At 72.8% G+C, this 55511-nt stretch carries 58 protein-coding genes (2 of these 58 cut by a window edge); 13 read left to right on the top strand and 45 right to left on the bottom strand.

The features are described 5' to 3' along the window. Positions 1-889 carry the 5' portion of a GTP 3',8-cyclase MoaA gene (gene moaA, locus ML5_RS30840; protein ID WP_013477506.1) on the bottom strand. 125 nt of this gene lie to the left of the window's left edge, so the window shows 889 of its 1014 coding nt (coding positions 1-889); its start codon is at positions 887-889; its stop codon lies off the left edge, out of view. After that, positions 886-1800 (bottom strand): fructosamine kinase family protein, encoded by a 915-nt coding sequence (locus ML5_RS30835; RefSeq protein ID WP_013477505.1) that lies wholly within the window; start codon positions 1798-1800, stop codon positions 886-888. The genes moaA and ML5_RS30835 overlap by 4 nt, the downstream gene beginning before the upstream one ends. Before the next feature lie 152 nt (positions 1801-1952). On the opposite strand from ML5_RS30835, the gene ML5_RS30830 reads away from it, so the two are divergent. After that, complete coding sequence (locus ML5_RS30830; RefSeq protein ID WP_013477504.1) at positions 1953-3155, top strand: DUF4192 domain-containing protein; 1203 nt, start codon at positions 1953-1955, stop codon at positions 3153-3155. Positions 3156-3220: 65 nt separating this feature from the next. Here ML5_RS30830 and fdhD read toward each other — a convergent pair whose 3' ends face one another. Further along, positions 3221-4075: a formate dehydrogenase accessory sulfurtransferase FdhD gene (gene fdhD / locus ML5_RS30825; RefSeq protein WP_013477503.1), complete on the bottom strand. Its 855-nt coding sequence runs from the start codon at positions 4073-4075 to the stop codon at positions 3221-3223. A gap of 255 nt (positions 4076-4330) precedes the next feature. Between fdhD and ML5_RS30820 the strand changes: the two genes are divergently transcribed. The 3 genes from ML5_RS30820 to ML5_RS30810 all read left to right on the top strand — a co-directional run bounded on the left by ML5_RS30820 (position 4331) and on the right by ML5_RS30810 (position 6527). Then, entirely contained in the window at positions 4331-5050 is a 720-nt protein-coding gene (locus ML5_RS30820) for a molybdenum cofactor guanylyltransferase (RefSeq protein WP_013477502.1), read from the top strand. Further along, positions 5047-5304, top strand: a complete 258-nt coding sequence (locus ML5_RS30815; RefSeq protein ID WP_013289326.1) for a DUF6457 domain-containing protein — start codon at positions 5047-5049, stop codon at positions 5302-5304. The genes ML5_RS30820 and ML5_RS30815 overlap by 4 nt, the downstream gene beginning before the upstream one ends. A 65-nt stretch (positions 5305-5369) precedes the next feature. Then, entirely contained in the window at positions 5370-6527 is a 1158-nt protein-coding gene (locus tag ML5_RS30810; RefSeq protein ID WP_013477501.1) for a hypothetical protein, read from the top strand. Between the two features lie 7 nt (positions 6528-6534). On the opposite strand, the gene ML5_RS30805 is transcribed toward ML5_RS30810, so the two are convergent. Next, on the bottom strand, positions 6535-7491 hold the full coding sequence (locus ML5_RS30805; protein WP_013477500.1) for a zinc-binding dehydrogenase: 957 nt from the start codon (positions 7489-7491) through the stop codon (positions 6535-6537). 61 nt (positions 7492-7552) lie between these two features. Next, positions 7553-8011, bottom strand: a complete 459-nt coding sequence (locus ML5_RS30800; protein WP_013289323.1) for an Lrp/AsnC family transcriptional regulator — start codon at positions 8009-8011, stop codon at positions 7553-7555. Positions 8012-8070: 59 nt separating this feature from the next. Here ML5_RS30800 and ddaH point away from each other — a divergent pair, with 59 nt between their 5' ends. After that, a complete protein-coding gene (gene ddaH, locus ML5_RS30795) occupies positions 8071-8904 on the top strand; it encodes a dimethylargininase (RefSeq protein WP_013477499.1) in 834 nt (277 codons plus the stop codon). Positions 8905-8996: 92 nt separating this feature from the next. On the opposite strand, the gene ML5_RS30790 is transcribed toward ddaH, so the two are convergent. Both ML5_RS30790 and ML5_RS30785 read right to left on the bottom strand, forming a co-directional pair. Further along, positions 8997-10217 (bottom strand): ABC transporter substrate-binding protein, encoded by a 1221-nt coding sequence (locus tag ML5_RS30790; RefSeq protein ID WP_013477498.1) that lies wholly within the window; start codon positions 10215-10217, stop codon positions 8997-8999. Between the two features lie 49 nt (positions 10218-10266). Then, positions 10267-11094: a S9 family peptidase gene (locus ML5_RS30785; RefSeq protein ID WP_013477497.1), complete on the bottom strand. Its 828-nt coding sequence runs from the start codon at positions 11092-11094 to the stop codon at positions 10267-10269. 57 nt (positions 11095-11151) lie between these two features. Here ML5_RS30785 and ML5_RS30780 point away from each other — a divergent pair, with 57 nt between their 5' ends. After that, positions 11152-11742, top strand: coding sequence for a bacterial proteasome activator family protein (locus tag ML5_RS30780; RefSeq protein WP_013289319.1), 591 nt, complete (start codon positions 11152-11154; stop codon positions 11740-11742). Positions 11743-11777: 35 nt separating this feature from the next. On the opposite strand, the gene ML5_RS30775 is transcribed toward ML5_RS30780, so the two are convergent. From ML5_RS30775 to ML5_RS30765, 3 genes are all read right to left on the bottom strand, one after another. Next, entirely contained in the window at positions 11778-12590 is an 813-nt protein-coding gene (locus ML5_RS30775; protein WP_013477496.1) for an HAD family hydrolase, read from the bottom strand. Next, the gene (locus tag ML5_RS30770; RefSeq protein ID WP_013289317.1) at positions 12590-13411 is read right to left on the bottom strand and encodes an HAD family hydrolase; all 822 of its coding nucleotides are present in this window, start codon (positions 13409-13411) and stop codon (positions 12590-12592) included. The genes ML5_RS30775 and ML5_RS30770 overlap by 1 nt, the downstream gene beginning before the upstream one ends. A 167-nt stretch (positions 13412-13578) precedes the next feature. Then, a complete protein-coding gene (locus ML5_RS30765; protein WP_013477495.1) occupies positions 13579-14313 on the bottom strand; it encodes a hypothetical protein in 735 nt (244 codons plus the stop codon). 118 nt (positions 14314-14431) lie between these two features. Between ML5_RS30765 and ML5_RS30760 the strand changes: the two genes are divergently transcribed. The 3 genes from ML5_RS30760 (at position 14432) to ML5_RS30750 (ending at position 16109) form a co-directional block, all read left to right on the top strand. After that, a complete protein-coding gene (locus ML5_RS30760) occupies positions 14432-14860 on the top strand; it encodes an OsmC family protein (protein ID WP_013289315.1) in 429 nt (142 codons plus the stop codon). 89 nt (positions 14861-14949) lie between these two features. Then, complete coding sequence (locus ML5_RS30755; RefSeq protein WP_026268384.1) at positions 14950-15294, top strand: metallopeptidase family protein; 345 nt, start codon at positions 14950-14952, stop codon at positions 15292-15294. Between the two features lie 95 nt (positions 15295-15389). Next, complete coding sequence (locus ML5_RS30750; RefSeq protein WP_013289313.1) at positions 15390-16109, top strand: AIM24 family protein; 720 nt, start codon at positions 15390-15392, stop codon at positions 16107-16109. 42 nt (positions 16110-16151) lie between these two features. Here the strand turns inward: ML5_RS30750 and pheA are convergent, their stop codons facing one another. The 4 genes from pheA to ML5_RS30730 all read right to left on the bottom strand — a co-directional run bounded on the left by pheA (position 16152) and on the right by ML5_RS30730 (position 19074). After that, positions 16152-17108 (bottom strand): prephenate dehydratase, encoded by a 957-nt coding sequence (gene pheA / locus ML5_RS30745; RefSeq protein ID WP_013289312.1) that lies wholly within the window; start codon positions 17106-17108, stop codon positions 16152-16154. A gap of 10 nt (positions 17109-17118) precedes the next feature. Further along, a complete protein-coding gene (locus tag ML5_RS30740) occupies positions 17119-17658 on the bottom strand; it encodes a hypothetical protein (RefSeq protein WP_013477494.1) in 540 nt (179 codons plus the stop codon). Between the two features lie 85 nt (positions 17659-17743). After that, complete coding sequence (locus ML5_RS30735; protein WP_013289310.1) at positions 17744-18193, bottom strand: hypothetical protein; 450 nt, start codon at positions 18191-18193, stop codon at positions 17744-17746. Between the two features lie 143 nt (positions 18194-18336). Beyond that, positions 18337-19074, bottom strand: a complete 738-nt coding sequence (locus tag ML5_RS30730; protein WP_013289309.1) for a hypothetical protein — start codon at positions 19072-19074, stop codon at positions 18337-18339. Between the two features lie 162 nt (positions 19075-19236). On the opposite strand from ML5_RS30730, the gene ML5_RS30725 reads away from it, so the two are divergent. Next, positions 19237-20451: an arginine deiminase gene (locus tag ML5_RS30725; RefSeq protein ID WP_013477493.1), complete on the top strand. Its 1215-nt coding sequence runs from the start codon at positions 19237-19239 to the stop codon at positions 20449-20451. Between the two features lie 10 nt (positions 20452-20461). Here the strand turns inward: ML5_RS30725 and ML5_RS30720 are convergent, their stop codons facing one another. The 12 genes from ML5_RS30720 to ML5_RS30665 all read right to left on the bottom strand — a co-directional run bounded on the left by ML5_RS30720 (position 20462) and on the right by ML5_RS30665 (position 32364). Next, positions 20462-21346 (bottom strand): DUF5926 family protein, encoded by an 885-nt coding sequence (locus tag ML5_RS30720; protein WP_013477492.1) that lies wholly within the window; start codon positions 21344-21346, stop codon positions 20462-20464. An 86-nt stretch (positions 21347-21432) separates the two neighbouring features. After that, positions 21433-21849, bottom strand: coding sequence for an ATP-binding protein (locus ML5_RS30715; RefSeq protein ID WP_369752334.1), 417 nt, complete (start codon positions 21847-21849; stop codon positions 21433-21435). 64 nt (positions 21850-21913) lie between these two features. Continuing rightward, positions 21914-23368 carry an ATP-binding protein gene (locus ML5_RS30710; RefSeq protein ID WP_013477491.1) on the bottom strand — a complete coding sequence of 485 codons (1455 nt, stop codon included), beginning with the start codon at positions 23366-23368 and terminating at the stop codon, positions 21914-21916. Between the two features lie 76 nt (positions 23369-23444). Then, positions 23445-24236, bottom strand: a complete 792-nt coding sequence (locus tag ML5_RS30705; protein WP_013477490.1) for a glycerophosphodiester phosphodiesterase family protein — start codon at positions 24234-24236, stop codon at positions 23445-23447. 15 nt (positions 24237-24251) lie between these two features. After that, on the bottom strand, positions 24252-24587 hold the full coding sequence (locus ML5_RS30700; RefSeq protein WP_013289303.1) for a rhodanese-like domain-containing protein: 336 nt from the start codon (positions 24585-24587) through the stop codon (positions 24252-24254). Between the two features lie 28 nt (positions 24588-24615). Next, on the bottom strand, positions 24616-25551 hold the full coding sequence (locus tag ML5_RS30695; RefSeq protein ID WP_049800130.1) for an LCP family protein: 936 nt from the start codon (positions 25549-25551) through the stop codon (positions 24616-24618). Positions 25552-25731: 180 nt separating this feature from the next. Then, the gene (locus tag ML5_RS30690) at positions 25732-26946 is read right to left on the bottom strand and encodes an LCP family protein (protein WP_013477488.1); all 1215 of its coding nucleotides are present in this window, start codon (positions 26944-26946) and stop codon (positions 25732-25734) included. A 203-nt stretch (positions 26947-27149) separates the two neighbouring features. After that, on the bottom strand, positions 27150-28397 hold the full coding sequence (locus ML5_RS30685; RefSeq protein WP_013477487.1) for an LCP family protein: 1248 nt from the start codon (positions 28395-28397) through the stop codon (positions 27150-27152). 74 nt (positions 28398-28471) lie between these two features. Beyond that, positions 28472-29449, bottom strand: coding sequence for an NAD-dependent epimerase/dehydratase family protein (locus ML5_RS30680; RefSeq protein ID WP_013289299.1), 978 nt, complete (start codon positions 29447-29449; stop codon positions 28472-28474). A 67-nt stretch (positions 29450-29516) separates the two neighbouring features. Next, a complete protein-coding gene (locus ML5_RS30675; RefSeq protein WP_013477486.1) occupies positions 29517-31190 on the bottom strand; it encodes a cation acetate symporter in 1674 nt (557 codons plus the stop codon). After that, a complete protein-coding gene (locus ML5_RS30670; protein ID WP_013289297.1) occupies positions 31168-31536 on the bottom strand; it encodes a DUF485 domain-containing protein in 369 nt (122 codons plus the stop codon). Before ML5_RS30670 ends, ML5_RS30675 begins: the two co-directional genes overlap by 23 nt. Before the next feature lie 240 nt (positions 31537-31776). Further along, positions 31777-32364: a flavin reductase family protein gene (locus ML5_RS30665; protein ID WP_318528075.1), complete on the bottom strand. Its 588-nt coding sequence runs from the start codon at positions 32362-32364 to the stop codon at positions 31777-31779. Between ML5_RS30665 and ML5_RS30660 the strand changes: the two genes are divergently transcribed. Next, complete coding sequence (locus tag ML5_RS30660; protein ID WP_013289295.1) at positions 32363-32620, top strand: hypothetical protein; 258 nt, start codon at positions 32363-32365, stop codon at positions 32618-32620. The two genes, ML5_RS30665 and ML5_RS30660, sit on opposite strands and share 2 nt — an antisense overlap. 21 nt (positions 32621-32641) lie before the next feature. Here the strand turns inward: ML5_RS30660 and ML5_RS30655 are convergent, their stop codons facing one another. From ML5_RS30655 to ML5_RS30610, 10 genes are all read right to left on the bottom strand, one after another. Further along, positions 32642-33133, bottom strand: coding sequence for an SRPBCC family protein (locus ML5_RS30655; protein ID WP_013289294.1), 492 nt, complete (start codon positions 33131-33133; stop codon positions 32642-32644). Next, positions 33133-34827 carry a hypothetical protein gene (locus ML5_RS30650; RefSeq protein WP_013477484.1) on the bottom strand — a complete coding sequence of 565 codons (1695 nt, stop codon included), beginning with the start codon at positions 34825-34827 and terminating at the stop codon, positions 33133-33135. The genes ML5_RS30655 and ML5_RS30650 overlap by 1 nt, the downstream gene beginning before the upstream one ends. Then, complete coding sequence (locus ML5_RS30645) at positions 34812-35576, bottom strand: ABC transporter ATP-binding protein (protein WP_013289292.1); 765 nt, start codon at positions 35574-35576, stop codon at positions 34812-34814. The genes ML5_RS30650 and ML5_RS30645 overlap by 16 nt, the downstream gene beginning before the upstream one ends. A 78-nt stretch (positions 35577-35654) precedes the next feature. Next, positions 35655-37295 (bottom strand): cation acetate symporter, encoded by a 1641-nt coding sequence (locus ML5_RS30640; RefSeq protein WP_013477483.1) that lies wholly within the window; start codon positions 37293-37295, stop codon positions 35655-35657. Then, complete coding sequence (locus ML5_RS30635; protein WP_174361831.1) at positions 37295-37645, bottom strand: hypothetical protein; 351 nt, start codon at positions 37643-37645, stop codon at positions 37295-37297. The genes ML5_RS30640 and ML5_RS30635 overlap by 1 nt, the downstream gene beginning before the upstream one ends. Positions 37646-37907: 262 nt before the next feature. Next, positions 37908-38570 (bottom strand): DUF5701 family protein, encoded by a 663-nt coding sequence (locus tag ML5_RS30630; RefSeq protein ID WP_236619338.1) that lies wholly within the window; start codon positions 38568-38570, stop codon positions 37908-37910. 67 nt (positions 38571-38637) lie between these two features. Continuing rightward, positions 38638-39405 (bottom strand): LytTR family DNA-binding domain-containing protein, encoded by a 768-nt coding sequence (locus ML5_RS30625; RefSeq protein ID WP_013289288.1) that lies wholly within the window; start codon positions 39403-39405, stop codon positions 38638-38640. Then, complete coding sequence (locus ML5_RS30620) at positions 39402-40625, bottom strand: histidine kinase (RefSeq protein WP_013289287.1); 1224 nt, start codon at positions 40623-40625, stop codon at positions 39402-39404. Before ML5_RS30620 ends, ML5_RS30625 begins: the two co-directional genes overlap by 4 nt. A gap of 33 nt (positions 40626-40658) precedes the next feature. Next, complete coding sequence (locus ML5_RS30615) at positions 40659-42164, bottom strand: sugar transferase (protein ID WP_013289286.1); 1506 nt, start codon at positions 42162-42164, stop codon at positions 40659-40661. Positions 42165-42489: 325 nt separating this feature from the next. Next, complete coding sequence (locus ML5_RS30610; protein ID WP_013477480.1) at positions 42490-43350, bottom strand: Fpg/Nei family DNA glycosylase; 861 nt, start codon at positions 43348-43350, stop codon at positions 42490-42492. 136 nt (positions 43351-43486) lie between these two features. Here ML5_RS30610 and ML5_RS30605 point away from each other — a divergent pair, with 136 nt between their 5' ends. Continuing rightward, positions 43487-44755 carry a glycosyltransferase family 4 protein gene (locus tag ML5_RS30605; RefSeq protein ID WP_013477479.1) on the top strand — a complete coding sequence of 423 codons (1269 nt, stop codon included), beginning with the start codon at positions 43487-43489 and terminating at the stop codon, positions 44753-44755. A 57-nt stretch (positions 44756-44812) separates the two neighbouring features. Here the strand turns inward: ML5_RS30605 and ML5_RS30600 are convergent, their stop codons facing one another. From ML5_RS30600 to ML5_RS30585, 4 genes are all read right to left on the bottom strand, one after another. Next, the gene (locus tag ML5_RS30600) at positions 44813-45535 is read right to left on the bottom strand and encodes a CDP-alcohol phosphatidyltransferase family protein (RefSeq protein ID WP_013477478.1); all 723 of its coding nucleotides are present in this window, start codon (positions 45533-45535) and stop codon (positions 44813-44815) included. Then, positions 45510-46577 carry an iron-containing alcohol dehydrogenase family protein gene (locus tag ML5_RS30595; RefSeq protein ID WP_013477477.1) on the bottom strand — a complete coding sequence of 356 codons (1068 nt, stop codon included), beginning with the start codon at positions 46575-46577 and terminating at the stop codon, positions 45510-45512. The genes ML5_RS30600 and ML5_RS30595 overlap by 26 nt, the downstream gene beginning before the upstream one ends. After that, on the bottom strand, positions 46565-47296 hold the full coding sequence (locus ML5_RS30590) for a sugar phosphate nucleotidyltransferase (RefSeq protein WP_013289281.1): 732 nt from the start codon (positions 47294-47296) through the stop codon (positions 46565-46567). Before ML5_RS30590 ends, ML5_RS30595 begins: the two co-directional genes overlap by 13 nt. 70 nt (positions 47297-47366) lie before the next feature. Continuing rightward, the gene (locus ML5_RS30585; protein ID WP_236619337.1) at positions 47367-47822 is read right to left on the bottom strand and encodes an NUDIX domain-containing protein; all 456 of its coding nucleotides are present in this window, start codon (positions 47820-47822) and stop codon (positions 47367-47369) included. Positions 47823-47934: 112 nt separating this feature from the next. Here ML5_RS30585 and ML5_RS30580 point away from each other — a divergent pair, with 112 nt between their 5' ends. Beyond that, entirely contained in the window at positions 47935-48327 is a 393-nt protein-coding gene (locus ML5_RS30580; RefSeq protein ID WP_013289279.1) for a cyclic nucleotide-binding/CBS domain-containing protein, read from the top strand. Between the two features lie 96 nt (positions 48328-48423). On the opposite strand, the gene ML5_RS30575 is transcribed toward ML5_RS30580, so the two are convergent. The 5 genes from ML5_RS30575 to ML5_RS30555 all read right to left on the bottom strand — a co-directional run. After that, positions 48424-51510 carry a malectin domain-containing carbohydrate-binding protein gene (locus ML5_RS30575; protein ID WP_013477475.1) on the bottom strand — a complete coding sequence of 1029 codons (3087 nt, stop codon included), beginning with the start codon at positions 51508-51510 and terminating at the stop codon, positions 48424-48426. 188 nt (positions 51511-51698) lie between these two features. Beyond that, positions 51699-52742 carry a glycoside hydrolase family 26 protein gene (locus ML5_RS30570; RefSeq protein WP_013477474.1) on the bottom strand — a complete coding sequence of 348 codons (1044 nt, stop codon included), beginning with the start codon at positions 52740-52742 and terminating at the stop codon, positions 51699-51701. Positions 52743-52886: 144 nt separating this feature from the next. Continuing rightward, positions 52887-53816, bottom strand: coding sequence for a sulfotransferase (locus ML5_RS30565; RefSeq protein WP_013477473.1), 930 nt, complete (start codon positions 53814-53816; stop codon positions 52887-52889). A 28-nt stretch (positions 53817-53844) separates the two neighbouring features. Continuing rightward, complete coding sequence (locus ML5_RS30560; protein ID WP_013289275.1) at positions 53845-55458, bottom strand: oligosaccharide flippase family protein; 1614 nt, start codon at positions 55456-55458, stop codon at positions 53845-53847. After that, positions 55425-55511 carry the 3' end of a sulfotransferase gene (locus ML5_RS30555; RefSeq protein WP_013477472.1) on the bottom strand. The gene runs 777 nt beyond the window's last position, so only the last 87 of its 864 coding nucleotides appear in the window; the start codon falls outside the window, past its right edge; its stop codon occupies positions 55425-55427. The genes ML5_RS30560 and ML5_RS30555 overlap by 34 nt, the downstream gene beginning before the upstream one ends.

The following is a 55511-nucleotide window of genomic DNA, read 5'->3' as shown; positions in this document are numbered from 1 at the left end:
CGTCGCGCAACGCGCCGCGCAGGTCCGACTCCTCGGTGGCGAACAGGCAGTTGCGCACCTGGCCGTCGGCGGTGAGCCGGGTGCGGTCGCAGTCGCCGCAGAACGGCCGGGTCACGCTGGCGATCACCCCGACCCGGGCCGGCCCGCCGTCCACCAGCCACGTCTCGGCCGGTGCCGCACCGCGCTCGGACGGGTCCGGCGTCAGCGCGAACGCGGCGTGCAGGGAGGCCAGGATCTCGTCGGCGGTGACCATGGTCGAGCGGTCCCAGCCGTGCTGGGCGTCGAGCGGCATCTGCTCGATGAACCGCAGCTCGTAGCCGTGCGCGAGCGCGAACCGGAGCAGCGCGGGCGCCTCGTCGTCGTTCGTGCCGCGCATGAGCACCGAGTTGATCTTCACTGGGGTCAGCCCGGCTTCCGCGGCCCCGGCCAGCCCGGCGAGCACGTCGGCGAGCCGGTCGCGGCGGGTCAGCGCGGTGAACCGGTCCCGGTCCAGCGTGTCGAGGGAGACGTTGACGCGATCCAGCCCGGCGGCACGCAGCGCCGGCGCCATGCGGGCCAGACCGATGCCGTTCGTGGTCAGCGAGATGCGCGGCCGGGGCGTGAGCGCGGCGACCGCGGCCACGATGCCCGGCAGGCCCGGCCTGATCAGCGGCTCGCCGCCGGTGAAGCGCACCTCGGTGATGCCGAGCCGGGAGACCGCGACACCCACCAGCCGGATGATCTCGTCGTCGGTGAGCAGCTGCGGATTGGCCAGCCAGGGCAGGCCCTCCGCCGGCATGCAGTAGGTGCAGCGCAGGTTGCACTTGTCGGTGAGCGAGACCCGTAGGTCCCGGGCGACACGGCCGTACCGGTCGGCGAGGACGCCGTCGGCCGTCCGGGGGGCGCTCATCCCTCGACCGTAGCGCGGTCGGGCCCCCGGAGGGCGGCACGGGCGGTGGAGCGGACCGCGTCCGCGTACGCCGCGCCGAAGATCGCGGTGTGCACGAGCAGCAGATGCAACTGGTGCAGCGGTACACGTTCCCGCCACCCGTCGGCGAGCGGCCACGCCTCCCGGTAGGCGGCCGTGATCCGGTCCAGGTGCGGCGGACCGCCGAACAGCGCGAGCTGGGCCAGGTCGGTCTCGCGGTGGCCGCCGTGCGCGGCCGGGTCGACCAGCCAGACCCGGCCGTCGGCGCCCCAGAGCAGGTTGCCGGGCCAGAGATCGCCGTGCAGCCGGGCCGGCTGCTCGTCACCGCCGAACTCGCCGATCCGCTCGACGACCTGCTCGACGAGCGCCGCCCCGGCGCCGTCGAGCGCGCCGCCGTCGACCGACATGCGCAGGTAGGGCAGCAGGCGGCGCCGGGCGAACCAGTCCGGCCAGGGACCGGGGTCGGGCGTGTTGTCCTGCGGCAGCGCGCCGATGAACCCCGGCCAGTCCGCGCCGAACGCGGGCGCCCCGGCGCGGTGCAGCCCGGCCAGATCGCGGCCGAACGCCTCCGCGGCCTCCGGCGTCGGCTCGCCGGGCTCCACCCAGTCGAGCGCCAGCAGGTCGGGCAACGCGACGAGCACATCCGGTACGGGCACCGGGCCGGCCTCGCGCAGCCAGCGCAGCCCGGCCGCCTCGGCGGCGAAGAAGCCCTCCGGCAGCGGACGCGCCGCCCGTTCCGGCCAGGTCTTGGCGAACACCGAGTGCCCGTCGTCGAGCGTGAGCCGGGAGGCGGCGCAGATGTCACCGCCGGAGACCGGGGTCTCCCGGATCCGCTGGTGGGTCAGGAAGGTCGGCAGGTGCTCCGGGTGTGCCCGCAGGTACGCCAGGTCCATGTGCGCAAGGTAGCGGTTACCCCGGACATCTGTGTGCCGGGCGGCACCGCCGATCGTCGCTGACCTGGACCGATACGCTCCGTATCTGTGGACGGACCGCGTGTCGTCCACAGGGGCGAACGCGGTGACGCGCGACCGCCCACGCTCCCGGCATGAACTCCACCGAGCCAGCGCGCCTCTCCGTCCGCTCGCCGGCCGACATGGTCGCGGCCGTGCCCTACCTGCTCGGCTTCCATCCCGCCGACAGCGTGGTGGTGGTCGCGGTACGCGGCCGCCGCGTCGTCTTCGCCGCCCGTGGCGACCTGCCCGCACCGGGTGCCGACCCCGGTCCGGCGGCCCGGCACCTGGCCCAGGTGGTGGCCCGGCAGGACGCCGACGCCGCCACAGTCGTCGGCTACGGTCCGGCCGCCCGGGTGACGGGCGTCGTCGACGCGATCGGCGACGCGCTGACCGCCGCCGGGTTGGTCGTGCTCGACGCGCTGCGGGTCACCGAGGGCCGCTGGTTCTCGTACCTCTGCGTCGAGCCGTCCTGCTGCCCGCCCGAGGGCACCCCGTACGACCCGGCCGCCAGCCAGGTCAGCGCGGCGGCTGTGTTCGCCGGTCAGGTGGCCCTGCCCGACCGGGCCGCGCTCGCGGCGCAGGTGTCCCCGCTCGACGGGCCGGTCCGGCTCGCCATGCGCCGGGCCACCGGTCGGGCACGCCTCCGCCTGGCCGCGCTCACCGGACGGCCGTCCACGCCGTCGGCAGGGAGCCCGGCCGGAGGCTTGCCAGCCGACAGTTCGAGGGCGGGTGCGGAGCCGCCGGTTCCGGCGGATGGTGCTGGGCCGGAGGGGGAGTCGTCGGTCCCGGTTGGCGGGCCCGGGTCGGGCGGCAAGTCCCAGGTGCCGGCAGGTGGTGCCGGATCAGGTGGGGAGCCGCGGGCCGTGCGGACGGCGGGCACGGCCGCGGTGCGAGCGGCCTTCCGCCGGCAGCGGCGCGGTGAGCGGCTGGACGACGACGAGGTGGCCTGGCTGACAGTGCTCCTCACCCACGTCGCGGTACGCGATCACGCCTGGTCCCGCACCGACGGCCGGGACGAGGACATCAGCCTCTGGACGGACGTGCTGCGACGCGCCGAGCCGGACCTGATCGCCGCGCCGGGCTGTCTGCTGGCGTTCGCCGCGTGGCGATCGGGGCACGGGGCACTTGCCGCTGTCGCCCTGGAACGGGTGTTGTCCGCCCACCCCGGCTACTCGCTCGCGGTGCTGCTCGACGAGGCGCTCCGGCGGGGAGTCGCCCCGTCGGCACTGGACGGGTGGCCCGGTTCCGACGACGGCGCGGTGCTGCGGCGCCGCCGACGCAGGCCACGCCGATGAGCGGTCACCCTGCCGGGCGGTCATCCGCCTACCGGGCCGCCGGCGGCCGCCACGCCGGTGAGCGGTCACTCGCCGATGCGCGCCGCCCCGGCGTAGACGTTCATGGTCGGCCCGCGCAGGAAGCCGACCAGCGTCATCCCGGCCTCCTCGGCCAGCTCGACCGCGAGCGTGCTCGGCGCGGACACCGCCGCGAGCAGCGGCACGCCCGCCATCCACGCCTTCTGGGTGAGTTCGAAGCTGGCCCGTCCGGAGACCAGCAGGACGTGCCCGGCCAGCGGCAACCGCCCTTCCCGGGTGGCCCAGCCGAGCACCTTGTCCACCGCGTTGTGGCGCCCGACGTCCTCGCGCAGCACGACCAGCTCCCCGTCGGGGGTGAAGAGGCCGGCGGCGTGCAGGCCGCCGGTGCGGTCGAAGGCGCGCTGCGCGGCGCGCAGCCGGTCCGGCAGCCCGGCCAGCAGTTCGGCGGTGACCACCAGCGGGTCGTCCCGCACCGCGAACTGCGAGCGGGTGCGTACCGAGTCGATGCTCGCCTTGCCGCACACGCCGCACGAGCTGGTGGTGTAGAAGTTGCGCGACGGGTCGGTGACGGGCTCCGGCACGCCGGGCGAGAGCACCACGTCGACCACGTTGTAGGTGTTCGGGGTCTCCGCCCCGGCGCAGAGCTGCGCGGTGTGCACGTCCTCCGCCGACCGGATCAGCCCTTCGGTGAGCAGGAAGCCGATCGCCAGGTCCAGATCGTCGCCGGGAGTACGCATCGTCACCGCCAGCGGCCGGCGTCGTCCCGGACCGGCCGCGCCGACGCGGATCTCCAGCGGCTCCTCCACGGCCAGGTTGTCCTGCCGGCCGATCCGCCCCCGGCCGTCCCCGGCCGCGTCGAGGTCGATCCGCAGCACACCACGCCGATCCGTCGCCCGTCCCATGCCGCCATCCTCCCCGGGCGTCCCGCCGCCCGCACGTCGCCCCAGGTCTTCCCGCCCCCACCCACCCACCACCCACCCACCGAGGCCGGCCCCAGGCCCGATGATCGACGCCAGTTCGGCGAAGTGGCGGTATCGGAGGGCCCTGGATGCCACCACTTCGGCGGAAAGCAGTCGATCAACGTCGGAAAACCGCCGACAACGCTGGGCAGAGGCCCGAGCCGGACCGGCGGTCGTGGCTGTGGCTACTGTGAGGCAGTGACGGGGTACGCGGCGATCCTGCTCGCCGGTGGCGCGGCCCGGCGGATGGGCGGGGTGGACAAGCCGGCCCGGGCAGTAGGCGGCCGGCCGATGCTGCACCGGGTGCTGGACGCGGTGGCCGACGCGGACCAGCGGATCGTGGTCGGCTCGTCCGGCCCGCTGCCCACGGGAGTCCGGACAGCCCGGGAAGAGCCGCCCGGGGGCGGTCCGGTGGCCGCTACGGCAGCCGGGTTGGCGTTGCTCGACCCCGGTACGACGACAGTCGCAGTGCTCGCCGCCGACCTGCCGCTGCTCACCACCGCAGCGGTGGCCGAGCTGCGACGCGCGCTCGCCGCCTGTCACTCCCGCGACGACCCGCCGCCCGCGCTCGACGCCGCAGCCGCCGGGCCGGAAGACGCACCTGCCACCGCCAGGTCGGAAGACGCGCCCGCCGCCTGGCGGGAGACGCTGGACGGTCGGTCCGCCGCGCTCGCCTGCTACGTGGACGGGAACGGCCGCCGCCAGCACCTGTGCGCCCTCTGGCAGGTACCGGCCCTGCGGTCCGCCCTCGACCGGCTCGCCACGACGCGGGGCGGCTCGCTCGACGGCGCGCCGGTACGCGGGCTGCTGGCCGACGTCGCCGTACGCGAGGTGTCCTGGTCCGGCTCGGGGCCGCCGCCGTGGTTCGACTGCGACACTGACGAGGACGTACGCCGGGCGGAGGAGTGGACGAGATGACGGTGCTGGACGACTGGGTCACGGCGGTCTGCGCCGAACTGGACCTGGACCCGGCGGGGGTGCCCGTGCCGACAGTGCTCGACGTGGCCCGGGACGTGGCCCACCAGGTGGTCCGGCCGGGAGCGCCGGTCACCGCGTACCTGCTGGGGCTGGCGGTGGGGCGCGGCGCGGACCCGGCCGCGGCGGCCGAGCGGCTCAGTGCGCTGGCCGGTTCCTGGCCGGTGGACCTGGGTGGTTCCACGCCTGAGGATTAGCGCCTCGCGCGGGATTCGGTCCCCTTCGCGCCTGGGTAGGGTGGCGGGAACGGACGGAGGCGATCATGACGGCAGACCACCCCTCGGAGCCGGTCGACGAGCCTGCCGGCGGCGCGCCGGAGCACCACGCCACCGGCGCCACGTCGGCGCATCAGGCCACCGGCGGCGCGCCGGAGCAGCACCACGAGTCGATCCTGCTCGACGAGCCGACCACCGCTGATCTGCGGGCCAAGGTCACCGAGGCCTGGCGGGAGTTCGCCCGGGCACTCGCCGACCGGCTGCGCGGGCTGCCCTCCGGCGGGCACCTGGAGGTCACGCTCGACCCGACCGCCTCGGGCACCGGCGACGCCGTCTACTCGGTGAGCGTGGACGCGGGCGAGGCGGGCCGTCTCTCGGCCCGCGCGGTCGGAAACGCCACGCTGCCGCAGGGCTACCGGCTGGACCGGGCCGCGGTGGCCGACATGGTGGCGCTCGGCTGGTCGCCGCCGGGTGTGGTGCCGGGTTCCGGGGAGCAGTTCGGGCTGGACTGCGGCACCGACGAGGCGACCCGGCTGGCCGCCGTGCTGTCCCGGACGCTGCGGGACGTCTACGGCGCGCCGCACCCGGCCTTCCTCGTCTACCTGGTGCACGACGCCGAGGGCGAGGCGCTTCCCGTGGAGCCGCTCGGTACCGCGCGCAGCGAGTTCGGCCCGGACCGCGACGTCGAGGCCGACCTGGACGAGGCGCTGGCCGCGGCGGCGGCCGCGCAGTCGGGCGAGAACGACGTGCTGGCCCTGGAGGAGCGGGTCCGCACCGTCGTGTCGACAATGCTGAAGTCCGCGTCCGACCAGCTTCAGGTCGACTCCGACGGTGACATCAACATCCGGGCCGGCTCGGCCATGGTCTTCGTGCGGGTGCGCGACAACCCGCCGCTCGTGGACGTCTTCTCGCCGGTGCTGACCGAGGTCGAGCCGACCGAGCGCCTCTACGTGAAGCTCTCCGAGCTGACCAACCGGATGCCGATCGGTCGGCTCTACTGCGCCGACGACACGGTGTGGGCCTCGATCCCGGTGTTCGGCCGCAACTTCCAGCCCACCCATCTGATGCTCGCGGTGCAGGTGATGACCGGTCTCGCCGACGAGCTGGACGACCGTCTGCACGGCGAGTTCGGCGGCAAGCGCTTCTTCGGCGAGGGCGACAAGCCGGCCCGGGCCGAGGAGCACCGCACCGGCATGTACCTCTGAGCGCTGCTCAGCGTACGTCGAGCAGCGTCTTGCCCACCGTCCGACGGGCCTCGATCGCGGCGTGCGCGGCGGCGGCCCGGTCCAGCGGGAAGCGCTGCCCGATCAGCGGCCGCAGCCGCCCGGCCGCGCCCTCGGCGAGCGCCGCCTCGGTGAGGGCGCGCAGCTCGTCCGGGCCGGGCCGGGGGCTCAGCAGCGTCACCCCGCGTGCGGCTGCCGACTCGGCCGGGATGTCCGCCCAGGTGCCGCCGGCCAGCCCGAAGCTGAGCATCCGTCCCCCGGGGGCCAGCAGGTCGAACGCCTCCCGGGCGAGCGGCCCGCCGACGCCGTCGAACACCACGTCGACGGCGCCCACCGAGTCCCGGACCCGGTCGGCCCAGCCCGCCTGCCGGTAGTCGACCACGACGTCGAGCCCGGCGGCACGGAGCACGGCCACCTTGCGGGAGCCGCCGACGGCGGCCACCACCGTGGCGCCGGCCCGTGCGGCGAGTTGGACCAGCAGCGATCCGACCCCGCCGGCCGCCGCCTCCACCAGGACGCGGTCACCGCGCCGCAGCCCGGCCGCCCGGGCCAGCATCAGGGCGGTCCGGCCGTCGGCCATCAGCGCCACCGCCGCGTCCAGCGGCAACCCCGGGGGTACGGGGACAGGCGCACCCTGGTCGACCACGACGCGCTCGGCGTACCCGCCGGTGCCGCCGGTGGCGGTGACCACGACGCGGCCGGCGAGCGCCGGGTCGGCGCCCGGTCCCAGCGCGGTGATCGTCCCGCCGACCCCGTTACCGGGGATCACCGGCAGTTCGGTGCCGAACGGTCCGAAGCCGCTGGCCCGGAACATCGTCTCGACGAACGTGATGTTCGCGTGTGCCACGTCGACGAGCACCTGGCCCGGTCCGGGTGCCGGGTCGGGCGCCGTCCCCGGCACGAGCACCTCCGGTCCGCCGAACTCCCGCAGCCACACCGCACGCATACCGCCCCCTCGCGTCCCGCCGGTCACCGGTGTCAGTGCACGACATGAAGCGAGGTTGAGGTCAAGGCGTGGACGGTCCGACGCCAGGGGACTCGACCAGCCGGGAGAGCACGATGGTGCTGCGGGACGAGGTGACGAACGATTCGGCGCGCAGCCGTTCCAGCGCCTCCTCCAGGTGGGAGATGTCCGCGGCGCGCAGGTGCACGAGCGCGTCCGCCTCGCCGGAGACCGTGTACGCGCCCACCACCTCGGGGTGCCGGCGGGCGGCGGCGCCGATCTGCGCGGGCGTGGTCCGGCCGGCGCAGAACAGCTCGACGAACGCCTCGGTGGTCCAGCCGACCGCGGCCGGGTCGACGACGGCGGTGAATCCCCGGATCACCCCGGCGGATCGGAGGCGGTCGACGCGTCGCTTGACGGCGGGGGCGGAGAGTGACACCCGGCTGCCGATGTCCGCGTACGAGGCGCGAGCATCCGCGACGAGTAACGCAATGATTCGCTGGTCAACCGCGTCTATCTGCAACGTTCTGCTCCCGGGAAGCAATGCTTGTGGCTGTTACCAAAGTTGTACCGTACCTACTCTTGGTGACCGTGAACCAGCAGCGAGTCTCGCGAAAGCGGACATTTCTCATGTGCTCGCCCGAGCACTTCACGGTCGAGTACGCGATCAACCCGTGGATGGACGTGACCACGCCGGTCGACGCCGACCTGGCGGTCAAGCAGTGGGACCGGCTGCGCGAGACGCTCGTCGGGCTGGGCCACGAGGTGCACCTGCTCACCCCCGAGGCGGGTCTGCCGGACATGGTCTACGCGGCCAACGGTGCCTTCGTGGTCGACGGCAGCGTCTACGGCGCCCGGTTCAAGCACGAGCAGCGGTCCGCCGAGGCCGCCGCGCACCGGGCGTTCTACGAGCAGCAGGGCTGGCGGTTCATCGCGCCGAGCGAGACGAACGAGGGTGAGGGCGACTTCGCGTACCTGCCGGAGGCGCACGGCGGCCTGATCCTGGCCGGGTACGGCTTCCGGACGGAGCCGGCCGCGCACGCCGAGGCGCAGGAGGCGCTCGGGCGGCCGGTGGTCTCGCTGCACCTGGTCGACCCGCGCTTCTACCACCTGGACGTCGCGCTGGCCTCGATCGACGACGAGAACGTCGTCTACTACCCGGGGGCCTTCTCCGCCGCGAGCCAGAAGGTGCTGGCCCAGCTCTTCCCGGACGCGATCGTCGCGGACGACGAGGACGCGCTGGCGTTCGGCCTGAACCTGGTCAGCGACGGGCTCAACGTGGTGCTGAACAACGAGGCGACCCGGCTCGCCGGCAAGCTGAAGGCGGCCGGCTACCACCCGGTCCCGGTGGAGCTGGCCGAGCTGAAGAAGGGCGGTGGCAGCGTGAAGTGTTGCATCGCCGAGCTGCGGCACTGAGCCAAGGCTCGACGCCACGCCACGCCACGCCTCGGCGCGAAGGGCGGCCTCCCGAGGGGGAGACCGCCCTTCGCGTGTGTACGAGGGCTTTGTCAGCCCAGCGTCGCCAGCTCGTTGATCACGACGTTGGAGAGCAGCCGGCCGTCGGTCTGCACCCGGCGCAGGTACCACTTCTGCTGCGGGGTACGCGTCTGGTTGAACTGCCAGGTGCCGCGCGGGCTGTCCACCTGGCCGACCTTGCCGAGCGCCAGGTTGACCTGCTGCGGCGAGGGGTTCGACCCGGCCAGCCGGATCGCCTTGTCCAGCACCAGCGCGGCGTCGTAGGAGGCCATCGCGTACGTGGTGGGCGCCGAGTTGAACGTCTTCCGGTACGCGGAGGCGAAGATCCGGTTCGCGGTGTTGTTGAGGTCGGCCGAGTAGTTGAGCGCGGTCTCGATGCCGTACGTCTGGATCAGCTTGCGCTCGCGGCCCTTCTCCCCGTCGTCGAGCTGGTCGAGCGCGGTGCCCTCGGTGAGGAAACCGGGGGCGTAGATCGGTCCCCGGTAGCCCTGGGCGTAGAGCTGCTTGACGAACTGCACGGCCTGCGCGCCGGAGTAGTGGCAGAAGACCGCGTCCGGGTTGCGCCCGAGCGCCTTGCGGATCGGCCCGGAGTAGAGCGACCGGGAGGGGTTGGGGTCGTCGTCGGTGAAGATCGGATCCTCGGTGAGCCGGCGGCCCCGCTCGTACGCGCGCCGCAGCCCTTCGATGACGTCCTGGCTGCCCGGGCCGCGGGTGCCGAAGATGGCGATCCGGCTGGACGCGTCCAGCTTCTGGCGCAGGTACTCGCCGAGCGCCTCACCGGGCTCGGTGAGCACGTACGACGTGCGCCAGATGTAGACGACGCCCTGGAGCGTCGACGGGGAGGCGTTGGAGCCCAGCAGGGGCACCCGGGCCTCCTCGACCGCGTCCTTGATGCCGGTCATCACGGTGGGGCTGACCACGCCGGTGAGCGCGAGCACGCCCTCCTTGAGCAGCCGGTCGACGGCGGCCTTTCCGGTGGCGGCGGTGTCGCCCTCCTCGGCGGTCACGACCGTGACCGGGTGACCGGCGATCTGCTGGCCGCGCATGCTGAGGAAGAGCTGGAAACCGTTGGTGATCTCGTCACCGATGGCCTTGTTCGCCCCGCTGCCGGGCACGATCAGCCCGACTTTGATCGGGCTGCCGGATCCGGCCTCGTCCCCGGTGTCGTCCCCGGATCCGCAACCCGCCGCCAGTCCGGTGGTACCCAGCGCGGCCAGCAGTTGCAGCGCCCGCCTGCGGTTCATCTGTGCCACCGAATTTCCTTCCCGACGGGGCGGCCATGGTGCACACCCCTTCGGCGTTCTACCTGGTCGACGACGCTGCGTCAATGCCCGGAAGATCATCGTGAAGCGACCGCAACGCCTCCACCACCTGGGGCCATGCGGTGGAGCCCGGTGCGATCAGCCCGAAATGCTCGCATTCGGGCAGCTCAACGAGCGTGGCGGAGCCTCCGGCGGCCCGATCTGCCGCCACCCAGGATCGGCTGATCGCGATCGGGACCTGGACATCTTGATCACCGTGAATGACTACTGTGCGTGTTCGGGTGGGCACCAATGCCGATGGATCAGCTGCGGTGTACCGGTCCGGCACGTCGTCCGGGCCGCCGCCGAGCAGCGCGGCCACCGCACCCTCGTCCAGGTCCAGCCGGTACGCCTGCGCGAGGTCGGCCACCGGCGCCAGCGCGAGCACCCCGCCGACCGTCTCCGGGGCGTGCGCGGCCACGTACAGGGCCAGGTGCCCGCCCGCGGAGTGACCGACCAGGATCGGCGGCACGGGCGCCACCCGGCCGGGCAGCGCGGCGGCGGCGAGTTCCGGCAGCGCGGCGATCCCGGCGCGGACGTCGGTCAGCGTGTGCGGCCAGCCTCCGTCCGGCCGGCCGGTCCGGCGGTACTCGATCTGCGCGACCGGGTGGCCGAGCGCGGCGAGCGCCGCCGCCATCGGGCCGGTGTGGGCCCTGTCGTACTCCGCCCGCCAGAAGCCGCCGTGCACCACGACCACCAGCGGCCGGGGCGGCCCGTCACCGGCCGGGAGGCGCAGGTCGGCGCACTGGTCCGGGTGGTCGCCGTAGGAGACCGTGGCATCCGGGGGCGGGGACGGGCGGGTCAGCACCTCGCGCGGGTCGGAGAGCATGCGGCGACCGTAGCGTCCCCCGGACCGGCCGCGTGCACATGGTCGGCGTGGGTAAAGATGGGTGCCATGACCGAAGCGCACTCCGCCGGACACGACGACGAACAGGGCAACGATGGCATCCCCGGCACCGTGGTGGTGGTCGGGCCGGACGGCCGCCCGGTCGGCACGGTGCAGACCGACGAGGGCAAAGGCGAGGACCCGACCCGTCTGGTCGAGCAGCCGGCCAAGGTGATGCGGATCGGCAGCATGATCAAGCAGCTGCTGGAGGAGGTGAAGGCGGCGCCGCTCGACGACGCGAGCCGGCACCGGATGCGGGAGATCCACGAGCGCTCGATCGTCGAGTTGAAGGAGGGCCTCGCCCCCGAGCTGCGCGAGGAGCTGGAGCGGATCTCGCTGCCGTTCACCGAGCAGCAGGCGCCGAGCGAGAGCGAGCTGCGGATCGCGCACGCCCAGCTGGTGGGCTGGCTGGAAGGGCTGTTCCACGGCATCCAGGCCGCGCTGGTGGCCCAGCAGATGGCCGCCCGCGTCCAGCTGGAGCAGATGCGTTCCGGCCGCCAGGCGCTGCCCAGCGGCCCGGGCGGCGTGATGCCGGGCATGCCCGGGATGCCCGGCGGCGGCGAGGGCCACGCGCCCGGCCAGTACCTGTGACCCGTCGGCCGGGGCGTGTCACGCGCCCCGGCCGGTCAGTCCAGCTCGAAGACCTTCTCCAGGTACGCGGCCACGCCGTCCTCGGTGTTCGGCCCGGTGACCTCGTGTGCGATCTCCCGTACGGCCGGATGGGCGTTGGCGACGGCCACCGCCCGTCCGGCCCAGGCCAGCATCGGCACGTCGTTGGGCATGTCGCCGAAGGCCACCACGTCCCGCTCGTCGACGCCCAGCCGCTCCGCGTACCAGGCCAGGCCCGCCGCCTTCGTCACACCGGCGGCCGAGATCTCGATCAGCCCGCTGTACGACGAGTGGGTCGCCTCGGCCAGCCCCTCCAGGGCGCCCGCCACCACCCGCACGAAGACGTCCGGATCCTGCTCACCGGCCCGTACCAGCAACTTCACCGCGGGCGCGGCCAGCAGTTCCTCCGGCGACTCGACGGCCCGGATGGCGTCGAGGTCGGCGTCCCAGCGCAGCGGGTAGTGCACCTCGTGCCGCATCTGGCGGCTGTCCACGATCTCCACGGCGAGGCTCACGCCGGGCACCTCGGCGCGCAGCCTCCGGGCCACCTCGGCCAGCAGTTCCGGGGCGAGCGGATCGGCCCGCAGCACCTGGTCGGTGGCCGGGTCGTACACCACCGCGCCGTTCGCGCAGATGGCCGGCAGCGGCGCGGCGAGCTGCTCGTACACCATCGGGAGCCAGCGGATCGGACGGCCGGTGACCAGGACCACCGGGGTGCCGGCGGCAGCGATGCGGGCCAGCACCGCGGCGGTACGCGGGCTGAGCGTCCGGTCGTCGCGCAGCAGCGTGCCGTCGATGTCGGAGGCGACGAGCCGAGGTGGATCTTCCATCACCGGGAGAGTAGCCGGTCCAGGTAGACCGCGACCCCGTCGTCGTCGTTGCGCAGGGTGATCTCGTCCGCCGCGGCGCGCACCTCCGGGTGGGCGTTCGCCACAGCCACCCGTGCCCATCCCGCCCAGTCGAACATCGGCAGGTCGTTCGGCTGGTCGCCGAAGACCAGCACGTCGGCCGGGTCCACACCGAGCCGCTCGGCGATGACGCTGAGCCCGCTGGCCTTGTCGGTGCGGGGCGGGCAGATCTCGATGAAGCCGAGCCCGGCCTGGGTGAGCGTGGCCACGTCCGGCGGCACGATCGCCCGCGCGGCCGTCAGCAGCTCGTCCACGTGGTGGTCGGCGGTCCGGGCGAACGCCTTGATCACGTCGCAGGACAGGCATTCGACCCGGCTGCGCGCCTCGAACCGGTCCGGGTAGGGCCAGCTCGGGTGGTAGTCGCCCCACAGCGGCGCGTCGTGCTCGTCCGACGCCTCGACCATCACGGTGAGCGGGCCGACCGCCGCCTCCAGGTCGGTGAGGATGCGGGCCAGCACCTCGCCGGGCAGCCGCTCGTCCCGCAACACCAGGGGCCCTTCCGGGTCGCTCTGGTCCACCACCCGGCCGCCGCCGGCCATCACCAGGAAGTCGGCGGCCCGGATGTCGTTACGGGTGAGTTCAGTGAGGCGCGGTCCACGACCGGTCGCGCCGACCACCGGGATCCCGGCGGACCGCACCCGGTCCAGCACCCGATGGGTGTACGCGGAGACGGTCTCGTCGCTGCGGACGAGCGTGCCGTCGAGGTCGGTGGCGATCAGCTTGGGCAGTCCCGGGCGGGTCATGGTTCCTCCTTCGCCCGCCGCCGTCACGCCGGCCGACCAGGTCCTCGGTGCCGCGACCATGGGACGGCGGGCAGCAACCGTATCTCGCGGAACGGGCGGCAACCACGGCTTTCCGGCGAATCGGCGGCGAAGCTCCGGTGGCCGCCGGAGGCGCTGCCGGACCTGGTTCAGTACGACCGTTCGGGGCCCGCGAACGGCACCGTGGGCTGCACCGTCAGATCCGCCGGGGCCGGGGGCACGTCGTCCTCGTCCGCCCGGCGGCGGCGCTCGGGCCGGTCGTCGTCCGGCTCCCCGTCGGTGGGCGTCCCGCCGGCCGCCCGGCCGGCCAGGTGCAGCGCGGCCGCCAGCAGTGCGACAGCGACGAACGCGCTGACCAGGCCGCGTCCGTGCTCGACCTGAAGGCGCTGCTCGCCGACGAAGAACAGGATGCGCCGGGCCAGCTGTTCGAGGGAGGAGGCGGTCGCGACGAGCACCCCGAGCACGCCCGCCGCGAGACCCAGCCCGGCCAGCCGGGCGTGCTGCCGCACCGCCGGGGCGCCGCGCAGCGCCAGCCCCACCGCGACCGACAGCCCGAGCAGGCCCACCAGGTACGCCGTACCGAACCCGCCGATCTCGGAGATGCCGCTGGTCAGCCGGGCGGGTGCGTCGTCGCCCCGGGTCTCGGCCGGCACCGTGATCGCCAGCCACTCGCCGATCAGCGAGGCGATCGCGGCCACCGCGCCGAGCCCGGTGAGCACGGGCGGCAGACGGCGGTCCCGGCCCAGCGCGGCGAGCGAGCGCGCAGCCCGGCCGGACGACTCCGGCTCGGTGTCGCCCCACTCGACGATCGTGGTGTCGTCGGACCTGTTGTCCTGCATGGGGATTCGCTTGTCCTGCCGGGGAACGGGGAGATCCTGCGACATGGCCACCCTTCCCGTGCGCGGGCCTGCGTCGAATCATGGCACAGCCCGCTTCCGCCGGCCGGGATCGCGACCCCGGGGTCCGGTGCGGGGCGGCCCGCTTTCGGTTAGCGTCGGTGCCATGCCTATCCGTACCGCATCCGCTCGCTGGCAGGGCAACCTCACCGAGGGGTCCGGCACCGTCCGCACCGGCAAGGGCGGCCTGTCCGGCAACTACTCCTTCAAGTCGCGCTTCGAGGAGGGCGAGGGCACCAACCCCGAGGAGCTGATCGGCGCCGCGCACGCCGGCTGCTTCTCGATGGCTCTCTCCAAGCAGCTCGCCGACGCCGGCGCCCAGGAGACGGCGGTGGAGACCACCGCCAAGGTGCACTTCGACAAGACCGACGCCGGCATGACCGTGACCCGCATCGACCTGGAGACCGTGGGCCAGGTTCCGGGCATCGACCAGGCCGAGTTCACCAAGCTCGCCGAGGCGGCCAAGGAGAACTGCCCGATCTCCCGGCTGCTGTCGCCGGGCGCGCAGATCACGCTGAACGCCCGTCTGGCCTGACATCGCGTACGGCACGGCGGGGGTGTCCTGCGGGACGCCCTCGCCGTGCGGTGTGCCCGATCCGGAGGGAGTGACCGGGCCGCGTGGCCGTGGAGATGAGCCGGGACCGGTTCGAGGAACTGGTCGGTGAGGCGCTCGACGAGGTGCCCGAGGAACTGCTCGGGTTGATGAGCAACGTGGTCATCCTGGTGGAGGACGACCCGCCGCCGGGTGAGGACCTGCTCGGCCTGTACGAGGGGCACGCGCTCACCTCTCGCGGCTGGGACTACTCCGGCGTGCTGCCCGACCGCATCCTGATCTACCGCAACCCGATCCTGGCGATCTGCGACACCGACGACGACGTCGTCGACGAGGTGGCGGTGACAGTGGTGCACGAGATCGCCCACCACTTCGGCATCGACGACGAGCGCCTGCACGCCCTGGGCTGGGGCTGACCGGCCTCCGGCGCGTCCCCGCCCGGCTGATTCCGGCGGTTGCGCCGGTCCCCTAACCTGCGGGTCAGGCAGATCCTGATGCAGGAGGAAAACCCATGCGCAGCGCGCTGTTCTCCGCGGAGAACCTTGAGAAGGAGTCCCAGCAGCCCGGCATGCGGTTGCAGAACTCCAAGATGCTGAAGATCGAGCTGAACGGCGAGGCGATGGCCCGGGTCGGGTCGATGGTCGCCTACCAGGGGCAGGTGCAGTTCCAGGCCCTCGGTTCCGGCGGCATCGGCAAGTTCATCAAGCAGCGGCTCACCGGTGAGGGCGTGCCGCTGATGAAGCTCTCCGGCCGCGGCGACGTCTTCCTCGCCGACTTCGCCAAGGACGTGCACGTCATCGACCTGGAGCCGGGCGACGCGCTGTCCATCAACGGCTCCAGCGTGCTGGCGTTCGACTCGACGCTCCAGTACGACATCAAGATGGTCGGCGGCGCCGGTTTCGCGTCCTCGTCCGGCCTGTTCAACTGCGTCTTCACCGGCCACGGCCGGATCGCCGTCACCACCAAGGGCACCCCGGTGGTGCTCAACGTGGACGCGCCGACGTACGTCGACCCGCAGGCGGCGGTCTGCTGGTCGGCGAACCTCCAGACCGGCTACCACCGCGCCGAGCAGCTCGGCCTGGGCACGTTGCTCGGCCGCAGCACCGGTGAGGCGTTCACGATGAGCTTCGCCGGTCAGGGCTTCGTCGTGGTCCAGCCCTCGGAGGAACCTCCGGTGGCCGGCAGCGGCTCCCAGCAGCAGGGCGGCGTGCTCGGCGGCCTGCTTCAGTGACGGCCGGTGCCCGGGGCGTCCGCCGAGGTCGCCCCGGGCCGGTCAGCTCAGCTCGCCGGCCCGCAGCCGGGACACCCAGGCCGCCGCGTCGGCGTAGTCGGCGTCGGTGAGCCCGGCCGGCACCGGCGTCTGCTGGTCACCCGCCGCCGTGCTCCAGCGGTGCCGGGGGTACGACCCCAGGAACCGCACGTCGGCGCAGACCCGGCGCAGCCCCTGCAACGCCTCGCCGAGGCGTACGTCGGCGACGTGTCCGGCGCAGTCCAGGAAGAACACGTAGCGGCCGAGCGCCTCGCCGGTCGGGCGGGACTCGATCCGGGTCATGTTCACGCCGCGCACCGCCAGCTCCATCAGCACCGCCAGCAGCGCACCCACCCGGTCGTGCGCGAGGCACACCGCGAGCGAGGTCAGGTCGTCGCCGGTGGGCGGCGGGGGCGGACCGGGGCGGGACACCAGCGCGAAGCGGGTGACCGCGTCCGGGTGGTCGGCGATCTTGTCAGCCAGCACCGCGAGCCGGTGCCGGGTCGCGCCGATCGGGGCGCAGATGGCGGCGTCGTACTCGCCGCTCGCCGCACCGGCCGCCGCGGCGCCGTTGGAGAGCACGTCGACCACTGTGGCGTCGGGCAGGTGCTCCCGCAGCCACCCCCGGCACTGGGTGGACGCCTGCGGGTGGGCCGCGACGGAGCGGACGTCGGACAGCGTGGTGCCGGTGCGGGCGGCCAGCACGAACTCCACCGGCAGTACCACCTCGCGGGTGATCACCAGCGGGTCGCCCTCGACCAGTTCGTCGAGCGTCACCCCGACCGCGCCGCCGATGGAGTTCTCCAGCGGCACCAGCGCCGCGTCCGCCTCCCCGGCGCGTACCGCGTCGAGCGCCTCGCCGACGCTGCGGGCGGGTGTGCGGTCCCCGCGCTCGGCGGCGGGCACCGTTCGCAGGGCCTGCTCGGCGAAGGTGCCCTCGGGGCCCAGGTAGACGAAGCGGGTCGGCGGTGTTCCCGGCATGCCGACCAGCCTACGCACCCGGCGTGCCGTCGCAGGCCAGGGTACGGATGCCGACCGGCGCCACGGTCCGTACCTCGACGCCGCACACGTCCGTGCCGGCGGTGACGAGGCGCGGCGTGCCGCTCTCGCCGCGCGTGACCACCTGCAACTCCTCGTGCCCGGTGACCGTCAGCACGGTGTACTGCCAGCCCTCGGCGCAGAGCGGACCGGTCGCCACGGTGACCCGGACGTCGCGGGGCAGTACGCCGGCGGATCCGCGCAGCAGCGCGACGATCCGGTCGCCGGAGGGCCGCCCCCGGCAGGACGCCGCGGACGCCGGTACGGACGGGGAGAGCGTGGGCGGGAGGACGGGCGTCGGTGGGGCCGATGTCGCGCTCGGGCTGGGCGTGGCGGACGCCGACGGGACCGGGACGGGCGTGGCGGCGGCGGGTGGCGCACGCAGCTCGGGCGGGGTGCCGCAGGCGGCGAGGGCGAGCAGCGTCAGCAGCGCCAGCGGACGGTGGCGGCGTCGGGGGCGTGGGGTGCGGGGCACGGGGGCGTCCTCGGGCATCGAGGGATGTCGTCGTGTGGTGGGGCCGAGGCCATCGTAGGAGGATGACCGGCCCGGGGTGAAGGGCGCCGGGTCTCGTCGCGGGTCAGACCGCGGAGAGGAAGGTGAGCGAGCCGGCCACCGCGCCGTCGGTGAGCACCGGCGTGGAGATGGCGTCGACCGTCCGGCCGGCGTCGGAGCCGGGCCCCTGAACCCGCAGCAGGCCGCGGGCGAGCCGCCCGGAGTGCAGCGCGAGCAGCGGCGGGATCTTGTCGGTCTCCTGCTCGGTCAGCTCGCTCGGGCTCGCCGTGAAGTCGACCAGGCGCAGGCCGCCCTCCAGCAGCGGCAGACCGATCACGTCCTCCGGGGCGCCCAGGCAGAGCAGGTCGCAGCCGGACGAGGAGATCGCCACGACAGTGGTGCCGGCGTCGATCAGCAGGCACGGCTCGGCGGCCCGGGAGACCATGCCGGACCACTGCCCGAAGTTGTCGGACTCCTGCTCGGTGGATGCCGCGGGCGCGAACACTTCCGAGAGTGAGAGTTCGACGTGGGCCACCGCGCCTCCTATGTACACCGACGGTCTGTCCACGCTAGCCGGTCGGTGCGGCGGAAGCATCGGCTGCCGGGCGGCCGGCGACGGCGCGGACCGACGGAACCAGTCGGGGCGGTGCCGTGGGCCGCGTGGCGTCGCCGGAGACGTTACCGGCGGGCGGCCTGCTTGTCAGCGGCCGTTCGGCCCTCGTCATACCACCGGTAGTCGGCGGTTGGACGGTACGTGCCGTTGAACCACGTCGCCGGCGCCTGCGCGACGCGGGAGAGCTTCTCGGCGGTGGCCGGGCTGATCCGGTTCCCACCGGCCACGAGCAGGCGGTCCAGCTCGCGGTGGGTGGCCATGAGGCAGTCCTTCGGCAGGCCGTAGACGCTGATCACCCCGGAGCCGACGAACGTCAGCACCGGGGTCACCGGGATCGGCAGGCCGACCGCGTCGGAGAGGGCCTTGCTGGCCCGCTTGGCGTCCCGGCGCGCCTCCGCCACGTACGGCGGGCGCTTGCCGTTGATCTGGACCACGTCTCCGGCCACGAGCACGCGGGCCCGGCCGTGGTCGGCGATGGTGACAGCGAACAGACCGCTCGGACCGATGGCCAGGAACCCGGCCCGGTCGTCGCGACCGCGGTCGAGCAGCATGTCCGCCGGGTCCGTCCGGGGCCACTCGATGACGTGCCACGCGGGACCGAGATGGTCGAGCTGGCCCAGGGCGCGGGCCCCTGCCGCTTCCAACCGGCGGGCCCCCCGCTCCGCCCGGCGACGCCGGGCCCACTCCAATGGAGTCGGTCGGGCCGGCTCGAGCACCGAGGTGGGCTCGACCCGGGAGTGCGGCACCGTGCGGGGCGGCAGTGCCCTGCTCGGTACGGCTCGACGAGCGGGAAAGACAGTCATCGCGACCTCCGGCAAAAGGTCTCTCGAAGTTATGTCTCCACTACCCTACGTTGCGCACCCGGGGGCTCGGCAAGTTGGACCGCCGGAGTGAGTGCGGATGAATGCCATATTCATCCACACTTCTTTTCCGGATGGTGCGCAAGCCTGCCCTAGGCTGCGGGAGTGACCCACTATGTGGACAGCGAAGTCGCCCGCCTCGGGACGGTGCTGCTGCACCGCCCGGGACCGGAACTGGCCCGCCTCACCCCGCGGAACAACGACAGTCTCCTCTTCGACGCTATCCCATGGGTGGGACGCGCGCAGGAGGAGCACGACGCGTTCGCGGCGGCGCTGCGGTCCCGCGGGGTCGAGGTGCTCTACCTGGCCGACCTGCTGGTCGAGACGCTCGCCGTGGCGGACGCCCGGGCCGAGCTGACCGACCGGGTGCTACGGTCCCGCCGGCTCGGCCACACGCTGCGACGCCGGGTCGCCGACCATCTGGCGTACCTCGACCCGGCCGGACTGGCCGACGTGCTCACCGCCGGGCTCGCCCACGAGGAACTGCGGATCGGCGCCGACCGCCCCGGCGGTCTGGTCTGGACGCTCATGGACCGGCACGACTTCGTCATCGATCCGCTGCCCAACCTGCTGTTCACCCGCGACTCGTCGGTCTGGATCGGCGACCGGGTCGGTGTGACCAGCCTGGCCATGCCGGCCCGGCGGCGGGAGACCACGCTCACCGATGCGATCTACCGCTACCACCCGCGTTTCGTCGGCACCGAGTTCGTCTACCACCCCCGGCTGGAGCACCTGGAGGGCGGCGACGTGCTGCTGCTCGCGCCGGGCGTGCTCGCCGTCGGCGTCGGCGAACGCACCACCCCGGCCGGCGCGGAACGGCTGGCCCGGCAGGTGTTCGCGGCCGGGCTGGCGCACACCATCCTGGTGGTGCCGATCGCGCAGGAACGCGCCACCATGCACCTGGACACGATCTGCACCATGGTCGACGTCGACGCCGTGCTGATGTACGCGAACGTCGCCGACCAGATGTCCGCGTACACGGTCATCGCCGGTACGGACGGCGACGACCTGCGGGTCGACGGGCCGGCGCCGTTCCTGCGGGCCGCCGCCGACGCGATGGACCTCGACCAGCTCCGGGTGATCGACACCGGCCTCGACCCGGTCACCGCCGAACGCGAGCAGTGGGACGACGGCAACAACACGCTCGCGATCGCGCCCCGGCTGTGCGTCGGCTACGAGCGCAACGTGGAGACCAACGCGCAACTGGAACGGGCCGGCATCGAGGTGATCGCCATCGCCGGGTCGGAGCTGGGCTCCGGGCGGGGCGGCCCGCGCTGCATGTCCTGCCCGCTGGTGCGGGAGAAGGGCGGGGCCGCCTGACCCGGAGACGTCAGCGCAGCGTCAGCTGCCGGCCGAGCAGGCCCTGGCGGGCCCGGCGGCCGGCCGCGTCGAGCGGCTCCCGCTCCGCGACCGCCTCGGCGTAGCGCTTGGCGAACTCCGCCACCGGCGCCTCCCACTCGGCGGCCGGGGTGTCCTCCGGCAGGTCCCAGACCGGCGCGAGGCGCCCGTGCGCCCGGAACATGCCCGCGAACTTCGTGTCGTCGCCGAGCGTCAGCGCGCCCGCCGCGGCGAGCCGGGACAGCGCGTCCAGCGCGGCGTCCTCGTCCTCCGGCAGGACCAGGCGCACGTGGGCCTTCTCCGGCACCTGACACCAGTACGCGGCCGGCGCGGCGGCCAGCTTGACGGTCGGGTAGATCGCCGAGTTGGCCCGCTCCAGGGACGCCTGGACGTTCGGGTCGTCGGCGGCGCCCGGGTCGAGCCAGAAGTCGAACCCGTCGTGCATGGTGATCTCCAGCGGGCCGTCCACCAGGATGTCCTGGAGGCGGGGGCCCGGCCCGGGCAGCGGCGGCACGCTCACCTGGCCGCCCGGCTCGGTGCGCAGCGCGGAGATCAGCGCGTCGGCCAGGTCACGGGAGACGTCGCCGGACTGCTGGTGCCGTTGCAGGCCGATGAAGACCCGCCCGTCGGGCTTGGTCATCGCCGGGGCGGCCATCGGCAGTACGGTGGCCAGCGTGACCGGCCGGTCGCCGTACTCCTCGATCAGTTCCGGGGTCAGCCGCAGCGGCGCGGACGCGGCCGGGACCAGCTCGCGCAGGGCGATCCACTCCGGCTCGTCCGCCAGGCCCTCGAACGGCCGGGGCACGAAGACGTCGCGCACCTTCTCCCGCTTCGGGGTGGCCTCGCCGGCCCGCTGGTTCTTCCGACGCTTGCTCATGCGCCCGCTCCGCTCCGCTCGCTCATGGCGAGACAGCCTAGAGGCCGGGTCTCGGCGATGGGGGCCGGACCCGCCCGCCGGGTCGGTCAGCCGGCCGCGACCAGGTCCGTCCGCTGCGCCGGGACCGGGTCGAACCGCGCCCACACGCTCTGGCCCAGGCCGTCGCGCTCCACGCCCCAGCCGCTGGCGAGCCCGGCGACGATGTGCAGCCCTCGCCCGTCCGCCGCGTCCGGCGAGGCGGTACGCATGCACGGGCCGGCGCCTGATCCGCCGTCGGTGACCCGGAGTTCGACGCTCGGCCCCTGCTCGGTCGGGCGCAGCCGCCAGGCGACCCGCACGACCCCGCCCGGCAGCGCGTCGGCGTGCCGGACCGCGTTGCCGACCAGTTCGGCGAGGACCGCGACCAGGTCGGCCACCAGGACCGGGGGTACAACACCGGTCAGCTCGTCGGCGAGCCGGTGCCGGGCCAGGCGCGCGCCGGTGGGGTCGTGGGGCACCACCACGCACCACGACCGTTCGGCCGGACCAGTCGACACGTCGTTCCTTCCCCGCCCGTGAGCGCCCCGGTCAACCCCGGGGCAGCCGCACCTCTGCGACCGTACCGCCACCGGCTCTGGGCCGGAGGGATACCCATCCATTCTGCTGTTCAACGATCTGGCGGACGAGATAGAGACCGAGCCCGGCGCCGGGATACCGGCGGCGGTCGCCGGACTCCCCCTGCCAGAACCGGTCGAAGGCCCGCTCCACGTGTTCCGGCCGGATGCCGATGCCCCGGTCGGCCACCCGGAACGAGACGGTCCGCTCGTTCGCCTCGGCGGTGATCTCGATCGGCGTGTCCGGCAGCGAGTACTTCCCGGCGTTGGTGCCCAGTTCGGTGAGCACCGTGGCGAGGCTGTGCCGGTCGCCGAGCGCCTTGGGCAGGTCGCCGGGCAGGTCGAGCACGATCCGGTGCCGGACGTCCGCCGGCAGGTCCACCACCGCCGCGCGTAACGCGTCGACCAGGTCGAACGGCGCGGCCGGTTCGCCACCGGGACGGTTCTCGGTGGCGGCGGTCAGCAGCCGGTCGACCAGGCGGGCCAGTTCGTTGGCGCGCTGGCCGATGATCCGGGCGGCCTGCCTGCGGTCGCCGTCGCTCAGCGAGTCCCAGTGGTCGGTGAGCGTGTCCGCGTACCCCTTGATGACGGTGACCGGCGTCCGCAGCTCGTGGCTGGTCACCGCGACGAACAGGTCCCGGTCGTGGTCGCGCCGCTGCTGGTCGGTGGTGTCGCGGAAGCTGACCACGCGCAGCGCGTTCGGGCCGGGCAGTTCGCCGGAGGTGATCCGCAGCCAGCGGCCGTCCGGCAGCCGGTGGTCGAGCACCTGGCCGGGCGGTGGCAGCGGGAACGGCAGCGGCCGGCTCAACGCCTCGTCCGCCGGCCGGCCGGTCACCTCGACCGCGGCCGGGTTCCAGAGCCGGACACGTCCGTCCCGGTCCACCACCGCGAGGCCGTCGGCGAGCGCCGCCACGACCGGGCCGTCCCCGTGTACGGGCAGGCCGGTCTGGTCGCCGTACATGTGGGCGATGCACGCGGCGATGTAGCCGATGACGGCACGTTGCGAGGGTTGCAGCGGCTCGCCCAGCGGGTAGAGCGCGTGCAGGCTGCCGACTGTCAGCCCGCCGACCTCGGCACGTGCCACGATCATCCGGCAGAGGCCCCGGCCGGCGACCTCGACGGCGAGCGCGCCCGGGATCGCGTCGACCCGGACCTCCCGCACCGGCGGGCCGGCGAGCAGGCAGACGGTGGCGGGGTCGGTGGCGGGCAGCGGGCGGCCGAGGACGAACTCGGCGCTGCCGGTCGCCGCGATCACCCGTCCCCCGGCCGGGGTGAACTCCACGAAGACCAGACCGGCGGCGCCGACCGCCGGTTCGACCTCGCGGAGCAGGCGGGTGAGCACGGCGAGACCTGACTCGCCCGAGTTGATCATGTTGATCACTGCGGTGTGGCCGGCGATGAAGGCGGGGTAGTCGGTTCGCTCCGGCATGTCCCGAGTGTGCCGCGCCGCCCGCGTCCGTGACACCCCCGGCCGGTCGACCGTCCCCGGTACCGATCGACGGGACTCACCGGCCCAACCGGGCCAGCGCGTGGGCCGGCCGGTCCGTGATCACCCCGTCCGCGCCGGCTTCGAGCACGAGTTCCAGGTCCTCCGGCTCGTTGACGGTCCAGACGTACACCGAGTTGCCGGCGGCGCGCAGCGCGGGCACCAGCCGCGGGCGGGCCCGGACGAGGTCCACACCCGGGCCGGCGATCCGGCTGCCGAACGGCAGCCGGCCCAGCGGCAGCAGACGCGGCAGCATCTCCAGCAGCAGCACGGTGGGCAGCGCCGGGGCGAGTTCCCGGACCCGGCGTACGGCGAGCGGCGAGAACGACATCACCGTCACCTGGACGGGATGGTCCGGGCGGGGCTCGGCCAGCCCGTACCGGCGCAGCATCTCGACCAGGCGGCGCTCGACCTCGCCCCGGTAGCGGGACGGATGCTTGGTCTCGATCAGCAGCCGGACCGGCCGCCCGGCGGCCAGCACCGCGTCGAGCAGCCGCTCCAGCGTGAGCAGCCGGGTGTGCGACTCGTCCAGCGGCGCGTCGTCCTCGGCAAGCGTCCCGGCCCGGTGCCAGGAGCCGAAGTCCAGCGCCTCCAGTTCGGCGAGCGTCCGCGCGCTGACCAGCCCGCGGCCGTTGCTGGTGCGGTCCAGCCGGCGGTCGTGCACGCAGACCAGATGCCCGTCACGGGTCAGCCGGACGTCGCACTCCAGCCCGTCCGCTCCCTCGTCGAGAGCGCGCAGGTAGGCGGCGAGCGTGTGTTCCGGCAGGTCGTACGAGGCGCCGCGATGGGCGAAGACCAGGGGGACGGTCATGGCCGCGTCACCGACTCAGGCGACCCGGCCCGGCTGCCCGTCGTCGGTGACCACCGGACGGCCGGCGGCGGCCCAGTCGCCCATCCCGCCGTCGACGTTGCGCACCTGGTCCCAGCCGTTGCGCATGAGGTAGCCGACCACCTGGGCGGACCGGCCGCCCGAGCGGCAGATCACCGCCACGTCGCGGTCCTGCGGGATCTCGGCGATCCGGGCGGGCAGCTCGGTCATCGGCAGGTGGTGGGCGGCCGGCGCGTGGCCGGCGGCCCACTCGTCGTCCTCGCGGACGTCGAGCAGGTAGACGTCGTCGGGCACGGCCGACGCGGGCACGCTGGGTAGTGAGGCTCCGAACACGGTAACCAAGCCTAGTCGCCCACGGCGCTCACAGCCGGTTGACCCAGCGCGGGTTGGCGCCGGCCCATTCCGGTACGCGCGTGTCGCGCAGCGCGGTGAACAGCCCGCCGCCGCCGTTGTCCAGCACCACGTACGAGACGCCGTCGATGGTCTGCGGGTAGGAGGGCACCTGGACCCCGCGCAGGGCGTCCGCGGGCAGGCCGCGCAGCGCGAACAACAGCTCGTCCAGGGGTACGCCGTTGGTGTCCACGGTCAGCGCCCCGCCGGCCGCGCGCAGCACGCGGTCCAGCTTGACCGGGTCGCTGCGCAGCCGCGTCTCGCGCGCCCGGTCGAGCACCGCCCGCAGCATCTGCTGCTGGTGCCGCTGCCGGTCGTAGTCGCCGCCGGGCAGGTCGTAGCGCTGCCGCACGTAGTCGAGCGTCCGCGCGCCGTCCATCTGCTGGCAGCCGGCGTCGAACTGGTGCCGGGTGTGGATCGAGCGCACCGGCGTGTCCACGCACATCCGGATGCCGCCGAGCTGGTCGATCACCTGCTTGAAGCCGGAGAAGTCGACGAGTGCGGCGCCGTCGAAGCGGATCCCGGTGAGCCGGCTCAGGGTGGTGCTGAGCAGCCGCGCGCCGCCCTCACCGCCGCCGCCGTGCTCGTACGCGGCGTTGACCTTGTCCTGGCCGCCGGGGAAGCCTGGTGCCGCGGGGAGCGCCACCAGCAGGTCGCGCGGCACGGAGATCAGGTACGCCTGCCGCATCCCGGCCGGTACGTGCACGATCAGGATGCTGTCGGAGCGCTGGTCCTCCGGGTTCGCGCCGGGCCGGTGGTCGGAGCCGATCAGCAGGTAGTTGAGCGCGCCGTCCAGGTCTGTCCGCTTGTTGCGGGCGGCCGGGTCGAGCAGTTGCTCCTTGGCCACGGTGCGGTCGTAGCGCGAGGTGAGCCAGTGCAGTCCGGCGACGCCGAGCGTGGCGAGCAGGACCAGGACGAGCCCGGTGCCGAGCAGGAACCGGGCCCAGCGGGCGGGTCCACCCCGCCCGCGTCGGTTCCGTGCTGGCCTGGACGTGACGATCCCCCCGTAGCCGCGACATGAGACCCGCTCACGTCAGGCTACGGGGGGAATCGGCCGACCGGTATCGCTTTCGCGCAGGTCAGCGGGTCATTTACGGGTGGAGAGGACGTCCGGGTTGTTCACCACGAAGTCGGCCAGCTTGTCGTTCTTGACCGCCTGGAACATGTCCATCGTCGCCTCGTTGAACGTCTCCCGGCCGTTGCCGTTGCCGGCGAAGGTGCCGCCGTTGGTCCGCAGGGTGACCAGGTCGTTCCCGTTGAGGTTCTTGAGCGTGAAGATGAAGTCGGCGATCGGCACGCCGCCGGCGTCCAGGACGAACGCCTTGCCGGCCGCCTTCATCAGCGAGTTCAGCTTGATCGGGTTGGTGAGCATGCCGCCCTCGGTGGCCTTCTTGGCCATCGCCTTGATCAGCTGCTGCTGGTTCTGCTGCCGGTCGTAGTCGCTGTTCGGCAGGCCGTAGCGCTGGCGGGAGTAGTCGAGCGCCTCCCAGCCCTCCATCTCCCGGCAGCCCTTCTTGTGCACCACTGCCTTGTACGGCTTGCCGGTCTTCTTCGCGTCGGCGTTCCACATCGGCTTGCCGTCGACGTACGACATGTGGTGCGACTTGACCTCGTGGCTGACGCAGATCCGCACCGAGCCGAGCGCGTCGATCACGCTCTTGAAGCCGCCGAAGTTGATGATCGCGGCGCCGTCGAAGCCGATGCCGGTCATCGACTTGATCGTCTTGGCCATCAACTGGGCGCCGCCCTCCCAGCCGCCGCCGTTCTGGGCGCCGTGGAAGAAGGCCGCGTTGATCTTGTCGGTGCCGCCCTTGTAGCCGCTCTTCTCGAAGGCCGGGATACGCGCCTCGGTGTCCCGGGGGATCGAGATCAGGTACGCCTGGTCGTGGCTGGCCGGGATGTGCAGGATGATGATCGTGTCCGACCGGACGTCGTCGGCGGCCCAGCGGGCCCGTGCGTCCACGCCGAGCAGCAGCATGTCGATCGGGCCTTCGAGGCTGCTGCCGCCCTCGGCGTCGGACTTGCCGGCCTCACCGAGCAGGTTGCGCTGGGCGATGTTGTTGGTGGCCTGACCGATGACCGCCTTGCTGCCGACGATCGCGACGCCGCTGGTCACCATCAGCACCGCGCCCAGCACCAGCGTGAGCTTCGCCCAGAGCGGGTCCTTGCGCTTGGTGCGCTTCTTCTTGCCACCGCCGGGACCGCGACCGCCGGAACCGGGCTGTGTGGGGATGACCGGAGGGACCCGCCCGGATGATCCGGGTGCCGGTGACTGCGGGCGACGGCTGGTCTGGACCGACATGCGTGCTCCAGCTCGGTGATCGGGGGCGGGACCACTTTACGTATCTGTTCCCGTTCTCGCGACCTCGTAGGGTCGCAATTCCCGTCAATACCGGCCGACATCTTCGGGTTGTGGCCGAACGGGCAGGGGTAAGGAGCCGGTCGGCGGTTGGCCTCCGTGGTGGCGAGGTCCTAACGCGCGAGACCGGTCATGTCGTGCCGGCGTCAGCCGCCCGCGTTGTCGCCCGAACCCTTCTGGTTGGCCTGCATCCACTCGGCCATCCGGTCCGCGGCGATGGCCTTGTACATCGCCAGCGCCTTCTCCCGGTCGGAGACCACCACCGATTGGCCGTCGATGGTCTGGCCGCCCAGGTGCGGGCTGGTGACGAACGTCAGGTTCTCGCCCCGCAGGCTGCGGAACTGCACTGCCATGTCGGTCAACGAGAATCCCTGGTCGACCGTGACGGCGGCGGTCACCGCCTTGAGGAAGTCGTTCAGCTTCTTCGGGTTGGTGAGCGTCCCGGTGCTGGCCGCCTTGTCCATCAGCGCCTTCAGGAACTCCTGCTGGTGCCGCATCCGGGCGAAGTCGCCGTCCGGGAACTGCTTGCGCTGCCGGACCCAGTCCAGCGCCTCGGCGCCGTTCATGTGGTTCACACCCTTGGTGAACGTCCGGTACGGCTTGTGGATCGAGGTGATGGTCCGCTCCACCTTGAGGTCGACCCCGCCCAGGGCGTCGGTGACCTCCTTGAAACCGCCGAAGTCGATGGCCATCACGTGGTCGATCCGTACGTCGGTGAAGCACTCCACGGTCTTCACCGCGAGCGGCAGGCCGCCGAACGCGAACGCCGCGTTGATCTTGTTGCGCGAGCCGGAGTCGCAGGACGCGCCGGCGCTCTCCGGGATCGGCACGTACAGGTCACGCGGCACCGAGACCAGGTAGGCGCTCTTGTGGTCGGCGGGGATGTGCATGACGATCACGGTGTCCGCGCGCCACTTGCCGGAGCCGTCGACCGGGGCGTCCGGATCCCGCGAGTCACTGCCCACGAGCAGGATGTTGAACGCGCCCTCGACCTGCTTGGCCGGCCGCCCGCCGGTGATCCCGGCGAACGGATCGGTGCGCGCCAGGTCGTCGTCAAGGTTGCGGGCGTAGAACCAGGCGCCGAGGCCGCCGAGCAGCGCCAGCACCAGCACCGCGACACCCGCCACCAGACCGATGCGCCCCCAGCGCGGCCGGGGACCACGCCGGCCGGACGCACCCGGACCGCCGCCGCCCGGACCACCGGGACCGGTCGGCCCGGCCGGGCCGCCGGGACCGCCGGAGCGGGGCGCCTCGTCGTGTGCGGGGTACCACGTGGCTTCCGAGGGGCGGGCGCGCCCGGTGGCGCCGCGGCCGGAGCCGGGAACCGCGGCGCGGCCCGCGCCCCGGTTCAGGTGTCGGGGGAGCGGGGCGCCGGCAGACGAGGTCGCTGACATGTAACCGAGGGTAGGTCGGCCCGGCCACCGACGCCCTCGTACGCGCCCCGATGTCAGCCGCGTCCCCGGCGGGTTCAGTACCCGAGACGCCCGCGGAAGTACTCGATCGTGCGTCGGAGGCCGTCTTCGGGCGTGACGCTCGGCTCGTATCCGAGCAGTTCGCGGGCGAGGGTCAGGTCCGGGCGGCGCATCTCCGGGTCGTCGGAGGCGCGAGTGATGTAGCTCACCTCGGACGTGCTTCCGGTGAGTGACACGATCGTCTCGGCCAGTTGCCGCATCGACATCTCGTGCTCGGTGCCGCAGTTGATCGGCCCGGTCTCGGTCGAGTCGAGCAGCAGCAGGATGCCGCGCACCAGGTCGTCGACGTAACAGATCGAACGGGTCTGGTTGCCGGTGCCGTGCACAGTGATCGGCTCGCCGCGCAGCGCCTGGGAGATGAACGTCGGGATGGCCCGGCCGTCGTCCGGGCGCATCCGCGGGCCGTACGTGTTGAAGATCCGCACGATCGCGGTGTCGGTGCCCCGGCTGCGGTGGTAGGCCATGGTGGCCGCCTCGGAGAAGCGCTTCGCCTCGTCGTAGACGCTCCGGATGCCGATCGGGTTGACGTTGCCCCAGTACGTCTCCCGCTGCGGGTGCTCCTTCGGGTCGCCGTACGCCTCGGAGGTGGAGGCCATCAGGAACCGCGCGCCGTCGTCGGTGGCCCGCTCCAGCAGAGCCAGCGTGGCCACCGAGCCGACCCGGAGGATCTCCACCGGCAGCTTCTCGAAGTCGGTGGGGCTGGCCGGGGACGCCATGTGCAGGATCGCGTCGAACCGCTCGGCCATCGCCGGGTGCTGCGGCAGGCCGTCGGAGATGTCCGCCTCGACGAGCGTGAAGGTCGGCTTGTCCAGCAGGTGGGCCACGTTGTCCTTGGACCCGGTGACGAAGTTGTCCAGCACCACCACGGTGCAGCCGCGCTCGACGAGCCGGTCGACCAGGTGGGACGGGACGAAACCGGCGCCGCCGGTGACGAGGATGCGGTGTCCGGTACCGAAGCGGGGAGCGACCTTCATGGCGGTCAGCCTATACACGCGAGGCGGGGCCCCCGCGTAAGGCAGGGGCCCCGCTCGACCGTGGTGATCAGTGCGCGCCGGCTCCGGTGAGCGAGCGCACCTCCAGCTCCGCGTACTTCTCCTCGTCGCTCTCCTTGGACAGGATCGTGCCGAGCCAGCCGCACAGGAAGCCGAACGGGATCGAGATGATGCCCGGGTTCGACAGCGGGAACCACTGCCAGTCGTGGTCGGGGAACATCGCCGTCGGCGCGCCGGAGACGACCGGCGAGAAGAAGACGAGCACCACGGCGGCGAGCAGGCCGCCGTAGATGGCCCAGACCGCGCCCGAGGTGTTGAACCGCTTCCAGAACAGGCTGTAGAGGATCGCCGGCAGGTTGCCCGACGCGGCGACCGCGAACGCCAGCGCGACCAGGAACGCCACGTTCAGGTTCTGCGCGTAGATCGACAGGACGATCGAGACCGCGCCGATCACCAGCGCGGAGATGCGGGCGACTGTCACCTCCTGCCGTTCCGACGCCTGCCCGTTCTTCACCACGTTGGCGTAGAAGTCGTGCGCCAGGCTGGACGACGACGCCAGTGTGAGCCCGGCGACCACCGCGAGGATCGTGGCGAACGCGACCGCTGCGATGATCGCCAGCAGTGTCGCGCCGCCCAGGTCCCCGCCGAGGAACTGCTCCCCCAGCTTCTCGGCGAGCTGTGGCGCCGCGGTGTTGCCCGCCTTGTCCTGTGCGGTGATCTCCGACCCGCCGACGATCGCCGCCGCGCCGAAGCCGAGCGCCAGGGTGAGCAGGTAGAACGTGCCGATGATGCCGATCGCCCAGAGCACGCTCTTCCGGGCCGCCCGCGCGGTCGGCACGGTGTAGAAGCGGATCAGGATGTGCGGCAGGCCGGCCGTGCCGAGGACCAGCGCGATGCCCAGCGAGAGCAGGTCCATCTTGCTGTAGAACGTCTTCAGCGCGTCGCCGGGTGTCTCCACGCCGTAGCGCAACCCGGGTTCGAGGAACGCCGCTCCCTTGCCCGAGGCGCTGGCCGCGTCGCCGAGCAGCGAGGACAGGTTGAACTTGTACTTGGCGAGCACCAGCAGCGTCATCGCCAGCGCGCCGCCCATCAGCAGGAACGCCTTGACGATCTGGACGTACGTGGTGCCCTTCATGCCGCCGACGGTCACGTAGATGATCATCAGGGCGCCGACCATGATGATGGTGGCGACCTTGGCGGTGTCGGCGTCCATGCCGAGGAACGTGGTGCCCGGCTTGATGCCGAGCAGCAGGGCGACGAGCGCGCCGGCGCCGACCATCTGGGCCAGCAGGTAGAAGATCGACACCGTGATGGTGGAGACCGCCGCCGCGGTCCGGACCGGCCGCTGCCGCATCCGGAACGCCAGGACGTCCGCCATCGTGTACCGGCCGGAGTTGCGCAGCAGCTCGGCCACGAGCAGCAGCGCCACCAGCCAGGCGACCAGGAAGCCGATCGAGTAGAGGAAGCCGTCGTAGCCGTAGAGCGCGATGATTCCGGCGATGCCCAGGAAGGACGCCGCCGACATGTAGTCGCCGCCGATCGCCATGCCGTTCTGGAAGCCGGAGAAGGACCGGCCGCCGGCGTAGAAGTCGGTGGCGGTCTTGGTCTGCCGGCTGGCCCAGACGGTGATCGCCAGCGTGATCGCCACGAAGACCAGGAACAGCGTGATGGTGAGGTTCCGGGCGGTGGTGCTGCCCGCCTCAGCCGCGAGGACCGTGTTCATGGGTCACCTCCCCCATCTCGTCGCGGATCCGGTCGGCGACCGGGTCGATCCGGCGGCTGGCGAACCGCGAGTAGAACCAGGCGATGAGGAACGTGGAGACGAACTGGAGCAGGCCGAAGACCAGGGCGACGTTGATGTTGCCGATCAGCTTCGTGCCCATGAATCCCCGCGCGTACGCGGAGAGGATGACGTAGAGCGCGTACCACAGGAAGAACGCGACGGTCATCGGGAAGACGAAGCCGCGCAGCGTGCGCCGCAACCCGGCGAACTCGTCCGACCGCTGGACGGCGAGGTACCGTTCCGCCGCCGACTCGGCGGGTGCGGACGCGGGTGTGTCCGTGGACATCTGTGGATCACCACCTTCGCAAGGCGTGGGGGAGTTTCGCGCACGGTAGAGAGCGCGCTCCCGGCCCGGGAAGGCTCCGCCGCCGGGCGGCGAACGGCTGCGCCGAACGGCACCCCCACTGCGCCCAGTGACCCACGTCACTCCGCTAACCGGTCACCCCCCACCCGGTCGATCATGAGGTTGACGGCGACAAATCGGACGCGGAGCGCGGCCAACCTCATGATCGACGGAGGAGAGGGGTCAGCCGGGGAGGTCGTGGTAGCGGCCCCGGTAGTGCAGCAACGGGGGTGTGTCCCGGGGCAGGTCCACCGACTCGATCGTGGCCTCGACCAGCAGGCCCCAGCCGTACTCGCGGGCGGTGTCCAGGCGGCAGCCCGCCCACCCGCCGGCGTCGGCGGGCACCGGGCCGTACGGCGTCTCGGTCCAGGCGTCGAGCGCGAACAGGCCGCCGGGCGACGGGAACAGCCCGGCGAAGCGGTCGGCGAGCTGCCGGTGCTGCGGACCCAGCGGGGCCACCGCGAACCGTCCCGCCTCCTCGATCGCCGCCCACAGGTCCGACTCCGGGTCGACCAGGCCGAGCAGCCGGTCCGGTTCGCCCTCGGCCACCAGCGTGGATGAGACGGTCAGCCCGGCCGGACCGGGCGCGGTCCAGAGCGTCACCGGGGCGGCCAGCCGCCCGCGCAGCCGGCGTACCGGCGAGCGTTGCGCGGCCGGCGCCGCGAACGGATCGGTGGAGTGGATCTGCGCGCCCGGCTCTGGATTCACGTGAAACATTGTGCCGCCCGCCACCGGGCGAGGCTCGACGGAACGCCCTACCCTGCCGGGCATGGCTCTCGTCCCACCGCAGAAGCTCGCCCAGGACCGGATGGTCAGCGCCGACGCCGTTCTCGGTGGTCAGGTCGATCTCCGTGCCTACCCGTACCGGCACCTGATGGTCATCGCCCGGCACAAGTGGGGCAGCAGCGGGTTCCCGCCGCTCATGGCGGCGGTCGAGCACCTGTCGAACTACGGCTGGGACCTGGTGAACGTGCTCAGCGTCGGCGACGGCCACCACGTCTACGCGGCGATGCGCCGCACCGCCTGACGGCAGCCCGAGACGCGCGGATCAGTCGTCGCCGAGCAACCGGCGGGCGGCGGCCAGCACCTCCGGGTCGGCGCAGCCGGCCGCGTACCCGGCGATCCGGCGCCGGATGTCGCGCCCGAGCAACCACTCCCCGATCCGCTCGGCGACTGGGCGCAGGAACGCGGGCCGGCAGCGGAAGTTGTACCGCCACGTCGCGATCGTGGTGCCGGGATCCGGGCCGGGCGCGAAGCGCCAGCCGCCGCCGAACCGCTCGAAGAACCACGGTCCGCGCACCATCTTCATGCCGACGTTCGTCGGCGGTGACCAGGACACGTACTCGCTGACCATCACCAGGCCGTGCCGGGAGCGGGTGTACGTGCGCACGCCCCGGCCGGGCCGCGTCGCGCCGTTGACGAAGTGCTGCTCGCGGACGAACGGATCCCAGCGGTACCGCACCGGGGCGGTGGTCTGGGAGACGGCGAACGCCAGCTCCGGAGGGACCGGGACGGTGACGACCGCTTCGACGACAGGCATCAGCGCCTCGGGGTGACATTCGCCAGCAGCTCCGGCTGCCGGTGATCGAGTGTGTCCCCGGCCATGTACGCGCCGAGCAGCGCCGCACCCCCGCCGTACGCCAGCCCGGCCGGCAGCGCCAGCCAGAGCCACACGTCGCCGAGCAGCGCGGCGGCCACCACGAACGGCACCGCCACGACCGCGGAGCCGACCATGGAGACCAGGGTGAGCAGGCCCTTTGTGAATCCCGCGCCGCTGTTCAGGGCGAACGGGTTGCTCGACTCGGGCAGCGAGTACGCGCCGAGCACTGAGACGAACGCGTTGATCGCGAGCCCGCAGCCGTACGCGGCGAACAACGCGCCACCCATCACGCCGAGCCATTCGGGCCGACCGAGGACGACGGCCAGCGCGACCGCGATCACGAGGAGCATCGGCACCACGTAGATCGAGAACGCGGCCATCCGGGCCCGCAGCTCCACCCGCCCCGGCACACCGGCGACCACGTTCGCCGCGAACGAGCTGCCGTCGAAGCCGAACTGGTTGGCGAGCGTCAACGACGCGAGCGCCCCCACGAAGACCATGGTGAGGCTGACCATCGCCGGTGAGGAATCGGCTGTCGCCTGGTCGAACGCGGCGCCGCCCTCGGACAGGAACGCGGGGCCGCCCAGGTTGACCATCAGCGGCACGAACACGCCGACCACTGCGACGGTGATCAGGTTGGCCCGGCGGCGGGCGTCCCGCCACCAGTAGCGGCACTCCCGGGCGACGATCGCGCCGAACCGGTCCCGCCGGGCCCAGCCCACCGCGCGGGGGAAGAGCTGCGCGACCGCGCCGCCGGCCACAGCGCGCGGCGTCCGCGCGGGGCCGCTGCTCGCGGTGCCCACCATCGCCGACTCCAGCGACCGCGACCACCAGAACAGGAGTACGCCGAGCGTCGCGACCGCGATCAGCAGCTTCACCACCGCCGCACCGGTCCGCCCCTGGGCCACGTCCACGCCGGCGGTCCACGGTGCGCCGAACGGCGTCCAGCCGACCACCCGGGCCACACCGTCCAGCCGGTCCCAGTCGGTCTGCCGTACCGCCGCGAGCACCAGCAACTGCAACGGCCCGAGCAGCGCGGCCAGCACCGCGAGCAGCACGGCGGCCAGGTCGCGTACCCGGCGGGAGCGCAGCATCGTCGCGAACGCACTGGTCAGCGCGCGGGCACCGGCCAGGCAGACGAGCAGCCCGACGACCACGCCGAGCGCGCCGACCAGGGCGGCCGCCCATCCACCGAGCGCGCCGGCGGTGACCACCAGCCCGGCCGCCGTGATCGCCGTCGCCAGGGCCGGCACGCTGACCAGGGCGGCGGCGAGCAGACCGGTGACCAGGGTGCGGCGGGACAGCGGCAGCAGCGCGAACCGGGCCGGGTCGAGCGTCTCGTCCACGCCGAAGAAGACGAGCGGCAGGAGCAGCCAGCCGAGCGTCAGAACGCCACCGCCGAACGCGGCGATCATCAGCGCGTACCGGGACTCGCCGGCCAGCCCCGGCGCGGCGAGCAGGAAGAACCCGACGGCGGCGAACCAGAGCCCGAACAGCAGGCCGAGGACGAACAGCGCGACCCGCCAGGTCTGACCCCGGAAGTTGTTGCCGAGCACCCGCAGCTTGAGCCGGACGAAGTGCCAGGGCGACACGCGCCGGGCCGGACGCTCGGGGACGGTCACCGGGACAGCCACGACAGCTCCTCGCCGGTCGCGGTCCGGCCGCCGACCACCTCCACGAAGACGTCCTCCAGCGACCGGTCGCCGCGCACCTCGGCCAGCGTGCCCACCCGCTTGATCCGGCCCTCGGCCAGGATCGCCACGTGGGAGCAGAGCCGCTCGACCACCTCCATCACGTGGCTGGAGAAGATCACCGTTCCGCCGCCGCCGACGTACCGGTGCAGGATGTCGCGGATCAGCGCCGCCGAGACCGGGTCGACGGCCTCGAACGGCTCGTCCAGCACCAGCAGGCGCGGACCGTGCAGCAGCGCGCAGGCCAGCCCGATCTTCTTCTTCATGCCCGCCGAGTAGTCGACCACCAGCGTGCGGCCGGCGTCGGAGAGCGCCAGCACGTCGAGCAGCTCCGCCGCCCGCTGGTCGACCACCGCCGGGTCCATGCCGCGCAGCAGACCGTGGTACGCCAGCAGCTCCGCCCCGCTCAGCCGGTCGAAGAGGCGTACGCCGTCGGGCATCACACCGAGCAGGCTCTTGGCTCGGACCGGGTCGGCCCAGACGTCGTACCCGAGCACCCTCGCCTCACCGGCGTCGGGCCGCAGCAGGCCGACGGCCATGGAGAGGGTGGTGGTCTTGCCCGCTCCGTTCGGGCCGAGCAGGCCGTAGAACGAGCCGGTCGGCACGGCGAGGTCGACGCCCGCCACCGCGACCTTGGTGTCGAAGCGCTTGGCCAGACCACGAAGGGAGAGCGCGGGGTGCTGATCGGTCATGGTCCGACCGTATCGGGCTCCGGCCAGCGGCTGCTCGGGCGGCAGGGTGATCTTCTGCTCCTACCTGGGGAGTAGCGCCTACAGGCGCAGCGACTCCGGGGTGTGCAGGCGGAGCATGGTGGCGCCGACGTCGCGGGGAAGCCGCCGCCGGCTCGCCGTCGACACCACCACCATGACGGTGAACGCCAGCGGCACCGTCCACGCGGCCGGCTGGGTGGTGAGCGTGGCCGGCCACCCGGTCAGCGGCGGGCCGAGCACGGTGAGCAGCACCGCCCCGACGGCCGCGCCGCCGCCGACCAGCACACCGGCGGCGGCGCCCAGGTCGGTCAGGCCGCGCCACCAGATGCCGAGCACCAGCAGCGGGCAGAAGCTCGACGCGGCCACCGCGAACGCCAGCCCCACCACCTGTGACACGTCCAGCCCGGAGACGTTCAGCGAGAGCACCGCCGGCACCCCGCCGGCGATCACCGTGGCGAGCCGGAAGCCGCGTACCGAGCCGCGCCCCAGCACGTCCGTGGAGATCACCCCGGCCACGCTGGTGAGCAGGCCGGACGAGGTGGACAGGAACGCCGCGAACGCGCCGGCCGCGACGAGCGCGGCGAGCAGCCGGCCGGTGGTGCCGTCGCCGAGCGCGGCACCGGGCAGCAGCACCACCACCGCGTCGGTCTGGCCGCTCACCAGCAGTTGCGGGGTGTAGATGCGGCCCAGCACGCCGTACACGGTGGGCAGCAGGTAGAAGACGCCGACGAGCGCCAGCACCACGAGCGTGGTGCGGCGGGCGGCGGCGCCGTCGGGGTTGGTGTAGAAGCGGACCAGCACGTGCGGCAGGCCCATGGTGCCGAGGAACGTGGCCAGGATCAGCGAGTACGTGGCGAACAGCCCTCGGTCGTCCTCGCCGGCGGTGTCCGGCAGCAGCCATTCGGTGGCGCCGGTCGCCGCGCCGGACACCTCCGGCACCGGGTCACCGGCGGCGAACTCCAGGCGGTCGCCGGGGCGTACCTCCCGGATGTCGCCGTCGGGCAGGGTGAGCGTCGCGCGGTGCTCGACCACGACTGTGGTCGCGGTCCGGAACGTCGGTCCGTCGGGCGGGGTCACCGCCGGGCGGGCGTCGGCCTGCCACTGCAACGCCAGGAAGATGGCGGGTACGGCGAGCGCGGTGAGCTTGAGCCAGTACTGGAACGCCTGCACGAAGGTGATCGCCCGCATGCCGCCCAGCGCCACGTTCGCGGTCACCACCACGGCGACGAGCAGCGCGCCGAGCGGGTACGGCGAGCCGGTGAGCGTGGCCAGCGTCAGCCCGGCGCCCTGCAACTGCGGCACCAGGTACAGCCAGCCGATGAAGATCACGAAGACGGTGGCGAGCGTCCGCAGCCGGCGGGAACCGAGCCGTACCTCGCAGAAGTCGGGCAGCGTGAACGCGCCGGAGCGGCGCAGCGGCGCGGCCACGAACAGCAGCAGCGCGAGGTATCCGGCGGCGAAGCCGACCGGGTACCAGAGCACGTCCACGCCGTACTTGAGGATCAGCCCGGCGACGCCGAGGAAGCTCGCCGCCGACAGGTACTCCCCGCCGATCGCGGCGGCGTTCCAGGTCGGGCTGACCGACCGGGACGCGACCAGGAAGTCCGAGGTGGTGCGGGCCAGCCGCAGCCCGTAGAAGCCGATGCCGACGGTGACCAGGGTGACGGCGACGATCGCCGGGACCACGTAGCCGTTGGACATCAGTGTTCCGGCCGTCGGATCAGGTCGACGAAGTCCTGCTCGTTGCGTTCGGCCAGGCGCACGTACGCCCAGCCGACGACGATCAGGAACGGGAAGGACACGACGCCGAGCAGCAGCCACGGCAGGTTGACCCCGAGCACCGTGACCCGGCCGACAGTGGGCGCGATGGCGAACAGCCAGGGCAGGCCGCCGAGCCCGACCAGCACCAGCAGGCTGAGCCGCAGCGCGAGGGAGAGCTGGGCGCGCATCAGCCCCTGTACGAGCGTCTCGCCGACAGGGGTCTGCTGGGTCAGCTCGGAACGGGTGCGGTCGGCCGGGTCGCCGGTCCGGGAGACCTCGGCCAGCACGATCCGGGTCCGCTTCGGCGCGGCGGCCGGCGCCGGCCCGCTGCCCGGCTCGCGGAGCGGTGCGGACGCGCGCGGGCCGGGAACCGGGGCGGCCTCGGCGGGCCGCCCCGAAGGATGCTGTTCCGCGGCTCCGGTCACCCCCGGCAGTCTCGCCCGCTCAGCGGGAATGTCAAGAGCACGGTTCCGAGCCCTGTGCACAACCTGTGGATAACGCTTCACGGTTGTGGATAACCCGGTGGATGGCGTGGAGTCGTTGTGGACAGCGTCAGCTCAGCCCCACCCGTACCGGGTTCGCGGTCGCCGAGCCGAGCCAGGTGTGCGGGTTGCCGAACCAGCACCACCCGAGCTTCGGCGCGCCCTGGCTGATCCACAGCGCCGGCACCCGCCGGTCGCCGCAGCGCGACCCCACGAGCGAGAAGCACCTGTTGCTCGCCAGCGCCTGCGGGTGCAACGTGACGAACGCCAGTCCCTCGTCGATCGTGATCGGCAGCCGGTCCTTCGCGGTCATGTCCTCGAGCGCGGCCGACGGCGGCACGTTGCGGTACTCCTCGCCCCGGTCCACGTCGAAGAGCAGGTACGCGGGACCGGACGGCACCTCCAGCTCCTTGATCGGGTGGAAGGTGGGCAGGTCGTCGGCGGGGAAGTTGCGGTCGAGGACGCCGGTCTTGCGCTTGCCGGCCAGCGTGGTGAGCGCGATGCGTTCCGGCACCGGCACCAGCTCCCGCGTGGTCACCAGCAGGAACGGCACCCGGGCGTCGGTGGGACCGGCCAGTCCGGCGGCACCGGTGACCGCCGCGTCGCGCAGCGGGGTGAGCAGCGCCCGGAACTCGTTCTCGGTCTGCCCGGCCAGCGCCGGGTAGCCGAGCTGCACGAGGCGGTCGAGCTGGCGGTCGAATTCGGTAGCGGCGTCGAAACGGTCGTCGGACATGCGGTCCCCCACCCTGTCGTACGGTCTGCCGTACATTGTACGTCAGCGCTCCCGACGCCCCCGTCCCTCAGCGGCTCCAGTCCTGTTTCGCGGCGCGTACCAGCTTGTCCTTCAGCTCCCGGGTGTGCCGGCGGCTCACCGGCAGCTCGGATCCGTCGATCACCACCACGTAGCCGGAGTTGACCAGCCGCAGCTCGGCGATGAGCCGCAGCTGCACCAGATACGACCGGTGGATCCGGACGAACCCGGCATCGGCCCAGCGCTCGGCCAGCGTCGCCAGCGACACCCGGACCAGGTGCGACCCCTCCGCCGTGTGCAGCCGCGCGTAGTCGCCCTGCGCCTCCACCCACCGCACCGCCGAGCGGGGCAGCATCCGCGTGGTGCCGGCCAGCTCGATCGGGATGGTCGGATCCTCCTCCGCCCGGGCCAGCGCGGCCGGATGCGACGGCACCACCCGGGAGCCGATCACCCGGCGCAGCGACTCGGCCAGCCGCTCGGCGCGTACCGGCTTGCGCACGTAGTCGGTGGCGCCCAGGTCGAACGCGTCCACCGCGCCGTCGTCGTACGCGGTGACGAACACGATCGCCGGCGGCCGGGCGAACCGGCGCAGCACCCGGGCCAGCTCCATGCCGTCCAGCCCCGGCATCCGGATGTCGAGGAACACCACGTCCACGTCGTCGTCGCGCAGCACGCGCAGCGCCTCGGTCGCGTCCCCGGCCGTGTGCAGCCGGGCCACCCGGGGGTCGGCGCGCAGGTGGTACGCCAGCTCGTCGAGCGCGGGCGGCTCGTCGTCCACCGCCAGCACCCGGAGGAAACCGGTGCCGGTGACGGTCACGACGACGCCCGGACGCCGGGGTGGAACTTCGGCACACGCATGCTGACCTTCGTACCCGAACCCAGGCCGGTCTCCACCACCAGGCCGAAGCCGTCCCCGAAGACCGACCGGAGCCGTTCGTCGACGTTCGAGAGGCCGACGTGCTGCCCCGGGTCGTCGGCCGGGTCGCCGGCCGCGCCCGACACCTCGGCGATGCCGGCGGTAAGCGTCGTCGGATCCATCCCCACCCCGTCGTCCTCCACCGTGATGTGACACTCCGCGCCCGCGTCCCGGGCCTCGATGCTCACCATGCCGGTGCCCGGCTTGCGGGACAACCCGTGCCGGACCGCGTTCTCCACGAGCGGCTGGAGGCAGAGGAACGGCAGCGTCACCGGCAGCACCTCCGGCGCGATCTGGAGGCGCACCTGGAGCCGCTCGCCGAAACGCGCCCGCTCGATGGTCAGGTAGCGGTCGATCGAACGCAGCTCCTCGGCCAGCGTGGTGAACTCGCCGTGCGCCCGGAACGAGTAGCGGGTGAACTCGGCGAACTCCAGGATCAGCTCCCGCGCCCGCTCCGGGTCGGTGCGCACGAACGAGCCGATCGCGGTGAGCGCGTTGTAGATGAAGTGCGGGCTGATCTGAGCGCGCAGCGCGCGTACCTCGGCCCGCGCCAGCCGCTCCCGCGACGACTCCAGCTCGGCCAGCGCGAGCTGGTCACCCGCCCAGTGCGCGGTCTCCAGCGTCGCCTGCACCAGACCCGGGGCCGGGCGCTCGTCGGCCACCGCCACCAGCGCCCCGACCACCCGCCCGTCCGCGCGCAGCGGCGCCACCACCGCGCCGCGTACCGGGCAGTCGACCAGGTCGCAACGCAGCTCCGACTCGCCCAGCACTGTGGAGCGCCCGCTGTCGGCCGCCCGCCGGGCCGCCGCGACCAGCTGGTCGCCGTGGTGCGCGCCCTGCCCGTCGACCGCGAGCAACGCGTCGCGGTCCGTCAGCGCCAGCCCGGCCGCGCCCACGAGTGCCCGCAGATGGCGTACGGCCTTCGCCGCGTCCGCCGCGGTCAGGCCGGCGCGCAGCGGCTCGGCGGCGAGCCCCGCGGTGTGCAGCACCTCGTACGTGGCCCGCTGCGTGGCGGTGGCGATGCCCCGCCGGCCGCGCAGCCGCAGCACCGCCCAGAGCGCCGCGGCCAACGCGGTGACCAGCGAGACGACGGCGAAGACGGCGGAGAGGTTGCCACCCACGCAGCGATCCTGCCGGGTGCCGGCCCGGTAGCGCTAGTACGCGCCCTTGCGGGCCAGCACCACGCCCACGGTCCGCCACAGGATGCTCAGGTCGTACGCCAGCGACCAGTTGTCGACGTAGTAGAGGTCGAGCCGGACCGCCTCGTCCCAGGACAGGTCGGAGCGGCCGGAGACCTGCCACAGACCGGTCATGCCCGGCCGGACCAGCAGCCGACGCCGGACGTCGCCGAGGAAGTCGCCGTCGTCGGCGGGCAGCGGGCGCGGGCCGACGAGCGACATCTCGCCCCAGAGCACGTTGATCAGCTGGGGCAGCTCGTCCAGCGACGTGGCACGCAGGAAGCGGCCCACCGGGAAGACCCGGGGGTCCTGCTTCATCTTGAACAGCATGCCGTCGGTCTCGTTCTGGTCGACCAGGCCGGCCAGCCGCTCCTCGGCGTCGACGTACATGGTCCGGAACTTCCAGACCCGGAACGTCCGCCCCTCGTGCCCCACCCGGGGCTGACGGAAGAAGACCGGCCCGGGGTCGGAGATCCGGATGGCGACGGCGATGGCGAGGAAGAGCGGGGCCAGCAGCAGCAGGCCCAGCCCGGCGGCGACCCGGTCCATCAGGTTCTTGACCAGCAGCGCCGGCCCGGACAGGGTCGGCTCCTCGACGTGCAGCAGCGGCAGGCCCTCGATCGGGCGGATGTGCACCCGGGGACCGGCGATGTCGGTGAGCTGGGGCGCGACCACCAGATCGACGCCGGAGCCCTCCAACTGCCAGGCCAGCCGGCGCAGCTCGCCCGGCTCGGCGCTGGCCGAGCCGCAGACCGCGATCGTGTCGCCGCCGACCTCACGCACCAGGGCCAGTACGTCCCGGCCCGCGTACACCGGCACCGGGGTCTCCAGGCCGCGCGCGGCGGCGTACCCGTCGGTGAGGTGGATGGCCACCGGCACCAGGCCGACGGACGGGTTCCGGGTGACAGTGGTGTAGACCTCCAGGCACTCCGGAAGCGTGCCGACGAGCACCATCCGGTGCCCGGCGTGGCCGGCGCGGCGACGCAGAGCGTGCAGGCAGGCCCGGGCGATCATGCGGCCGAGCAGGATCAGCAGCAGGGCGCCGAGCAGCGCGAAGCCGACCGTCCAGCGGGACAGGGTGGTCTTCGTGGCGAAGGCGAGGAACGAGACCGTCGCGGCGACCGCGACGCCGCCGCGGATCACCCGCTTGAACTCGTCCGGGCCGAGGCCAAGGTAGCGCCGGTCGTAGGCCCGGTTGCCCCAGAGGATGAGCACCCAGCCGAGCGGCAGGAGCGCGAAGGCCACGGTGTAGAACCACGCCTCGGGCGCGTTCCGGAAGCCGGAGGCGGCCTGCTCGAAGATCTGCACGGCCAGGAAGCTGGCCAGGGCGGCCGCGCCGAAGTCGAGCAGCAGCAGGAATGCGATGTAGGGCCGGTGCCACCGGGACACCCGGCGCCGGGCTCGGGCCCACGCCGACCGGGGTACGCCGTTGTGCGACGGCGGAGTCGGCGGCTGGATCTCAAAGCTGTCGACGTGCCGCACGCTCTTGCTCCGGCCTCTGTCGGTTACCGGGCGCTGGAGGCTTGTCGTCACCTCAACCCATGTCCTCCCGCATGACCCGCGTCCTCACTCGGCGTGAGGGCCCGGGTCGCTCACCGTCCCAGTCTCCCACGCGGGCCCGGCCCGGACCGGCCCCCGCGAGGAAGCCGTTCCGCTGGTGCTCGGTGAGATCTGGCCGGCTCCGAATCAGTTGTGAAGCCGGGGACCGAGCCACTATACCGATGGATGACGGCTCGGGTAGAGGGGCGGACCGGGAGCATCGGCGATCCCGGGTCGATTCCACTCGGTAACCGGCGAATGCCATTACTCACCGTACGAGGCGGGACAACCTTCGGTCAGCCAGCGGCTTGCCACCGGTCTGACAGGTGGGGCAGTACTGAAGGCTCGAATCGGCGAACGAGACCTCCCGCACCGTGTCGCCGCAGACCGGACACGGCAGCCCCTTGCGGGCGTGCACCTTGAGGCCCGAACGCTTCTCGCCCTTCAGCTCCGCGGCCCGCTGCCCCATCGACCGGCGTACCGCGTCGCCGAGGACCGTCCGCGTCGCCGCGTGCAGACCGGCGAGCTGGTCGTCGGTGAGCCGGTCGGTGATCGCGAACGGCGAGAGCCGCGCCGCGTGCAGGATCTCGTCCGAGTACGCGTTCCCCACCCCGGCGAGCACCGACTGGTCGGTCAGCACGCCCTTCACCTGACCCCGGCGGCTGCGCAGCCGTTCGGCGAAGGTCGGCAGGTCCGCCTCCAGCGCGTCCGGCCCGAGCTTCGCCACGCCCGGCACCTGCGCCGGGTCGGTGACCAGGTAGGCGGCCAGCTTCTTCTGGGTGCCGGCCTCGGTCAGGTCGAAGCCGGAGCCGTCGTCGAGGCGTACCCGCACCGCGATCGGGCCCTTGCCGGGCCGCAGCGGGGTCGCCGCCGGGAACGCCTCCCGGTAGTGCAGCCAGCCCGCCCGGGCCAGGTGGACCACCAGGTGCAGACCCTCGTCGAACCGCACGTCCAGGAACTTGCCGTACCGGCCGGCGCCGGTGACCGCACGGCCGGCGACCGCGCTCGGCGGCGGATCGTACGTCTTCAGGGCGCTGATCGCGGCGACCTCGAACCGCTCGACGCGGCGGCCCACCGCACGCTCGCGCAGGTAACCGGCGAGCGCTTCCACCTCCGGAAGTTCGGGCACGGTACAACGGTAGCCTTCTTTCCCGTGAGCGCGAGGAATGAGCTGGCGAGTCCCATGCGCGAGCGCGAGGAGTGAGCTTGCGAGCCCCGCAGCCGCGAGCAGAGATCGGCACAGTCGCGAACGAAAGGCGAGCTCTGTGAGAATCGTGGTGGCGCACAACCGGTACCGGGAAGCCCAGCCCTCCGGCGAGAACACCATCGTCGACGCGGAGATCGCCCAGCTCACCGCCGCCGGCGTGGAGGTGCTGCCGTTCCTGCGCAGCTCGGACGAGATCCCGTCGATGTCCAAGCCGGCCAAGGCGCTGCTGCCGATCTCGCCGATCTGGGCGCCGAAGGCCCAGCACGACCTCGACCGCCTGCTCACCGAGCACCGGCCGGACGTGTTGCACCTGCACAACCCGTACCCTCTGCTCTCGCCCTGGGTGGTGCGGACCGCGCACAAGCGCGGCGTGCCGGTGGTGCAGACGGTGCACAACTACCGGCAGGTCTGCTCCTCGGGCCTCTACTTCCGCGACGGCGTGATCTGCCAGGACTGCCGGGGGCGGACGCTGGGCGTACCGGCGATCGTGCACCGCTGCTACCGCAACTCCCGGGCGCAGAGCGCGCTGATGGCGACCACGCTCGCCGTGCACCGCCCCACCTGGAAGTCGGTGGACCGGTACATCGCGCTCACCACGGCGGTGGCTGATCATCTGCGCGACTACGGCATCCCGGACGAGCGGATCGTGGTCAAGCCGAACGCCGTGCCCGACCCGGGCACCCCGGCGCCGTCCGGGAACGGCTTCCTCTTCATGGGCCGGCTCAGCCCCGAGAAGGGCCTCGATCTGCTGCTCGCGGCGTGGCGGCGGCACCCGGTGGGTGCGCTCGGCCCGCTGCGCATCGCCGGTGACGGCGAGCTGCGTCCGCTGGCCGAGGCGGCCGCCGCCGAGCGGCCCGACGTGCTCTACCTGGGTCAGCTCGACCGTTCCGGGGTACGCGCGGCGCTGGCCGACAGTTCCGTGGTGCTGGCCACCTCCACCTGGCACGACGTGCTGCCCACCGTGATCATCGAGGCGCTGGCGGCCGGTCGGCCGGTGCTCGGCACCGCGCTCGGCGGCATCCCGTACCTGGTGGGCGCGGACGGCCCGCGTGAGCCCGCCGGCACCGGCCCGGCCGAGGTGGCAACAGCGGCCCCGGGCGACGGGCGGGTCGCGTTGCCGTCAGGGGTGCAGCGCGGCGAGGCCGGCTGGGTGGTGGCGCCCGAGGCGGACGTGCTCGCCGCCGCGCTGCCGCTGGCCGCCGCCGAGGCACGCATGCTCGCCGGCGCGGCCCGGTCCCGCTACGAGCGCACCTTCCACCCCGACGTGATCACGAAGCGCCTGATCGACATCTACGCCGGCCTGGCCGGAGGTCGTGCCGCGCGCTGACCGAGGTGTTAGGAGGGGCCCCTTTCAATGCACGAGGCGTTAAGAAGGGGCCCTTCCTTACCGCAGGGAGGCGCGGGCGGAGAAGGCGATGCTTGCCAGCAGGAATCCGCCGTTGACCACGGTGAACGCGACCATCAGCCAGAGCGCCAGCGCGGGGGCGAAGGCCAGCACCAGGCCGGCCAGGAAGATCACCGCGCCGTAGTCGCGGACCAGCTTGACCAGGCGTACCGGGAGCGAGGTCGAGGTCACCATGCTCGCCGCGTTCGGCCCCGACTGCATCACCGAGGTCACCAGGTTGACCATCCAGGTGCCCGCGAACACCGCCACCAGCCAGACCGGCGTGGACGGGCGCTGCGCCACGGCTGTCGCGCCGATGGCGGCCACCAGCGCGATCTGGGCGGCCACGTCGCAGAGCACGTCGACCCGGGCACCGGCCGCGCTGCCCTGACCGGTCACCCGCGCGAGCTGCCCGTCGGCGCAGTCCAGCGCGTACGCGATCTGCCAGGCGACCAGGGCGACCAGCCCGACCACCCAGGCCGGTACGGTGCCGGCGGCCACGTCGTCGGCGAGCGCCACCACTGTGACCGAGGCGGCCAGCCCCAGCACCAGGTTGGCGAGCGTCAGCGCGGTCGGGCGCAACCCGAGGCGCTGCGCGGCCAGCGCGAAGGCCGCCCCGATCCACTGGCTGATCGACTCGCTGAACAGGCCGCCTCCCCGGTTGACCCGGTGGAAGTCGGCGACGGTGGGACGGGGCTCAGCCAATGTGGTCGCGGAGGGCACCGGCGTAGTCTGCCAGCCGCTCCCGCGTCTCGGTAGCGGACATCGCGAGGTGTTCGAGGATGGTGTAGCGGTCCGGCCGGGTGGCCGGCGCGAACTGCACCGCCTCGACGAACTGGTCGTCGGTCAGCTCGACCTCGGCGGGCAGCCGGGGCAGCCCGTGCCGGGTCAGGCAGGCCGCCATCTCGGCGAACCGGCGCTCGTCGCCGCGCAGGAACGTGCAGAACAGCGCGCCGAGCCCGGCCAGCTCGCCGTGTGAGGCGGTGCCGGGGAACAGCGCGTCGATCGCGTGCATGATCTCGTGGCAGCCGCCGCTGCACGGCCGGCTGGTGCCCTCGATCGCCATCGCCAGACCACTGGAGATCAGCGCGTCGGCGAGCACCGTGACGAAGCCGTCGTCGTTCATGTCACCCGGGTGGTTGAGCACCGCCTCGGCACCGGCGCGCGACAGCGAGGCGGCCAGCCCGTCGACCCGCTCACCGCGGACCCGCCGGGCCAGTTCCCAGTCCGCCAGCGCGCTGATGTTGCTCACCACGTCGCCGACGCCGGCCCGGTTGTGCCGCTCCGGCCCGGCCTCCACGAAGTCCAGGTCCACGATCACCGCGATCGGGATGTGCACACCGTAGGAGCCCTTCAGGCCCTCCGTGATCAGGCTTGCCACCGGGGAGGCGATGCCGTCGTTGGCGAGGCTCGTCGCCACCGACACCATCGGCAGCCCGCGCCGGGTCGCCGCGTACTTGGCCACGTCGATGGTCTTGCCGCCGCCGATGCCGACCACCGCGTCGTACGACCGGGTGCGCAGCTTCGCCCCCAGGTCGTCGGCGGCGTCGAGCGTCCCCCCGGCCACCGTGAACACGTCGGCCGAGCGCAGCGACGGCCGGATCAGCTCGGCGATCCGTTCGCCCTGCCCCGGCCCGACCACCACGGCGACGTCGCCACCGGCCGAGATCCGCCCGTCGGAGAGGATCGCCGCCAGATCGGCCACCGCGCCCCGCCGCACGTCGATGTGCAGCGGGGTGAGGACGCTGCGGGCTAGTAGCGGCACGCGATCTCCCGCGCCCGGGCCAGATCGGCGTGGTTGTCGACCTCGACCCAGGAGACGTCGCCGATCGGGGCCGCCCGCACCTCGCCGCCGCGCTCGGCGAACTCCTGGTAGCCGTCCTCGTAGTAGAGGTTCGGGTCGCGCCGCCAGGTCGCCTCCAGCGCGTCCGCGAGCGGCTCGGCCACCTGCGGCTCGATGAGCGTCGCGCCGATGTACTCGCCGTACGCCTCGCCCGGGTCCATCAGCTTGGTGATCCGGGTGAGCTGGCCGGCGGCGTCGAAGGTGGTCTTCATCTCCTCCTCGGCCAGCGGCTTGAGCGTGTCCACGGCGAGCAGGATGCCCGGGCCGCGCTCGGCCAGCAGCGTCTTCTCCACGCTCACCGGGTGCACGGTGTCGCCGTTGACCAGCAGCACGCCCCGGGAGAAGTGCTCACGCGCCAGCCAGAGCGAGTACGCGTTGTTCCACTCCTCGGCCTTGTCGTTGTGGACCAGGGTGATCGTGACGCCGTACTTCTCCTCCAGGGCGGCCTGGCGCTGCCGCACCGCGTCGGCCGCGTAGCCGACCACGATCACGACTTCGTTCAGCCCCACCTCGGCGAGGTTGCGCAGCGCGATGTCGAGGATGGTGGTCTCCCCGTCGACCGGCACCAGGGCCTTGGGCAGGGTGTCGGTGTACGGCCGCAGCCGGCGCCCCGCACCTGCGGCGAGCACCATCCCGATCATGCCGACACGCTCCTCTTCTCGACCCGATTCCACCCGGCGAGGATATCGCCGGGCACCGACCGGCAGTGGTTCAGCCCGTCAGCCCGATCGAGCGCAGCGCCGCGAACCCGTCCTCCGCGATCCGCCGGATCATTCCGTCGTTGACATCCCGGTGCTCGTCGAGCAGCGCGATCTCCGACTCCGGAAGCCAGCGGAACTCGGTGTGCTTGCCGGCTTCCAGCCGGGGCCGGCTCAGGTCGCCGTCCACCCGGACCAGGAAGTCGGTCTCCACCCGGGTCAGCCCGTCGTCGGCGGTGTACCGGTATTCGCCGACCAGGCCGAGCACGTGCGACAGGGCCCAGCCGGTCTCCTCGGTGACCTCCCGGCGCAGCGCGTCGTCGATCTCCTCGCCCGGTTCGAGGTGGCCGCCGACGATGTCCCAGCAGTTCGGGAAGAGGCGTCGCTCGGGGGATCGGCGTTGGATGAAGATGCGGCCGTCGTCGTCGACGATCAGCGCGCCGGCGCAGCGGAGGGGCTCGGTGGGCACCCTCCGACAGTAGCCATCCGGGCCGTCTCCGGCGATGCCCGTTCTTGTCCCGGTACGCATCGATGGCCCACCATGTCCGTACTCAGTCGCCGTCCCACAGGGGTGATGTGTGATGCAGGTACGGGAAGCGATGTCCAGCGAGGTACTGGTGGTCGGGCCGGAGCACACGCTCCGGCAGGCGGCCCGGATGATGTCGGCCCGCGGTGTCGGGTCGGCGGTCGTGATCGACCCGGACTCCGAGGGGGTCGGGATCATGACCGAACGCGATGTGCTGAAGGCGATCGGCGCCGGGCTCGACCCGGATGTCGAGCGCACCGGGGCACACCTGACCTGGGACGTCGTCTACGCCGGCCCGGACTGGACGGTCGAGGAGGCAGCCGCGGCGATGGCCCGGGGCGGGTTCCGTCACCTGGTCGTGCTCGACGGCCGGGAGGTGGCGGGAGTGATCTCGGTACGGGACCTGATGCGGGTCTGGGCGGGTGAGCACGCGCCGACCCGTACCTGATCCGCCCGGCGCGTACGCGCCGGGGAAAGGGCGATGGCCCGGCCGATATCGGCCGGGCCATCGTCGTATCTGTTCTGTTCCGGTCGTGCCCGCCCGTCAGGGGCCGACGAAGACCGAGGTGCCGCGCCAGTCCACGTCGTCGACGCTCGGACCGCTGCGCACCGTGGCGGAGCCGGTCGGCACGCCGTCGGACCACGCCATCGAGGACAGGGTGCCGGTGCTCCGGGAGACGACGTAGAGCGTGTCGCCGTCCAGGAACAGGCCGCCCGCGTCGGCGAAGGCCGTGGTGCCGGTGACCGTGTTGCGCTCGGCGCCGACGGTGCCGGTGTCCGGCGCGAACCCGCGCCAGAACAGCGTGCTCTGACCGGCCAGCGAGTAGTAGATCCGGCCGCCCTTGTAGAACATGGCGGTCACGTTCGGCAGTTCGGCGGAGAAGTTGCCGGTCATGCCGGCGTACGTGGAGCCCTCCGGCGCGGAGCCGGTGACGACCAGGTCCCACTTGGCGTCGTGGTACGGGTCCAGCTTCTTCGGGGTGCCGAACTCGCTGCCGTCGAACGAGCGCTTGTAGAGGTCGCCGCCGACGCCGTAGAACAGGTCACCGCCGACCCAGAAGGCGCCCTTGACGCCCGACCAGCCGGTGTTGTCCGCGTTCGGCACCGACATCGCGTTGCCGACCGAGGTCGCACCGTCGTACGTGCGCTTGGTGATGCTGTCGACGGTGGTGGCCGGCGGCACCGGGGGCAGCTTGACGATCTCGATGCCCTGCACCAGCGGGTTCTCCAGGACGCGACCGAAGTCGATGTCGATGTTGCCGTCGCTGGTGATCGGGAACGCGCGCATGGTGCCCCGGTTGGTGGCGCCGATCGCGGCGATCGGGTCGAAGTTGCTCAGCTTGACCACGCCGTCGATCGTCACGTTGAACTTGCGCTTGCCGGCGGTGGCGGTGCCGGCCCAGCGGTTCGCCAGGTAGAGCCGCACCTGCACCGGCGTGCCGGCCGGGACCGGGAAGTCCCACTGCATGTCCGGCGCGGGCGACTCGTCCCACCGCTCCGCGTTGAACAGCTCCACCGGGGTGCCCGACGGCACCGTGCCGTCGAGGGAGGCGTTCGTGGTGTAGCTGGTCACCTGGTTGCCGGCGTTGTGGTAGGTGCTCGGCGCGGCGGCGGTGTCCGCGGCCCAGGCCGGGCCGCTCGGCGCGGCCAGCTGGTCGCCGCCCGCGTTGACCCGGTAGAGCACGTCGGAGGCGTCCGGCGTGGGCGCGGTCTTGACGATCTCGATGCCGTGCAGAAGCGGGTTCTGGAGCACCCGGCCGAAGTCGATGTCGACCACGCCGTCGCTGACCACCGAGATGGACTGCATGGTGCCGCGGTCGGTCCCGCCGGCGGTGACGACCGGGTCGAAGTCGTTCAGCTTGAGCACGCCGTCGATGCTGACGTCGAACTTGCGGGCGCCCGGCTTGCTCGTGCCGGACCAGCGGTTGGCCATGTAGATCCGGACGTCGACCCGGGTGCCGGCCGCGACCGGGATGTCCCACTGCATGTCCGGCGCGGTCGCCTCGTCCCACCGCTCGGTGTTGAACAGCGTGGCCGGCGTGCTCGCCGGCACGGTGGGGTCGAACGTCGCGTTCGTGGTGTAGCTGGTGACCTGGTTGCCCGTGTTGTGGTACGGGCTGGGCTCGGTGGCGCTGTCGGCGGCCCAGTCCGGCCCGCCGTCGGTGGCCGGGATGGCGGGACCACCGGCGTTGACCCGGTAGAGCACCTCGGTCTGCGCCGCGCGACCGGCCTGGTAGACGTTGCCCGGCAGACCCTTGGTGCTGGTCGAGTGCGGGGCGTTGCCGCCGTCCAGCGGGAAGAAGGCGAGCCGCTTGCGCTGGTAGTCGAAGTTGCCGATGTACTCCTGGTCGCTGCCGAGCCAGAGGCCCTCCTGGGTCACCAGCATCTCGGTGACGCCGTAGCCGCGCGGGTGGCGGCCCGGGTTCCAGGACAGCGGCAGGCCGCTCACCGGGTCGAGCGCCGCGATGCTGGCCCGCGGCACCGCGCCCGGTCCGGCCTTGTCGCGGGCGAGCGGGTTGTTCGACCAGCGGAAGTGACCGCCGACGTAGACGGCCTTCTCGCTGATGCCGACCGAGAGGAAGGTGTCGCCGCCGCTGAAGTTCGTCCAGGTCGGCTTCTGGCCGTCGCCGCTGGCGGCGGTCTCCCAGCGGGCCGCGGAGTCGCAGAGCGTGCCCGGGTACGACGCGCCGGTGGTGACCACGACGAAGTACTTGCTGTCCGGGGAGAACTGGATGTCGCGCACCCACGAGTCGAACGCGGCGTACTTGCAGGCCGCGGAGTAGCCGTCGGTGTTCCAGTCGGCGACGGTCGTCGAGCTCTCGCCCAGGTTGATCCGCACGATCTGGTCGTGCACGACGTCGTCGGCCTTCTTGAAGTTGCCGATCACCACGAGGTGCTTGCCGTCGGGGGAGACGGCGAGCTTCTCCGTACCGACACCGGCCGAGGCGCCGTTGTTGGTCGGCGTCCAGTTGTGGTGCTCGGTGAGCGACACGGTGAGGTAGTCGTCCACCGCGCCGGTGGTCGGGTTCAGCGAGGCCAGCCCGTTGCGGTTGGTCGTCGCGGTCACAGTGGTGAAGATGCCGCCCACCAGCAGGTGGCCGTCGACGAGCGCGATGTCGTTCACGGTGCCGTTGAACGCCGGGCCCTTGAACCCGTCGACGGGGGTGCCGTCCGCGACGTTCAGCAGGGCCAGCTTGCGGAAGTTCTTGTCGCCGACCTTGTTGAACTTGCCGGCGACGTACACCGTGCCCGGGGTCGGGCCGGCGATGACGGCGGTGACGTCACCGTCGAGCACCGGCGCGAACGCGTTGTCGATCTTGCCGGTCGCCTTGTCGAAGGCGAGCAGTCCGCGGCGTTCGACCGGGGTGGGTGAGGAACCCCGGTTCTGCGCGTTGGTGAACGAGCCGCCGACGATCACCTTGCTGCCGGCGTCGTGGATGGCCACGACGTTGCCGTCGTTGATGTTCGGCGTCTTCTCCGAGGGCACCTCGCCGACCATCGTGCTGTGGTCGGGCGCGGGCGCCGCGGCCGGCGCGGCGAGCGCCGGTACCGGTGTGAACAAGGTGGCGATGCCGAGCACGGCAGCGCCGAAGGCGGACACCGAGCGGTGTCTCAGGATCGAGGAAGCCACAGGCTACTCCGGGGGGAAACGTCGGAGGCGCTGCGATCGTGGTCGGTGCCGACATGAGGCGGGGCGTCACCCGACCGACCGCAGACGTGAGAGCAATACCTTCTCGCATTCGGCCGTCGCCCGTCCACCCGGGTTGGGCCTTTTTGACCGAGGAAACGCACCGGGTCACACGAAAAGACGAACGACGATCACCTGGTGGACACGGAGGGTGTTCCTGAGGAAACACTCAGGTCGGGCATCGGCGGCTGGAAGTACGGATCGGTCGCCATCTCCCGGAATACCTGCTCGCTCTCCGGGTCGTTGCCGAAGGTGCTGTCGTAGATGGGCTTCTCCGTCTGCCGGGCCGCGAAGTAGACCGCCGCCTTGATCTGCGGGTGCTTCTTCAGGTACGGCCCGACCTCGCGCATCCATTCGGCCCGCTGGCCCGGCCGCCCGTCCTGGGTCAGGCCGTACTCGCCGATGATGACCGGTCGCGGGTGCTTCTTGGCGAACGCCATGAAGTGGTCCATCCGGTTGGAGAAGCTGTTCCACTCCGGACTGGGATAGACGTCCGCGCAGAGCCAGTCGACCTGGTCGTCGCCCGGGTAGTAGGCGGCGGCCCGGCGCTGCGGCTCGGCGAACCCGTCCGCGTGCGGGCACCACACCCACCCGGCGTTGGTGACGCCCATCTCGGCGAAGATGCCGCGGACGTGCTTCCAGGCGGCGACGTAGTCCTCCGGCGAATGCATGCTCGCGGCCAGGTTCGGCCGGTCCATCTCCCACCGGTAGCGCAGCAGCACCGGAACGCCGAACTCCTTGACGTCCTTCGCGCGTTCCCGGATCAGCGCGTCGTAGACGCCGCTGACCGTGGACCGGGTGTCGGTGCCCTGCCACGAGATCATCTGGAGCTTGCCCCGGGACTGGAACAACTTCTCGGTGGCGCTCGGGAACGGCTCGTTCCACTCGTGGAACATGTGCGCGATGGCGAGCTTGCCGCCGGCCGCCTGGTTGAACGCGTCGAACGCCGCGGCCCGCCCGCTGGCGTTGTGGTACTGCGGCTTGACCCAGGTGCCGAGCCAGGCCCCCTTCTCCGGCGGCTCCGGCCCCCACCCGGTGGTGCGGACCGGAGCGGTCCGCGGTGTCACAGTCGGCGGGGGCGGCACCGCCGTCGCCGTCTCGTCGGATCGCTCCGAGCCGATGTCACAGGCCGCCACGGCCGGGGCCAGGAATGCCAGGCCCAGCACGGCAGCCATCGTCAGTCGTAACCGTCGTACCACCGCAACCTCTCCCCAGGACGGTCGCCGGCCACGGTATGGGGGCCCTGACGGATCCGCGTGGGCGGAGAGGCACGCCGGGCCGGGCGGGCGACCCCTGGCACTCTACCTGTGACGCGGCGCTCAGGCGGGGTAGCCGAGTCGCGTCAGCAGCGGCCCGGCCTGAGCCATCACGTCGGCCAGATCCTTTTCGGTCAGTCGCTGCCGCCACCGGCCCACCGAGCCCGGCCGCGCCTTGGCGAAGCGGGCGTGCAGCGCCTCCCGCCCGGCCGGGTCACCGACCTCCAGGAAGTCGGCCACGACCTCGGCCGCCTCGGCCGGGCGGGTGACGATGTCCTCGTACCGCAGGTGCCGCACCCGTTCCGCGGGCAGCTCGGCGAGCTGCGTGAGCGCGCTGCTGGTGAACCGCCGCCACATCCAGGCCGACCGGCCCAGGTCGGAGACCTGCGTGAACTCCTCGCGCCGCTCCGGCTCCACCCAGAACCGGGGCGCGGCGCCCCACGGCGTACCGCCCCGGCCGCTGCGGCCGGTGCCGGTGGACGCCGCGTTCAGCCAGGGCTGCTCGGCGTGCGACACCGCCACGTCCCGCCCGTCCCGGTAGACGTGCAGGAAGACCGCGTCCGGGAAGACCTCGGTCAGGAACGGCACGATGAAACAGTTCTCCGGGTCCTTCTCGGCGAAGCGCAGGCCGCCGTGCCCGGACGCGGCGAGCAGCGCGCCGTAGTAGCCGCGGAAGTAGCGGGCGGCCCGCTGCGGCGTCCAGCTTCCCTCGTAGACACAGCGGGCGACCGCCTTGGTCAGGCGCGGTTCGAAGTGGTACGACACGTCCGGCAGCGCGCCGACGCAACTGCCGAGGAACGTGGTGCCGGAACGCGGGGCGCCCAGGATGAAGATCGGACGCTCCACCTTCAGGGTGAGCCGGCGGCCGCCCCCCTCGACCGGCCGTTCCAGCTCGCGGCGTTCCTTGCGGTCCGCCAGGAGACCGACCGCGGCGAGCTTCGCGGCCTTCACGGTGGACAGGCCGGAGTGCGGGGCGGGGGAGTCGCTTGTCATCGAAGGTCCCATCGGTGCGCAGGATCGGTCAGGACTGGGCGGCCGGGTCCGCCCCGGCCCGGTTACGGCCGCGGCGGAGGGCGCGCAGCGCGTCGAGGTGCAGGGTGCGCCGCCAGCGCCAGACGCCCGTCGCGTACGCGACCAGCCCGGCGACCGTCACCAGCGCGAGTACCAGCGGACCGGCGCCGAGCAGCGTCGCCAGGCCGAGCGGCAGACCCAGCGTGACCACCGCCAGCGCCATCGCGGCCCGGGTACCGGCGCCGAACGGGTGCAGCCGCATCGACCACCAGAGCTGGGTCAGCGGCACCAGGTTGGTGACCAGGATGGAGACGGTCCAGGCCAGGGCCGCGCCGAGGATGCCGTACCGCGGGATGAGCACCAGGTTGCCGACCACGTTGAGCACGGTGCCGGTCATCGCGTTGTAGAACGTCCACGCGGTGCGCCCGGCCATGTTGAGCACCATGTCGACCATGCCGCAGCCGGTGGCCAGCAGCATGGTCAGCGCCAGCAGCACCACGACCCGGCGGCCGTCGCCGTACCCGGATCCGAACAGTGCCAGCATCGGCGTGGCGAACGCCGCGAAGATCAGGTACGCGGGCCAGGAGAGCAGCACGAGCCAGCCGGTGGCGGCCTGGTAGAGCTGGCGCGCCTCGGCCCGGTCGTCGCGGGCGAACGCGGCGGCCAGCCGGTGCTGCACCGAGCTGGACAGCGCGACGCTGGAGAGCTGACCCAGCGCCAGGAACCGGGTCGCGGCCGTGTAGATCGCCGCGTCCGCCGGGCCGCGCAGCGCGCTGAGCAGCACGATGTCCAGCCGCTGCACCACGATCGCGGCCAGGCTGCTGACGGCGCGGGGCCCGGTGAACCGCCAGAACGGCCCGGCCAGCTCGCGCGCCGGCACCGGCCGGGTCACCTGCCGCCCGGCCCGGCCGACCAGCCGGCTCAGCCAGAACAGCGCGACCACCGCGGCGATCAGGTACGGCACCACCCAGGCCAGCGGCAGCGCGACGGTGGCGGACATGCCGAGCCAGGCGGCCACCGCCACACCCAGGAACTGCACCAGCGTGCGGCCGAGCCGCTCAACAGTCAGCAGCGGGCGCATCTGGCCGAAGCCGCGGCAGGCGGCGAGCGCGTAGTCGTTCAGCGCGGCCAGCGGCACGAACGCCAGCAGGATGCGCAGCGCGGTCACCGCCTCCGGCCCGGCCTCCGGCATGGTGGCCCGGGCCAGCGCCGGTGCGGCCAGCCAGCCGGCCAGCCCGAGCAGCGTGCCGACCACGAGCACCGGCAGCAACCCGACCAGGATGGTGCCCCGGATCTGGTCGCGGCGGTCGAGCGTGCGCTGGCGGCTGACGAAGTAGACGGTGCCGACGTCGGTGCCGAGCCGGGCCGCCGACGCGGCGATCATGAACGCGCTGGTGGCGGCGAAGAACATGCCCGCCTCGCGGACCGACCAGCCGCGGGCGATGACGATGTTCAGGCCGAAGCCGGCGACCGCGGCCAGCCCGACCCCGACCAGGTTGGCGAAGCCCTGCCGGGCCGCGCCGCCCAGCCCCGCGCCCGGCCCGGGGGGCGGTGCGGTGAGCGTCGGGGTGCCGCCGGCGTCCGCCCGCGTCACCGCCGCCACGACGGCACGCGTCCCCACCACGTCGCCAGCCGCTCGTCGTACGGCGCGAAGTGGTCCTCCAGCCGGGTCCGCAG

The organism is Micromonospora sp. L5 (assembly GCF_000177655.2).
GTDB classification, from domain to species: Bacteria; Actinomycetota; Actinomycetes; order Mycobacteriales; family Micromonosporaceae; genus Micromonospora; species Micromonospora aurantiaca.
This window is presented reverse-complemented; position numbering and strand designations above follow the sequence as displayed.

Bases quoted from the DNA above. Each gene is read 5' to 3' on its own strand.
- ML5_RS30830 (WP_013477504.1), top strand. From the start codon at position 1,953: ATGAACTCCACCGAGCCAGCGCGCCTCTCCGTCCGCTCGCCGGCCGAC.
- ML5_RS30730 (WP_013289309.1), bottom strand. From the start codon at position 19,074: ATGACTGTCTTTCCCGCTCGTCGAGCCGTACCGAGCAGGGCACTGCCG.
- ML5_RS30785 (WP_013477497.1), bottom strand. From the start codon at position 11,094: ATGCTCTCCGACCCGCGCGAGGTGCTGACCCGCCCGTCCCCGCCCCCG.
- ML5_RS30680 (WP_013289299.1), bottom strand. From the start codon at position 29,449: ATGAAGGTCGCTCCCCGCTTCGGTACCGGACACCGCATCCTCGTCACC.
- ML5_RS30720 (WP_013477492.1), bottom strand. From the start codon at position 21,346: ATGAGCAAGCGTCGGAAGAACCAGCGGGCCGGCGAGGCCACCCCGAAG.
- ML5_RS30765 (WP_013477495.1), bottom strand. From the start codon at position 14,313: ATGTCGCAGGATCTCCCCGTTCCCCGGCAGGACAAGCGAATCCCCATG.
- ML5_RS30750 (WP_013289313.1), top strand. From the start codon at position 15,390: ATGCGCAGCGCGCTGTTCTCCGCGGAGAACCTTGAGAAGGAGTCCCAG.
- ML5_RS30670 (WP_013289297.1), bottom strand. From the start codon at position 31,536: ATGTCCACGGACACACCCGCGTCCGCACCCGCCGAGTCGGCGGCGGAA.
- ML5_RS30675 (WP_013477486.1), bottom strand. From the start codon at position 31,190: ATGAACACGGTCCTCGCGGCTGAGGCGGGCAGCACCACCGCCCGGAAC.
- ML5_RS30810 (WP_013477501.1), top strand. From the start codon at position 5,370: ATGACGGCAGACCACCCCTCGGAGCCGGTCGACGAGCCTGCCGGCGGC.
- ML5_RS30710 (WP_013477491.1), bottom strand. From the start codon at position 23,368: ATGCCGGAGCGAACCGACTACCCCGCCTTCATCGCCGGCCACACCGCA.
- pheA (WP_013289312.1), bottom strand. From the start codon at position 17,108: ATGCCGGGAACACCGCCGACCCGCTTCGTCTACCTGGGCCCCGAGGGC.
- fdhD (WP_013477503.1), bottom strand. From the start codon at position 4,075: ATGGGACGGGCGACGGATCGGCGTGGTGTGCTGCGGATCGACCTCGAC.
- ML5_RS30770 (WP_013289317.1), bottom strand. From the start codon at position 13,411: ATGACCCGCCCGGGACTGCCCAAGCTGATCGCCACCGACCTCGACGGC.
- ML5_RS30685 (WP_013477487.1), bottom strand. From the start codon at position 28,397: ATGTCAGCGACCTCGTCTGCCGGCGCCCCGCTCCCCCGACACCTGAAC.
- ML5_RS30775 (WP_013477496.1), bottom strand. From the start codon at position 12,590: ATGGAAGATCCACCTCGGCTCGTCGCCTCCGACATCGACGGCACGCTG.
- ML5_RS30740 (WP_013477494.1), bottom strand. From the start codon at position 17,658: ATGCCCGAGGACGCCCCCGTGCCCCGCACCCCACGCCCCCGACGCCGC.
- ML5_RS30690 (WP_013477488.1), bottom strand. From the start codon at position 26,946: ATGTCGGTCCAGACCAGCCGTCGCCCGCAGTCACCGGCACCCGGATCA.
- ML5_RS30805 (WP_013477500.1), bottom strand. From the start codon at position 7,491: ATGCGTGCGGTGTGGCTGCGGGAGTTCGGCGGACCGGAGGTGCTCGTG.
- ML5_RS30640 (WP_013477483.1), bottom strand. From the start codon at position 37,295: ATGTCCAACGGCTACGTGGTCCCGGCGATCGTCGCCGTCACCCTGGTC.
- ML5_RS30835 (WP_013477505.1), bottom strand. From the start codon at position 1,800: ATGGACCTGGCGTACCTGCGGGCACACCCGGAGCACCTGCCGACCTTC.
- ML5_RS30760 (WP_013289315.1), top strand. From the start codon at position 14,432: ATGCCTATCCGTACCGCATCCGCTCGCTGGCAGGGCAACCTCACCGAG.
- ML5_RS30565 (WP_013477473.1), bottom strand. From the start codon at position 53,816: ATGACAAGCGACTCCCCCGCCCCGCACTCCGGCCTGTCCACCGTGAAG.
- ML5_RS30665 (WP_318528075.1), bottom strand. From the start codon at position 32,364: ATGCCCGGCAGGGTAGGGCGTTCCGTCGAGCCTCGCCCGGTGGCGGGC.
- ML5_RS30780 (WP_013289319.1), top strand. From the start codon at position 11,152: ATGGGTGCCATGACCGAAGCGCACTCCGCCGGACACGACGACGAACAG.
- ML5_RS30655 (WP_013289294.1), bottom strand. From the start codon at position 33,133: ATGCCTGTCGTCGAAGCGGTCGTCACCGTCCCGGTCCCTCCGGAGCTG.
- ML5_RS30660 (WP_013289295.1), top strand. From the start codon at position 32,363: ATGGCTCTCGTCCCACCGCAGAAGCTCGCCCAGGACCGGATGGTCAGC.
- ML5_RS30630 (WP_236619338.1), bottom strand. From the start codon at position 38,570: ATGTCCGACGACCGTTTCGACGCCGCTACCGAATTCGACCGCCAGCTC.
- ML5_RS30580 (WP_013289279.1), top strand. From the start codon at position 47,935: ATGCAGGTACGGGAAGCGATGTCCAGCGAGGTACTGGTGGTCGGGCCG.
- ML5_RS30645 (WP_013289292.1), bottom strand. From the start codon at position 35,576: ATGACCGATCAGCACCCCGCGCTCTCCCTTCGTGGTCTGGCCAAGCGC.
- ML5_RS30590 (WP_013289281.1), bottom strand. From the start codon at position 47,296: ATGATCGGGATGGTGCTCGCCGCAGGTGCGGGGCGCCGGCTGCGGCCG.
- ML5_RS30815 (WP_013289326.1), top strand. From the start codon at position 5,047: ATGACGGTGCTGGACGACTGGGTCACGGCGGTCTGCGCCGAACTGGAC.
- ML5_RS30570 (WP_013477474.1), bottom strand. From the start codon at position 52,742: ATGGCTGCCGTGCTGGGCCTGGCATTCCTGGCCCCGGCCGTGGCGGCC.
- ML5_RS30705 (WP_013477490.1), bottom strand. From the start codon at position 24,236: ATGACCGTCCCCCTGGTCTTCGCCCATCGCGGCGCCTCGTACGACCTG.